The organism is Streptomyces gilvus (assembly GCF_022513565.1).
Taxonomy (GTDB): Bacteria; Actinomycetota; Actinomycetes; order Streptomycetales; family Streptomycetaceae; genus Streptomyces; species Streptomyces gilvus.
The window spans coordinates 855,357-910,397 of record NZ_JAKWBE010000001.1; the positions used below are offsets into that span (position 1 = coordinate 855,357).

At 71.4% G+C, this 55,041-nt stretch carries 57 protein-coding genes and 4 pseudogenes (2 of these 61 running past the window's edge); 35 read left to right on the plus strand and 26 right to left on the minus strand.

The genetic code is table 11. The features are described from left to right. Nucleotides 1-1,163: the 3' portion of a putative bifunctional diguanylate cyclase/phosphodiesterase gene (locus MKW14_RS03885; RefSeq protein WP_240858804.1), read on the plus strand. Its footprint begins 973 nt before the window's first position; only the last 1,163 of its 2,136 coding nucleotides appear in the window; the start codon falls outside the window, past its left edge; its stop codon occupies nt 1,161-1,163. 542 nt (nt 1,164-1,705) lie between these two features. Here MKW14_RS03885 and MKW14_RS03890 read toward each other — a convergent pair. Genes MKW14_RS03890 through MKW14_RS03900 form a run of 3 tightly spaced genes read right to left on the minus strand, consistent with a single transcriptional unit; the run spans nt 1,706 to nt 2,879 of the window. Next, a complete protein-coding gene (locus tag MKW14_RS03890; RefSeq protein WP_240858805.1) occupies nt 1,706-1,843 on the minus strand; it encodes a hypothetical protein in 138 nt (45 codons plus the stop codon). After that, a complete protein-coding gene (locus MKW14_RS03895; protein WP_240858807.1) occupies nt 1,844-1,981 on the minus strand; it encodes a hypothetical protein in 138 nt (45 codons plus the stop codon). It lies immediately after the preceding gene. A gap of 10 nt (nt 1,982-1,991) precedes the next feature. Beyond that, entirely contained in the window at nt 1,992-2,879 is an 888-nt protein-coding gene (locus tag MKW14_RS03900) for a LysR family transcriptional regulator (RefSeq protein ID WP_240858809.1), read from the minus strand. A 120-nt stretch (nt 2,880-2,999) separates the two neighbouring features. On the opposite strand from MKW14_RS03900, the gene MKW14_RS03905 reads away from it, so the two are divergent. From MKW14_RS03905 to MKW14_RS03930, 6 genes are all read left to right on the plus strand, one after another. Continuing rightward, entirely contained in the window at nt 3,000-3,671 is a 672-nt protein-coding gene (locus MKW14_RS03905) for a succinate dehydrogenase (protein WP_240858941.1), read from the plus strand. Nucleotide 3,672: 1 nt separating this feature from the next. Continuing rightward, on the plus strand, nt 3,673-5,619 hold the full coding sequence (locus MKW14_RS03910; protein WP_240858810.1) for a fumarate reductase/succinate dehydrogenase flavoprotein subunit: 1,947 nt from the start codon (nt 3,673-3,675) through the stop codon (nt 5,617-5,619). Next, nucleotides 5,616-6,365, plus strand: coding sequence for a succinate dehydrogenase/fumarate reductase iron-sulfur subunit (locus MKW14_RS03915; RefSeq protein ID WP_240858811.1), 750 nt, complete (start codon nt 5,616-5,618; stop codon nt 6,363-6,365). Before MKW14_RS03910 ends, MKW14_RS03915 begins: the two co-directional genes overlap by 4 nt. Before the next feature lie 104 nt (nt 6,366-6,469). Further along, nucleotides 6,470-7,489, plus strand: coding sequence for a hypothetical protein (locus MKW14_RS03920; protein WP_240858812.1), 1,020 nt, complete (start codon nt 6,470-6,472; stop codon nt 7,487-7,489). A 154-nt stretch (nt 7,490-7,643) separates the two neighbouring features. Then, on the plus strand, nt 7,644-8,414 hold the full coding sequence (locus MKW14_RS03925) for a GNAT family N-acetyltransferase (protein WP_240858813.1): 771 nt from the start codon (nt 7,644-7,646) through the stop codon (nt 8,412-8,414). Continuing rightward, on the plus strand, nt 8,414-9,220 hold the full coding sequence (locus MKW14_RS03930) for a lysophospholipid acyltransferase family protein (protein WP_240858814.1): 807 nt from the start codon (nt 8,414-8,416) through the stop codon (nt 9,218-9,220). Before MKW14_RS03925 ends, MKW14_RS03930 begins: the two co-directional genes overlap by 1 nt. Nucleotides 9,221-9,248: 28 nt before the next feature. Here the strand turns inward: MKW14_RS03930 and add are convergent, their stop codons facing one another. Next, a complete protein-coding gene (gene add / locus MKW14_RS03935) occupies nt 9,249-10,295 on the minus strand; it encodes an adenosine deaminase (protein WP_240858816.1) in 1,047 nt (348 codons plus the stop codon). A gap of 274 nt (nt 10,296-10,569) precedes the next feature. Between add and MKW14_RS03940 the strand changes: the two genes are divergently transcribed. Next, a complete protein-coding gene (locus MKW14_RS03940; RefSeq protein WP_240858942.1) occupies nt 10,570-11,748 on the plus strand; it encodes an alanine--tRNA ligase-related protein in 1,179 nt (392 codons plus the stop codon). A 59-nt stretch (nt 11,749-11,807) separates the two neighbouring features. On the opposite strand, the gene MKW14_RS03945 is transcribed toward MKW14_RS03940, so the two are convergent. Further along, on the minus strand, nt 11,808-13,148 hold the full coding sequence (locus MKW14_RS03945; protein WP_240858817.1) for a jacalin-like lectin: 1,341 nt from the start codon (nt 13,146-13,148) through the stop codon (nt 11,808-11,810). A 213-nt stretch (nt 13,149-13,361) separates the two neighbouring features. Between MKW14_RS03945 and MKW14_RS03950 the strand changes: the two are divergent. After that, nucleotides 13,362-13,862, plus strand: a pseudogene (locus MKW14_RS03950) (DinB family protein); the annotation flags it as partial. A gap of 59 nt (nt 13,863-13,921) precedes the next feature. Here the strand turns inward: MKW14_RS03950 and gap are convergent. Further along, nucleotides 13,922-14,920 carry a type I glyceraldehyde-3-phosphate dehydrogenase gene (gap, locus tag MKW14_RS03955; RefSeq protein ID WP_240858819.1) on the minus strand — a complete coding sequence of 333 codons (999 nt, stop codon included), beginning with the start codon at nt 14,918-14,920 and terminating at the stop codon, nt 13,922-13,924. A gap of 124 nt (nt 14,921-15,044) precedes the next feature. Then, nucleotides 15,045-16,001 carry a GlxA family transcriptional regulator gene (locus tag MKW14_RS03960; RefSeq protein ID WP_240858820.1) on the minus strand — a complete coding sequence of 319 codons (957 nt, stop codon included), beginning with the start codon at nt 15,999-16,001 and terminating at the stop codon, nt 15,045-15,047. A 216-nt stretch (nt 16,002-16,217) separates the two neighbouring features. Here MKW14_RS03960 and MKW14_RS03965 point away from each other — a divergent pair, with 216 nt between their 5' ends. Beyond that, complete coding sequence (locus tag MKW14_RS03965; RefSeq protein WP_240858821.1) at nt 16,218-16,694, plus strand: hypothetical protein; 477 nt, start codon at nt 16,218-16,220, stop codon at nt 16,692-16,694. Between the two features lie 33 nt (nt 16,695-16,727). Here the strand turns inward: MKW14_RS03965 and MKW14_RS03970 are convergent, their stop codons facing one another. Beyond that, nucleotides 16,728-17,729 carry an LLM class flavin-dependent oxidoreductase gene (locus MKW14_RS03970; protein ID WP_240858822.1) on the minus strand — a complete coding sequence of 334 codons (1,002 nt, stop codon included), beginning with the start codon at nt 17,727-17,729 and terminating at the stop codon, nt 16,728-16,730. A 63-nt stretch (nt 17,730-17,792) separates the two neighbouring features. Between MKW14_RS03970 and MKW14_RS03975 the strand changes: the two genes are divergently transcribed. The 4 genes and pseudogenes from MKW14_RS03975 (at nt 17,793) to MKW14_RS03990 (ending at nt 19,585) form a co-directional block, all read left to right on the plus strand. Continuing rightward, the gene (locus tag MKW14_RS03975; RefSeq protein WP_240858823.1) at nt 17,793-18,014 is read left to right on the plus strand and encodes a hypothetical protein; all 222 of its coding nucleotides are present in this window, start codon (nt 17,793-17,795) and stop codon (nt 18,012-18,014) included. Between the two features lie 24 nt (nt 18,015-18,038). Then, nucleotides 18,039-18,713: a hypothetical protein gene (locus MKW14_RS03980; protein WP_240858824.1), complete on the plus strand. Its 675-nt coding sequence runs from the start codon at nt 18,039-18,041 to the stop codon at nt 18,711-18,713. Between the two features lie 63 nt (nt 18,714-18,776). Continuing rightward, nucleotides 18,777-19,057, plus strand: a pseudogene (locus MKW14_RS03985) (glycosyltransferase); the annotation flags it as partial. Nucleotides 19,058-19,093: 36 nt separating this feature from the next. Beyond that, nucleotides 19,094-19,585 (plus strand): phosphatase domain-containing protein, encoded by a 492-nt coding sequence (locus tag MKW14_RS03990; protein ID WP_240858825.1) that lies wholly within the window; start codon nt 19,094-19,096, stop codon nt 19,583-19,585. A 30-nt stretch (nt 19,586-19,615) separates the two neighbouring features. On the opposite strand, the gene MKW14_RS03995 is transcribed toward MKW14_RS03990, so the two are convergent. After that, the gene (locus tag MKW14_RS03995; protein WP_240858827.1) at nt 19,616-19,831 is read right to left on the minus strand and encodes a dodecin; all 216 of its coding nucleotides are present in this window, start codon (nt 19,829-19,831) and stop codon (nt 19,616-19,618) included. A gap of 231 nt (nt 19,832-20,062) precedes the next feature. On the opposite strand from MKW14_RS03995, the gene MKW14_RS04000 reads away from it, so the two are divergent. Further along, nucleotides 20,063-21,322 (plus strand): extracellular solute-binding protein, encoded by a 1,260-nt coding sequence (locus tag MKW14_RS04000; RefSeq protein ID WP_240858828.1) that lies wholly within the window; start codon nt 20,063-20,065, stop codon nt 21,320-21,322. A 68-nt stretch (nt 21,323-21,390) separates the two neighbouring features. Here the strand turns inward: MKW14_RS04000 and egtD are convergent, their stop codons facing one another. The 4 genes from egtD to egtA are packed head-to-tail and all read right to left on the minus strand — an operon-like array spanning nt 21,391 to nt 25,767. Then, entirely contained in the window at nt 21,391-22,353 is a 963-nt protein-coding gene (gene egtD, locus MKW14_RS04005; protein ID WP_240858830.1) for an L-histidine N(alpha)-methyltransferase, read from the minus strand. Beyond that, on the minus strand, nt 22,350-23,141 hold the full coding sequence (gene egtC, locus MKW14_RS04010; RefSeq protein ID WP_240858832.1) for an ergothioneine biosynthesis protein EgtC: 792 nt from the start codon (nt 23,139-23,141) through the stop codon (nt 22,350-22,352). The genes egtD and egtC overlap by 4 nt, the downstream gene beginning before the upstream one ends. Further along, entirely contained in the window at nt 23,141-24,460 is a 1,320-nt protein-coding gene (gene egtB / locus MKW14_RS04015) for an ergothioneine biosynthesis protein EgtB (RefSeq protein WP_240858834.1), read from the minus strand. The genes egtC and egtB overlap by 1 nt, the downstream gene beginning before the upstream one ends. Further along, a complete protein-coding gene (gene egtA / locus MKW14_RS04020) occupies nt 24,457-25,767 on the minus strand; it encodes an ergothioneine biosynthesis glutamate--cysteine ligase EgtA (RefSeq protein WP_240858835.1) in 1,311 nt (436 codons plus the stop codon). The genes egtB and egtA overlap by 4 nt, the downstream gene beginning before the upstream one ends. Before the next feature lie 290 nt (nt 25,768-26,057). Here egtA and MKW14_RS04025 point away from each other — a divergent pair, with 290 nt between their 5' ends. Beyond that, nucleotides 26,058-26,924: a TIGR02452 family protein gene (locus MKW14_RS04025; RefSeq protein WP_240858836.1), complete on the plus strand. Its 867-nt coding sequence runs from the start codon at nt 26,058-26,060 to the stop codon at nt 26,922-26,924. Nucleotides 26,925-27,043: 119 nt separating this feature from the next. Here the strand turns inward: MKW14_RS04025 and MKW14_RS04030 are convergent, their stop codons facing one another. Next, on the minus strand, nt 27,044-27,421 hold the full coding sequence (locus MKW14_RS04030) for a cupin domain-containing protein (RefSeq protein WP_240858837.1): 378 nt from the start codon (nt 27,419-27,421) through the stop codon (nt 27,044-27,046). A gap of 98 nt (nt 27,422-27,519) precedes the next feature. Between MKW14_RS04030 and MKW14_RS04035 the strand changes: the two genes are divergently transcribed. Further along, nucleotides 27,520-28,215: a helix-turn-helix transcriptional regulator gene (locus MKW14_RS04035; RefSeq protein WP_240858838.1), complete on the plus strand. Its 696-nt coding sequence runs from the start codon at nt 27,520-27,522 to the stop codon at nt 28,213-28,215. Further along, a complete protein-coding gene (locus tag MKW14_RS04040) occupies nt 28,215-28,643 on the plus strand; it encodes a hypothetical protein (RefSeq protein WP_240858839.1) in 429 nt (142 codons plus the stop codon). The genes MKW14_RS04035 and MKW14_RS04040 overlap by 1 nt, the downstream gene beginning before the upstream one ends. A 103-nt stretch (nt 28,644-28,746) precedes the next feature. On the opposite strand, the gene MKW14_RS04045 is transcribed toward MKW14_RS04040, so the two are convergent. The 5 genes from MKW14_RS04045 to phoU all read right to left on the minus strand — a co-directional run bounded on the left by MKW14_RS04045 (nt 28,747) and on the right by phoU (nt 33,500). Then, nucleotides 28,747-29,193, minus strand: coding sequence for a type II toxin-antitoxin system PemK/MazF family toxin (locus tag MKW14_RS04045; RefSeq protein ID WP_240858840.1), 447 nt, complete (start codon nt 29,191-29,193; stop codon nt 28,747-28,749). Between the two features lie 194 nt (nt 29,194-29,387). Continuing rightward, nucleotides 29,388-30,875 carry a flotillin family protein gene (locus MKW14_RS04050; protein WP_240858841.1) on the minus strand — a complete coding sequence of 496 codons (1,488 nt, stop codon included), beginning with the start codon at nt 30,873-30,875 and terminating at the stop codon, nt 29,388-29,390. 180 nt (nt 30,876-31,055) lie between these two features. Continuing rightward, nucleotides 31,056-31,274, minus strand: a complete 219-nt coding sequence (locus MKW14_RS04055; RefSeq protein WP_240858843.1) for an NfeD C-terminal domain-containing protein — start codon at nt 31,272-31,274, stop codon at nt 31,056-31,058. Nucleotides 31,275-31,300: 26 nt separating this feature from the next. After that, nucleotides 31,301-32,722 carry an amidase gene (locus MKW14_RS04060; RefSeq protein WP_240858845.1) on the minus strand — a complete coding sequence of 474 codons (1,422 nt, stop codon included), beginning with the start codon at nt 32,720-32,722 and terminating at the stop codon, nt 31,301-31,303. Nucleotides 32,723-32,825: 103 nt separating this feature from the next. After that, a complete protein-coding gene (gene phoU, locus MKW14_RS04065; protein WP_240858847.1) occupies nt 32,826-33,500 on the minus strand; it encodes a phosphate signaling complex protein PhoU in 675 nt (224 codons plus the stop codon). Nucleotides 33,501-33,929: 429 nt separating this feature from the next. On the opposite strand from phoU, the gene MKW14_RS04070 reads away from it, so the two are divergent. The 7 genes from MKW14_RS04070 to MKW14_RS04100 all read left to right on the plus strand — a co-directional run bounded on the left by MKW14_RS04070 (nt 33,930) and on the right by MKW14_RS04100 (nt 40,464). After that, nucleotides 33,930-35,120, plus strand: a complete 1,191-nt coding sequence (locus MKW14_RS04070; protein ID WP_240858850.1) for an ATP-binding protein — start codon at nt 33,930-33,932, stop codon at nt 35,118-35,120. Then, a complete protein-coding gene (locus MKW14_RS04075; protein WP_240858852.1) occupies nt 35,117-35,962 on the plus strand; it encodes a roadblock/LC7 domain-containing protein in 846 nt (281 codons plus the stop codon). The genes MKW14_RS04070 and MKW14_RS04075 overlap by 4 nt, the downstream gene beginning before the upstream one ends. Further along, nucleotides 35,955-36,344, plus strand: coding sequence for a DUF742 domain-containing protein (locus MKW14_RS04080; protein WP_133049787.1), 390 nt, complete (start codon nt 35,955-35,957; stop codon nt 36,342-36,344). Before MKW14_RS04075 ends, MKW14_RS04080 begins: the two co-directional genes overlap by 8 nt. 3 nt (nt 36,345-36,347) lie before the next feature. Continuing rightward, nucleotides 36,348-36,908 carry a GTP-binding protein gene (locus MKW14_RS04085; protein ID WP_240858853.1) on the plus strand — a complete coding sequence of 187 codons (561 nt, stop codon included), beginning with the start codon at nt 36,348-36,350 and terminating at the stop codon, nt 36,906-36,908. Between the two features lie 10 nt (nt 36,909-36,918). After that, nucleotides 36,919-38,289, plus strand: coding sequence for a cytochrome P450 family protein (locus tag MKW14_RS04090; protein ID WP_240858854.1), 1,371 nt, complete (start codon nt 36,919-36,921; stop codon nt 38,287-38,289). Between the two features lie 85 nt (nt 38,290-38,374). Next, nucleotides 38,375-39,661, plus strand: a complete 1,287-nt coding sequence (locus MKW14_RS04095; protein WP_276618158.1) for a cytochrome P450 — start codon at nt 38,375-38,377, stop codon at nt 39,659-39,661. Further along, nucleotides 39,658-40,464, plus strand: a complete 807-nt coding sequence (locus tag MKW14_RS04100) for an enoyl-CoA hydratase/isomerase family protein (protein ID WP_240858856.1) — start codon at nt 39,658-39,660, stop codon at nt 40,462-40,464. The genes MKW14_RS04095 and MKW14_RS04100 overlap by 4 nt, the downstream gene beginning before the upstream one ends. A 101-nt stretch (nt 40,465-40,565) precedes the next feature. Here the strand turns inward: MKW14_RS04100 and MKW14_RS04105 are convergent, their stop codons facing one another. Next, entirely contained in the window at nt 40,566-41,219 is a 654-nt protein-coding gene (locus tag MKW14_RS04105; protein WP_240858857.1) for a DUF4232 domain-containing protein, read from the minus strand. Between the two features lie 171 nt (nt 41,220-41,390). On the opposite strand from MKW14_RS04105, the gene MKW14_RS04110 reads away from it, so the two are divergent. Together MKW14_RS04110 and MKW14_RS04115 are read left to right on the plus strand one after the other, a co-directional pair. Next, a complete protein-coding gene (locus MKW14_RS04110) occupies nt 41,391-43,178 on the plus strand; it encodes an alkaline phosphatase D family protein (RefSeq protein WP_240858858.1) in 1,788 nt (595 codons plus the stop codon). Nucleotides 43,179-43,193: 15 nt separating this feature from the next. Next, nucleotides 43,194-44,849, plus strand: coding sequence for an FG-GAP repeat domain-containing protein (locus tag MKW14_RS04115; RefSeq protein ID WP_240858859.1), 1,656 nt, complete (start codon nt 43,194-43,196; stop codon nt 44,847-44,849). A gap of 71 nt (nt 44,850-44,920) precedes the next feature. Here the strand turns inward: MKW14_RS04115 and MKW14_RS04120 are convergent. Continuing rightward, nucleotides 44,921-45,043: pseudogene (locus MKW14_RS04120) on the minus strand (transcriptional regulator); the annotation flags it as partial. Between the two features lie 9 nt (nt 45,044-45,052). Between MKW14_RS04120 and MKW14_RS04125 the strand changes: the two are divergent. From MKW14_RS04125 to MKW14_RS04145, 5 genes and pseudogenes are all read left to right on the plus strand, one after another. Continuing rightward, on the plus strand, nt 45,053-45,214 hold the full coding sequence (locus MKW14_RS04125; RefSeq protein ID WP_240858949.1) for a hypothetical protein: 162 nt from the start codon (nt 45,053-45,055) through the stop codon (nt 45,212-45,214). Between the two features lie 83 nt (nt 45,215-45,297). Next, nucleotides 45,298-45,636, plus strand: a complete 339-nt coding sequence (locus tag MKW14_RS04130) for a helix-turn-helix domain-containing protein (RefSeq protein ID WP_240858860.1) — start codon at nt 45,298-45,300, stop codon at nt 45,634-45,636. A gap of 233 nt (nt 45,637-45,869) precedes the next feature. Continuing rightward, nucleotides 45,870-46,073 (plus strand): cold-shock protein, encoded by a 204-nt coding sequence (locus tag MKW14_RS04135; protein ID WP_007383480.1) that lies wholly within the window; start codon nt 45,870-45,872, stop codon nt 46,071-46,073. A 244-nt stretch (nt 46,074-46,317) separates the two neighbouring features. Beyond that, nucleotides 46,318-47,304, plus strand: a complete 987-nt coding sequence (locus MKW14_RS04140; RefSeq protein ID WP_240858862.1) for a L,D-transpeptidase — start codon at nt 46,318-46,320, stop codon at nt 47,302-47,304. A 59-nt stretch (nt 47,305-47,363) separates the two neighbouring features. Continuing rightward, nucleotides 47,364-48,334 (plus strand): annotated as a pseudogene (locus tag MKW14_RS04145) (threonine ammonia-lyase). Nucleotides 48,335-48,373: 39 nt separating this feature from the next. Here the strand turns inward: MKW14_RS04145 and MKW14_RS04150 are convergent. Together MKW14_RS04150 and MKW14_RS04155 are read right to left on the minus strand one after the other, a co-directional pair. Continuing rightward, complete coding sequence (locus MKW14_RS04150) at nt 48,374-49,018, minus strand: DUF1707 SHOCT-like domain-containing protein (protein ID WP_240858863.1); 645 nt, start codon at nt 49,016-49,018, stop codon at nt 48,374-48,376. Between the two features lie 225 nt (nt 49,019-49,243). Beyond that, on the minus strand, nt 49,244-49,651 hold the full coding sequence (locus tag MKW14_RS04155) for a RidA family protein (RefSeq protein WP_240858864.1): 408 nt from the start codon (nt 49,649-49,651) through the stop codon (nt 49,244-49,246). A gap of 227 nt (nt 49,652-49,878) precedes the next feature. On the opposite strand from MKW14_RS04155, the gene MKW14_RS04160 reads away from it, so the two are divergent. Continuing rightward, entirely contained in the window at nt 49,879-50,403 is a 525-nt protein-coding gene (locus MKW14_RS04160; protein WP_240858865.1) for an ATP-binding protein, read from the plus strand. Here the strand turns inward: MKW14_RS04160 and MKW14_RS04165 are convergent, their stop codons facing one another. Continuing rightward, complete coding sequence (locus MKW14_RS04165; RefSeq protein ID WP_240858866.1) at nt 50,404-51,822, minus strand: MFS transporter; 1,419 nt, start codon at nt 51,820-51,822, stop codon at nt 50,404-50,406. After that, a complete protein-coding gene (locus MKW14_RS04170) occupies nt 51,815-53,728 on the minus strand; it encodes a glycoside hydrolase family 15 protein (RefSeq protein ID WP_240858867.1) in 1,914 nt (637 codons plus the stop codon). The genes MKW14_RS04165 and MKW14_RS04170 overlap by 8 nt, the downstream gene beginning before the upstream one ends. A gap of 238 nt (nt 53,729-53,966) precedes the next feature. Between MKW14_RS04170 and MKW14_RS04175 the strand changes: the two genes are divergently transcribed. After that, nucleotides 53,967-54,446, plus strand: a complete 480-nt coding sequence (locus MKW14_RS04175; protein ID WP_240858869.1) for an ATP-binding protein — start codon at nt 53,967-53,969, stop codon at nt 54,444-54,446. A gap of 278 nt (nt 54,447-54,724) precedes the next feature. On the opposite strand, the gene MKW14_RS40820 is transcribed toward MKW14_RS04175, so the two are convergent. Then, on the minus strand, nt 54,725-54,853 hold the full coding sequence (locus tag MKW14_RS40820; protein ID WP_276618163.1) for a hypothetical protein: 129 nt from the start codon (nt 54,851-54,853) through the stop codon (nt 54,725-54,727). Nucleotides 54,854-54,947: 94 nt separating this feature from the next. Here MKW14_RS40820 and MKW14_RS04180 point away from each other — a divergent pair, with 94 nt between their 5' ends. After that, nucleotides 54,948-55,041, plus strand: partial view of an alpha/beta fold hydrolase gene (locus MKW14_RS04180; RefSeq protein WP_240858871.1) — the start only. 938 nt of this gene lie beyond the right edge of the window; only the first 94 of its 1,032 coding nucleotides appear in the window; it begins with the start codon at nt 54,948-54,950; its stop codon lies off the right edge, out of view.

Here is a 55,041-nt window from a genome sequence, read left to right on the forward strand (position 1 = left end):
GCCTCGGCCACGCGGCCGGCGACCGGCTGCTCGTCGAGGTCGCCGACCGGCTGCAGTCCTGCGCCACCGCGCCCGGCGAGATGGTCGCCCGGCTCGGCGGCGACGAGTTCGTGGCGCTGACCACCGGCCCCGACACCGAGCGCGAGGTCGACGAACTCGCCGCCCGCATCATGAACGCCCTGCTCGCGCCGATCAGCATCGACGGCCGTGAGCTGACGGTCCGCGGCAGCATCGGCATCGTCGAGGGACCGGCCGGCACCCGCAGCCCGGCGGAGGTGCTGCGCAGCGCCGACATCACCATGTACCGGGCCAAGTCGGCGGGCGGCAACCGCTTCGAGCTGGCCGACGAGGAGGCCGACGCCCGCGCCATCACCCGGCACGGCCTGACCACCGCGCTGCCCGCGGCGCTGGAGCGGGGCGAGTTCTTCATCGAGTACCAGCCGCTGGTCCACCTCGGCGACGGCAGCGTGCGCGGCGCGGAGGCGCTGGTGCGCTGGCTGCATCCGCAGCACGGCGTCCTCGGCCCGGACCGCTTCATCCCGCTCGCCGAACACACCGGCCTGATCGTGCCGCTCGGCCGCTGGGTCCTGGAACAGTCCGTCCGCCAGGCCCGCGCCTGGCGAGAACGCTACGACGACGCCGGCCCCTTGCGCATCAACGTCAACCTCTCGCCCTGCCAGCTCACCCACCCCGGCCTGGTCCAGGACACCGTCGACATCCTGGAACGCGCGGGCGTCGAACCCGAGGCGCTGTGCCTGGAGGTCACCGAGTCCGCCCTCATCGGCGCCGACGACGACCTGCTCAAACCCCTGCGGCGGCTGGCCGAGATGGGCGTCGACATCGCCCTCGACGATTTCGGCACCGGTTACTCGAACTTGGCGAACCTGCGCCGGCTGCCGGTCAGCATCCTCAAACTGGACCGCTCCTTCACCCAGAGCATGCAGCAGTTCCCCGCCGACCCCGTCGACCTCAAGATCGTGGAGGGGATCGTTTCCCTCGCCCACAGCCTGGACCTCGCGGTCACGGTCGAGGGCGTGGAAACCGGCGCCCAGGCCGAGCAGTTGCGGATACTGGGCTGCGACACGGCCCAGGGCTGGTACTACGCTCGCCCCGGCCCCCCGGACCGCCTCCACGAACTGGCCCTGATCGACGCGACGGGCTGACCTTGCCGGGTCGGCGGACGATCCGTGGACGGACGCCGGCCGCCGTTCCGCCGACGGGCCCACGCGGCGTGCACGCGCGCCGGAGGCCGGTTCCCCGCGAGGCGTGAGGGCACGGGCGGTGCGAAACGAGACACCGGACCGGCGTGTGAAGGACGCGGCGCCGAACGCGAAGCCGAGCAGACAGACGGCACGCCGACCGGGCTCATGCCCGCTGCCGAAGGCCGGACGCTCCTGCGGCGGGCCGAGCCCGGCAGGCGAAGAGCGCCCTGCTGAACGTCACGGCCGCGCAGGCGAGGAAGCGGGTCGTACGAGCAACGGCCGCGGCAGGAAGGCGGATGTCGGGCCGGCACCCGCGGGCCCCCACCAGCGGCTGCCCGAGACCGCCGCGCCCCGGGGCCGGGCCCGCCGTCCGCTGCGCAGTCGACGGCACCGCCGCACGCGCGCTGTTGACCACCGACGTCTACAAGACGCCCTGATCTCGCGGCGCCCTGCCGCGGTCCGCCATTTCCAACGGGCGGTGCGTCCTGGCCCGCATGCGCCGCTCAGTGGCCGAACGCCACGCCACCCACCTCGCGGCGGCCGACGTCGGTGGCGGACGGCGAGCCGGTCACCGTCGTACTGGCGCCCGCCCGTTCGCCACCGCGCGGCGGATCCGTGGCCGCCCTCTGCGGTCGCCGCATTCAGCCACCCCGGCCCGGCGCTCCCGCCGGCCCGGGGGCCGCCTTCGTCGCCGCCCGGTGCGTGGCGCGGGAGGTCGCGGTCACCGTCGGTGTCCCCCGGACAACCTGGTCGCCCAGCCACTCGAAGGCCACCGTCACCGATAGATGATCACCGCTCCAGCAGCATCCGCTGCAACTCCCGTGCCGCCCGCGGCGGAGCCACGTCGCTGCGGTGAGCCAGCGCGATCGTGCGGTGCAGGCCGGGCCGGGCGAGCGGGGTGACCCGTAGGCCCCGCCCCGACCGTGTCGCGACCATGCGGGGGACGACGGCCACGCCCAGCCCCGCCCGGACGAAGCCCAGGACCGCGTCCATCTCGCCGCCCTCCACCGCGAACACCGGCTCGAACCCCTCGGCACGGCAGGCGGCCACGGTGAGTTCCCGCAGGTCGTAGCCGTGCCGGAACATCACCAGGCGCTCGCCCTCCAGATCCGGGACACGGACGGTACGCCGGCCGGGTCCACCGGGCGCGGGCGCGTCCGGGGAGGAGACCACGACCAGGTCCTCGCGCAGCAGCTCGACCGTGGTCAGGGCGGGGGAGGGGGTCGGCAGCGGCAGCACCACCAGGGCCAGATCCAGCGCGCCCCGGGCCAGCAGCCGTACCAGATCGTGCGAGCCGCCCTCCTCGATCAGCAGCCGGATGCCGGGATAGCGGTCGTGGAAGGCGCGCAGCACATCGGGCAGCAGGCCGGTGCACAGGCTCGGCGTCGCCCCCAACCGCACACGCCCGCCCCGCAGTTGGGCCAGCTCCTGCACCTCGTGCCGGGCGGTGTCCGCGTCGGCCAGGATGCGCCGAGCGAGCGGCAGCAGCGCCTCGCCCGCGTCGGTGAGCGTGATGTTGCCCCGCGCCCGCTGGAACAGATCCGCGCCGAGCTCCCGCTCCAGCGCCCTGATCTGCTGGGACAGGGACGGCTGGGCGACATGCACCGACTCGGCGGCCCGGGTGAAGTGCCGGGTCTCGGCGACGGCCACGAAGTACTGGAGCTGTTGGAACTGCACCCACCCAGCATAGGCCCCGGCTATCGAAACCAGCCGGACCATGTCTTGGACCGATGGGGCCGTTCGGCCCTAGCGTCTGGAGACATGGCTCTGGCAACGCGGACGGACCGACGGCCGTCCATGGCACGCACCGTGTGGGACTCCTCCGTCGGCAAGAAGACCGTGATGGCGGTCAGCGGCCTGATCATGCTGCTGTACCTGGTCGTCCACATGATCGGCAACCTGAAGATCTTCTTCGGCGCGGGCGAGTTCAACCACTACGCCCACTGGCTGCGCACCATCGGCGAACCGTTCATGCACTACGAGTGGACGCTCTGGCTGATCCGCGTCGTCCTCGTGGTCGCCGTCGTCGCGCACGCCGTCTCCGCCTACCAGCTCAGCCGCCGCGACATCAGGGCGCGGCCCAGCAAGTACGTGCACAGGAAGCCGAAGGTCACATACGCGACCCGGACCATGCGCTGGGGCGGGATCATCCTCGGCCTGTTCATCGTCTGGCACATCCTGGACCTGACCACCGGCACCGTGCACTCCGGCGGCTTCCAGCCGGGCCACCCGTACCAGAACGTCGTGGACACCTTCTCCACCTGGTACGGCGACGTCATCTACATCGTCGCGATGCTCGCGCTCGGGCTGCACGTGCGGCACGGCTTCTGGAGCGCCGCCCAGACCCTCGGCGCCGGCAGCCGCACCCGCGACCGCGCCCTGAAGACCGTCGCCAACGTCCTCGCGCTGCTGCTCACGGCCGGATTCATCGCCGTACCCGTGGGCGTCATGACCGGAGTGGTGAGCTGACATGACCTACACCGACTACGTCACCGGCGAGCCCGTCGCCGACACCAAGGCGCCCGCCGGGCCGGTCGCCGAGCGCTGGGACAAGCGCCGTTTCGAGGCCAAGCTGGTCAACCCGGCCAACCGGCGCAAGCACACGGTGATCGTCGTGGGCACCGGGCTCGCGGGCGGCTCCGCCGGCGCGACCCTCGCCGAACAGGGCTACCACGTCGTCCAGTTCTGCTACCAGGACTCCCCGCGCCGCGCACACTCCATCGCCGCGCAAGGAGGCATCAACGCGGCGAAGAACTACCGCAACGACGGCGACTCCGTCCACCGTCTGTTCTACGACACCGTCAAGGGCGGCGACTTCCGGGCCCGCGAGTCCAACGTCCACCGCCTCGCGCAGATCTCCGTCGAGATCATCGACCAGTGCGTCGCGCAGGGCGTGCCCTTCGCCCGCGAGTACGGCGGACTGCTCGACACCCGCTCCTTCGGCGGCGTCCAGGTCTCGCGCACCTTCTACGCCCGCGGCCAGACGGGCCAGCAGCTGCTGCTCGGCGCCTACCAGGCCCTCAGCCGGCAGATCGCGGCGGGCAACGTCGAGATGCACCCGCGCACCGAGATGCTCGACCTGATCGTCGTCGACGGGCGAGCGCGCGGCATCGTCGCCCGGGACCTGATCACGGGGAAGATCTCCACGTACTTCGCGGACGCCGTCGTCCTGGCCAGCGGCGGTTACGGAAACGTCTTCTACCTGTCGACGAACGCCATGAACTCCAACGCGACGGCCATCTGGCGGGCGCACCGCCGCGGCGCCTACTTCGCCAACCCCTGCTTCACCCAGATCCACCCCACCTGCATCCCGCGCACCGGCGACCACCAGTCCAAGCTGACGCTGATGAGCGAGTCGCTGCGCAACGACGGACGGATCTGGGTGCCGAAGGCCAAGGGAGACGACCGGCCGCCGAACCGGATCCCCGAGGACGAGCGCGACTACTACCTGGAGCGCATCTACCCCTCCTTCGGCAACCTGGTCCCGCGTGACATCGCCTCCCGCGCCGCGAAGAACGTGTGCGACGAGGGACGCGGGGTGGGCCCCGGCGGGCAGGGCGTGTACCTGGACTTCGCCGACGCCATCCGGCGGATGGGTCGAAAGGCCGTCGAGGCCAAGTACGGCAACCTCTTCGACATGTACCAGCGGATCACCGACGAGGATCCGTACGAGGTGCCGATGCGCATCTACCCCGCGGTGCACTACACGATGGGCGGGCTGTGGGTCGACTACGACCTGCAGACCACCATCCCCGGCCTGTTCGCGATCGGTGAGGCCAACTTCTCGGACCACGGGGCGAACCGGCTGGGCGCCTCGGCGCTGATGCAGGGCCTGGCCGACGGATACTTCGTCCTCCCGGCCACCATCAACGACTACCTCGCCCGCAACCCGCACCAGGAACCGGTGACCGACCGACACCCGGTCGTGCAGGAGGCGTTGGCGGAGACCGAGGACCGGCTCAACCTGCTGCTGTCGGTCGACGGCGACCGCACCCCCGACTCCTTCCACCGCGAAGTCGGCGAACTGTTGTGGGAGTTCTGCGGCATGGCCCGCACGGACGCCGGTCTGCGCAAGGCCCTGGAGCGCATCCCGCAGATCCGCGAGGAGTTCTGGCGGCGCATCAAGGTGCCCGGCACCGGCGAGGAGTTCAACCAGTCGCTGGAGAAGGCGAACCGCATCGTCGACTACCTGGAGCTCGCCGAGCTGATGTGCCTCGACGCGCTGCACCGCGCCGAGTCCTGCGGCGGCCACTTCCGCGAGGAGTCGCAGACCCCGGACGGCGAAGCGGCCCGCAGGGACGATGAGTTCGCCTACGCGGCCGCCTGGGAGTTCACCGGCACCGGCGAGGCTCCGACCCTGCACAAGGAAGACCTGGTCTTCGAGTACGTCCACCCCACCCAGCGGAGCTACGCATGAAGCTCACCCTGCGCGTCTGGCGGCAGCGCGACGCCGACGCCGAAGGCGCCATGTCCCCGTACGAGGTGGACGGCATCTCCTCCGACATGTCGTTCCTGGAGATGCTCGACGTCCTCAACGAACAGCTCATCCTGGCCGGCGAGGACCCGGTCGCCTTCGACCACGACTGCCGTGAGGGCATCTGCGGCGCGTGCTCGCTCGTCATCAACGGCGACGCGCACGGCCCCGAGCGCACCACGACCTGCCAGCTGCACATGCGGTCCTTCAAGGACGGCGACACGATCGACATCGAGCCGTGGCGGGCCGCCGCCTTCCCGGTGATCAAGGACCTGGTCGTCGACCGCTCGGCCTTCGACCGGATCATCCAGGCCGGCGGCTACATCACCGCGCCGACCGGCGCCGCGCCCGAGGCACACGCCACACCGGTGCCCAAGCCGGACGCCGACTTCGCCTTCGAGCACGCCGAGTGCATCGGCTGCGGGGCCTGCGTGGCCGCCTGCCCCAACGGCGCCGCGATGCTGTTCACCTCCGCCAAGGTCAACCACCTGAACGTGCTGCCGCAGGGGGCGCCCGAGCGGGAGACACGGGTGCTGGACATGGTGGCGCAGATGGACGAGGAGGGCTTCGGCGGCTGCACCCTGGCCGGGGAGTGCGCCACGGCCTGCCCCAAGGGCATCCCGCTGGTGTCCATCACGAGCATGAACAAGGAGTGGCTGCGCGCCACGCGGAAGGTGGCGAAGAGGTAGCGGCCACCTGGGCACGAAGACGTTCGCCTCAGGGTGCGGACGGGCGGGGTCGGGAGGTGCTCCCCGGCCCCGTCTCGCCCGTCCGGGGTGTGTAGGGTTCGCGCATGATCTTCGGACGCAAGGGGAGGAAGCGGTTTCTCGAGGCCGTCGCCGGGTTCGAGACCGCGGTGCGGGAGAAGGACGGGGAGCGTTCGCAGCGCACCATGCAGGCGATGCAGGAGCGCTACGCGGACGCCACCGACGACGAGTTCCACGAGGCCGGGCCGCGCCTGGCGGCACTGCTGCCCCAGGTGCCTCCCGGACCGTCCGGCCTGGTCGCCGTGCTGATCGGTGCCTGTGTCGAGCGCGGTGCGGACGCCACCGGCTGCGCGCCGTACGTTTTCGACGGGCTCGCCGAAGCGCTCGGCGCGGCGGGGGAGTTCTGCGCACGCTGGGAAGCGACCGGCGGCGGCGAGATGCCCGAGCCGGACTCGGTGGACGAGGAGGCCCTCCAACGGGTCGGCCAGGACGCGGCGGTGGGCTGGTGCACGCTGCCGCAGTGGGAGATGGCGTCCGTGGCCATGCTCAACCACCCGGCCGTCCGCACCGGATTGGCCACTGCCCGGCGCACGGATCTCCTGCGGGCGCTGCACCCCGTACAGGAGGCCTCCGGACACGACTTCAAGTGCCTCCACTACGCCCTGCTCGTCCTCGACGACGAGCCCCTGATCGTGCTGCACCGTCCGACCGGCACCGGCTACGCCCTGCGCATGTCCGGCATCGGCGACAACTTCCAGCTGCACACCCTCCTCGCCGACGCCCTCGTCGGCGGCGGCCACGTGCCCGGCCACGCGCCCTCGGCGCAGGAGGTCGCCGTGTGCCGCGACGCGCCGGGCCAGGTGCCGACGACCGGCTCCTTCAACCTCGCCACCCCGGGCGGGGAATGGGTGTGGAACGAGGGAACTCCCGCCGACATCCCCGTCGTCGACGGCGTACGACTCCTCGTCCTCGACCCGCCGCCGTACACCCGCGGCTGGCCCGCCGGCCGGTTCTTCCCCGGCATGGCCGGAGACCTCGTCCTGGAGCGTGTGCTCGACCGGGCGGAGACCGGCAGATGGCTGGAGCACTGCGCACCGGCGAACTGACCGGTACCGTCCGAGCCGTTCAGCAACCGCACATCAACGCTCTCTGCGCCCGTCACGCGAAGGTCAGCCGGCATCGGAAGAACAGGGGCGGCAGATCGCACGCCACGGGTCTGCTCCCCGCTCCGCCGACCCGGCCCGTGACCAGGAGAGAGCCATGACCGGCGCAACGACCCTCGACCGTCCCCCCAAGCCCGCGGCCCCCACCCGCTACACCGTCTCCCTGGCCCGCGACGAGGCCGACGTACGCGCCGCGCAGCGGCTGCGGCACGAGGTGTTCGCCGGTGAGATGGGCGCCCTGCTGTCCTCCCCGCAGCCGGGCCACGACATCGACGCCTTCGACGCCTACTGCGACCACCTGCTGGTCCGCGAGGAGACCACCGGGCTGGTCGTCGGCACCTACCGGCTGCTGCCGCCCGAGCGGGCCGCGGTCGCCGGACGACTCTACTCCGAGAGCGAGTTCGACCTGACCCCGCTCGACGCGATCCGCCCGGGTCTCGTCGAGGTCGGCCGATCCTGCGTCCACCCCGACCACCGCGACGGCGCCGTCATCGGCCTGATCTGGGCCGGCATCGCCCGCTACATGGTCGACCGCGGCCACGAGTGGCTGGCCGGCTGCTGCTCCGTCCCGCTCGCCGACGGCGGCGCGCTCGCCTCCGCGACCTGGGACCGGGTGCGCGCCAAGCACCTGGCGCCCCAGGAGTACCGCGTACGGCCCCTGCTGCCCTGGGTCCCGACCGCCAAAGCCCCCGCCGCACCGGCCGAACTCCCGGCTCTCCTGCGCGGCTACCTCCGCCTCGGCGCCTGGGTGTGCGCCGAGCCCGCCCACGACCCCGACTTCGGGGTCGCCGACCTGTACGTGCTGCTGTCGATGCGCCGGGTCAACCCCCGCTATCTGCGGCACTTCCTGTCCCTCGTGCCGGCCTGATGAGCGTCTGGCAGCCCAGCGCGCCCTGCACCCCTCGGGCCTGCATAGAGGCGACGGCGTCCGCCACGGCCGTACCCCGTGCCGTGCTGCGGCTCGCGGCGGTCACGGTCCTGATGCTCACCGGGATCCTGCTGTCGCCGCTCGGCGGGAGGATCCCCGCCGGGTGGGTCAGGCGGTGGTGCCGGTGGATCGTACGGGCCGCGGGGGTCCGGGTCCGGATCACCGGCGCCACCGTCCCCACCGGTGGTCTGCTGCTGGTCGCCAACCACATCTCCTGGATGGACATCCCGCTGCTCGCCGCCGTCCGCCCCGCCCGGATGCTCGCCAAGTCCGACATCCGTGACTGGCCCGTGGCCGGTCCCGTCGCGGCCCGCGGCGCCCTGTTCATCGACCGCAACCGGCTGCGCGCCCTGCCCGGCACGGTCGCCCGCATCGCGGACGCGCTGCGCGACGGGCAGGCCGTCGGGGTCTTCCCCGAGGGCAGCACCTGGTGCGGCCGCGCCCAGGGCAGCTTCCGCCGGGCCGTCTTCCAGGCCGCCCTCGACGCGGACGTCCCCGTCCAGCCCGTCCACCTGCGCTACCGGATGACCGAGGGCCCGGCCAGCACGGCCCCGGCCTTCATCGGGGACGACTCCCTGCTGGCCTCGGTGTGGCGGGTGGTCCTCACCCGGGGCCTGGTGGCCGAGGTCGATGTCCGGCCCCTCATCCCGCCCGGCACCCACCCCGACCGCCGCTCCCTGGCCCGCGCGGCCCAGCCCGGAGCCACAGCCCAGCCCGACTGGACCCACACGGCGCTGGTGACCTGACCACCCCCGGACCACCCTCGCCGAGTCTTCAGGTGCCGGCAAGCTGGCCAGGTGGCCCAACCTCCTGGCCCGGGAGCGTAGTTGCCTGACCCGGGGTGTCCAGCCACGCGCCGATTCGGGTGACGGCGTCCTCCACGGTGGTGTGCGGGGCGCCGGACGCTTCGAGGGATGTGCGGGCCGCGGCGGCGAGTTGGGGGTCGGTGAGGCCCAGCTCCGTACGGGCTGTCTCGTACTCCTGCAGCAGCCCCGGACCGAACAGCAGAGGGTCGTCGGCGTTGAGCGTGCACCTCACGCCCGCTTCCAGCAGCCGCGGCAGGGGATGCGCGGCAAGGGATGCGACGACCCCGAGAGCGACGTTGGAGGTGGGGCAGACGTCGAGGACGATGCCCTCCGCGGCCAGCCGGTCCAGAAGAGCCGGGTCTTCGACGGCCCGTACACCGTGGGCGATGCGTCGCGCGCCCAGTACGTCGAGCGCGGCGCGCATGCCGGCCGGGCCGGCGAGTTCCCCCGCGTGCGGGGCCGAGATCAGCCCGGCCTCGCGGGCGATGGCGAACGCCTCGGCGAACGGCTCGGGGGCATGGCGGGCCTCGTCTCCGGCCAGGCCGAAGCCGACCACCCCGTCCCCTGATCGTCTCGCCGCGAGACGGGCGGTCTCGACCGCCTGCGACGGGTCCGCGTGGCGCCGGGCGTACACCAGGACGCCGAAGCCCACGCCCAGCCGGTCACCCGCGCGACGGCCCTCGTCGATCACCGCGTCCAGCAGGTCGAGCGCGGCCCCCGGATCGTCCTCGTAGGTCAGGGGGTTCAGGTGCGGCTCGATCCACACCGCTCCGTCCGCGGCGGCGTCCTCGACCACCTCGCGCACCAGCCGCAGCAGGTTCCGGCGCGGTCCCTCCCGCACCAGCCGGGCAGCGGCGTCGTACAGGGCGCCGAAGTCCTCGAACGAGGCGAAGTCACCTGCGTCCGGCGGCCGTTCACCACGCTCACCCGCCAGCTCCGCGAGCGTGGCGGGACGCATCGCACCTTCCAGATGCAGATGGAGATGCGCCTTGGGCAGACGGTCCAGACTTCGCACGGTGGCTCACTCTACGGGCGGTCGGAAATTCAGAGGCCCGGGCGTGGCGCAGCTGTTAGCGTCGAGGACATGAACGTCATCAGGCGAACCAGCCCCGCAGCCGCGCGAGCGACCAGCTCGCCGGCTGCCGACGCCTGACCTCACCACCCACCCCGGCGGCCGGAAACGGACCGCCGGGGCGTTCTCGCAGGTGACTCCCGTGTTCCCGCGCGGTTCTTTCCGGTCCCCATGACCCGTAAGGAAGACCGCCATGAGCATGAACACGAACGTGAACATGAGCACGGACCAGGTCGTACGGACCTTCACCGACTTCTACCAGGAGCGCGGACACCGGCCCGTCAACGGCGGCACGCTGTTGCCGCCGCCCTCGGACCCGGTGCTGTTCACCACGTCCGGCATGCACCCGCTCACGCCCTGTCTGCTCGGCCGCCCGCATCCTCAGGGCCGGCGCCTGGTCAATGTCCAGCGCTGTCTGCGGACGACCGATCTCGACGAGGTCGGCGACCCGACGCACCTGACGGTGTTCGAGATGCTCGGCTCGTGGTCCCTCGGTGACTACGGCCACTCGCAGAGCCTGCGGTGGGGATACGAGCTGCTGCGGGACGGCTTCGGCATCCCGCACGAGCAGTTGTACGTCACCGTCTTCGGCGGCGACGACCAGGTCGGCCCGGACACCCATTCCCTGCGCACCTGGCGGCAGTTGGGCGTCCCCGTCGAGCCGACCGGGGAGGACAACTGGTGGTCCAACGGCCCCGTCGGCCCGTGCGGCCCCGACTCCGAGATCTTCGTGTGGACCGGTGGCCCCGGCACCCCGCCCGAGGGCACCCCGACCACCGACCCGCGCTGGGTGGAGATCTGGAACCACGTCCACATGCGTCACCTCCGCCGCGAGGACGGCACCCTGGAGCCGCTGCGGCAGCCCGCCGTCGACACCGGCATGGGCCTGGAACGCCTGGTGACCGTCCTGCAGGGGCGCAACTCCGTCTACGAGACCGACCTGTTCGAGCCGTGGATGCGGACGGTGCCCTCGCTGTGGCACCTGGACGACGAACCCTCGCTCCGCCTCGTCTGCGACCACCTGCGCTCGGCCGTCGTCGTCCTCGGCGACGGAGTACGGCCCTCCAACACCGGCCGCGGCTACGTCCTGCGGCGGCTGATCCGCCGTCTGCTCACCACCCTGCGGCGCGACGACCCCTCCCGCACCCTCGCCGACCTGCCCCAGGAACCGATCGGCCACACGCTGGACCACTTCCGCCAGCCCGGTGGTGTCGAGGCCGTGCGTGAGCAACTCCTCGACGAGGAGCGGGGGTTCACCCGGCTGCTCGAACGCGGCCGACGCCTGCTCTCCAAGCCGGAGTTCCAACGGCCGCTGACCGACGAGGACTACGGCTACCTCCACGACACCCACGGCCTGCCCCGGGACCTCGTCGCCGGGATGCTCGGCACGGGATGACGCCGGCGGGGCGGCGTCCGGGGCGGCGGGTGCACGGACCGCTCCGGACGCCGGCCGCGTCAGCGCTGGGTGTAGATGAAGCCGATCTTGTCGACCTCGTCGCCCGAGCGTCCGTGGAATCCGGCGATCTGCCAGCCGGACGGCGCGGTGCGGGTCACGCAGTCGGCGGTCGTGGTGCCACCGGCCAGGGTGCGGCCCAGGTTGGTGGTGAACCTGGCGTAGAAGATCCGGGTGTGGTCTTGGTACGAGCCCTGGCACAGGTAGGCGGTCGTGACGTACTCGCCGCTGCCCAGGGTCAGGGAGGACGCGGTCCCGCCGGTGCCGCCGTGTGCGAGCGTCGTGCCGCCTGCGAGGGTGAGGTTCATCTGGTCGACGCGGGAGCCGGAGCGGATGCCGACGGTGGTGGCGCGGGCGCCGGCCGGCACGCTGTCGATGTCGTTGTAGTAGTCGCCGTGCGGGCCGCCGAACTGGTCGCTGAGCTGGAAGGCGGAGGTGCGCGACCAGGTGAAGCCGACCGTGATCGGGTCGTGGTCGGAGAGCATCAGCCCGTCGTCGGTGAGGAACTTGGCGTGCTCGTTGTTGTACGAGGTCGCGTTCAGCGAGACGAGCTTGCTGCCGCGGTACAGGACCTTGTCGACGACCTCGCAGGTGTTGGGCACGGTGGCCCCGGACTGGTCGCAGACGAGCGCGTCGCTGCCCTTGGCGGGCGGGGTGCCGCCGCGGATCAGCTGGACCCAGGCGTCGGTGAGCCCGTTGTCGGAGGCGAACTCGGCGATGGTGTCGGCCGTGCGGGTGTAGCGGGTGTTGGTGTCGCCCATGACCACGACGGCGTTGCCGGCCGAGTGCGTCTTGATGAAGGCGGTGAGCTGGTTGAGGTTGTCGGCGCGGGAGGCCTCGTCGCCGTCGTTGGTGCCCGCGTTGGTGTGCAGGTTGTAGAAGTCGACATAGACGCCCTCGGCCAGGCGCTCGCGCATGAAGGTGAAGCCCTTGGGGGTCAGACAGTCACCCGAGTCGATCTGGCAGGAGTTCCACCTCAGCCGCTCGAAGTCGTCCGTGTCGTAGGGGATCTTCGACAGGGTGTTGAGCCCGCTGCCGATGCCGGCCCCGCCGCTGGTCGGCGTGCGGTAGGCGTGCGCGGTGTCGCCCGCGTAGAGGTACGCGTGGTAGTTGAAGTCCTCCTCGACATGCACGATGTCGTACGGCGCGATCCGCTGGCCGATCGCCGTGGTGCTGGTGTCACGGGGCGTGGACGCGCTGGAGAGGCTCTGCGGCAGGCCGGCGACGTTGTAGCTGAGCACGCTGAAGCTGCCCGAGTCGGCGGCCGCCGCGGAGGGCGCCGCCATGGTGAGCCCGCCGAGAGCGGCGGCTGCCGCCGCCAGGCAGGCGAGGAGTCTGCGCATGGGGGGTGTGTCTCCTGGGGTGGGAGTGAACGTCGGACTGAAAGCGGTTGCGGTGAGCCAGGGATTGAAGTTACCGCTGGTTACCCCAGTCTGTCGCGACCCTGACAGGAGATCGTTCCGTGGGGGTGGAGGACGGGTCAGGGGTGCGGGAACTCGGTGCAAGCCCGATGGCGTGCCCGTCGTCCCCCCCCTCGTCCATCTATGTGAATGTGAAACATCCGCCGGCCCTGCACGCCGACCGGCACCAATCTGCTCGGGTTGGTCAAGCACGCGACGCATGCCGAACTCGGCTATCTGGGCGACACGTTCGGGCGGCCCTCCGGTCTGCCGGAGCCCCTCTTCGGGGAGGGCGCGGACACCAACGCCGACATGTGGGCCAGGGCCGACGAGTCGCGCGAGGACATCGTCGCCCGTTATCGCGGCGCGTGGGCGCACGCGGACGCCACGCTGGAGGAACGGGAGCTGGACGCGGTCGGCACGGTGCCCTGGTGGCCGAGCGGCGCCGACGAGGTGACCCTGCACCACGCGATCGTGCGCGTCATCGCCGACACGCACCGGCACGCCGGCCACGCCGACATCATCCGCGAACTCATCGACGGAGCCGTCGGGATGAACGAGGACAACACCAGCCTGCCGACGGCGGACACGGCTTGGTGGGCGGAGTACCGGCAGCAGTTGGAGAGCGTGGCCCGGAAGGCGTCCGGTCAGGAGTGAGAACGCCTGCCCGCCCCGGGTACGGGATGGGCAGGCTTGGCAGGGATGTTGACGGCCCGTCAGCCGGCCGCGAGCAGCTCCAGCGTGTCGATCACCCGGTTGGAGAAGCCCCACTCGTTGTCGTACCAGGCGACGACCTTGACGTGCCGGCCGTCGACGCGGGTCAGCGCCGAGTCGAAGATCGACGAGGCGGGGTTGCCGGTGATGTCGGACGAGACCAGCGGGTCCTCGGAGTACTCCAGGATCCCGGCGAGCGGCCCCTCGGCCGCCTTGCGGTAGGCCGCCAGCACGTCCTCGCGCGTCACGTCACGGGCGACGGTCGTGTTGAGCTCGACGATCGAACCCACCGGCACCGGCACCCGGATCGAGTCGCCGGACAGCTTGCCGTCCAGACCCGGCAGCACCAGACCGATGGCCTTGGCGGCACCCGTCGTGGTCGGCACGATGTTGACGCCCGCGGCCCGCGCCCGGCGCGGGTCGCGGTGCGGTCCGTCCTGCAGGTTCTGCTCCTGCGTGTAGGCGTGCACGGTCGTCATGAAGCCGTGCTCGATGCCGGCGAGTTCGTCGAGCACCGCGGCCAGCGGAGCGAGCGCGTTCGTGGTGCAGGAGGCGTTGGAGACGATGGTGTGCAGCTCCCGGTCGTAGGCGTCGGTGTTGACGCCGTACGCGAGCGTGACGTCGGCGCCGTCCGAGGGCGCGCTGACCAGCACCTTGCGCGCGCCGGCGTCGAGGTGGGCGCGGGCGGCCTCGGCGGAGGTGAAGCGGCCGGTCGCCTCCAGCACGATGTCGACGCCGAGTTCGGCCCACGGCAGCTGGGCCGGCTCACGCTCGGCCAGCACCCGGATGCGGCGGCCGTCCACGACGAGGGTGTCCCCGTCGACGGTGACCGGGCGGCCGAGGCGGCCGGCCGTGCTGTCGTAGGCGAGCAGTCGGGCGAGAGCGGTGGGCTCGGTGAGGTCGTTGACGGCGACGACCTCGAGGGTGCTGTCGCGTTCGAGCAGGGCGCGCAGCACGTTGCGTCCGATGCGGCCGAATCCGTTGATGGCGATGCGCGTCATGAGAGGTGATCCACCTTTGAAGTCGTCCCTTGGGTTCGCCCCCAGGGTCGCTCGCGGCATCCGCCGGGGACAGCGGCGCGATCGCCATGGTTCAAAAGGATCCCGCCAGGCCGGCCGGGCCGGGTCACTCGCCCCGCGCGAAGGTGTGCCGGTACTCGCTGGGCGTGGTGCCGAGGATGCGCTGGAAGTGCAGCCGCAGATTGGCCCCCGTTCCGAGTCCCACGTCGGCGGCGATCTGCTCGACGCTGCGCTGCGAGCGTTCCAGCAGCTCACGGGCCATGTCGATGCGGGCGCGCATCACCCACTGCATCGGTGTGTAACCGGTGTCCTCGACGAAGCGCCGGGACAGGGTGCGCGCCGACACCCCCGCGTGTCGCGCCAGCAGGTCGAGGCTCAGGTGCTCGTCGAGCCGGCGCAGCGCCCACTCCCGGGTGGCGGCGAAGCGCTCGCCCAGCGGCTCGGGCACACTGCGCGGCACGTACTGCGCCTGGCCGCCGCTGCGGTAGGGAGCCGCGACCAGACGCCGGGCGGCGTGGTTGGCGGCGGCCACGCCGAGATCCCCGCGCAGGACGTGCAGGCACAGGTCGATGCCGGAGGCTGCCCCGGCGGAGGTGAGGACGCTGCCCTCGTCGACGAAGAGCACGTTCTCGTCGACCTTGACGCGCGGATGCTTCGCCGCGAGCGCCCGCGTGTAGTGCCAGTGCGTGGTCGCGCGTCTGCCGTCGAGCAGTCCGGTGGCGGCGAGGGCGAAGGCACCGGTGGAGATGGCCGCGAGCCGCGCCCCCCGCTCATGCGCGGCGACCAGCGCGTCGACGACCGCCGGCGGCGGGTCCTCGCGGTCCGGGAAGCGGTATCCGGGGATGAAGACGATGTCGGCCCACACGAGCGCGTCGAGGCCGTCGGCGACGGAGTACGACAGTCCGTCACCGCCGTTGACGAGCCCCGGCGCCGCCCCGCACACCCGCACCTCGTACGGCATGCTCGCCCGCGTCGTGAACACCTGCGCGGGAATCCCGACGTCGAGCGGCTTGGCACCCTCCAGCACGAGGACGGCGACACGGTGGAGACGGGAGGCGGACACGGGGACAGGGTACGAGGCAGGTCAGGCCGGGCCGCCGTACCGGACACGCGCCGCGTGGGTCGCAGGGTCGGGCCACGCAATTCCAGGCGAGCGGCGCCCGGGACGGTCCGTGTCCGGCCCGAGCGCGGTCATTGACGCCCATGGCGCCTGGCCTGCGGTTCACGGTTCAAATATCTTGGCGTCGGGGGGGACGGCTCTCGCAGAGAGCGTTGTCTCATGGGAGGGGAGTTCCGCACCATGCCGATGTTCGGCAGACGTGAGAGACGCGAAGAGGCCTTCGGCGACACGCGGGGGGCGGCATCACGGGCCTTCGCGATCTCCGACGAGGACCTGCGCACCCTCGAACGCGTCACAAGCCACGCGCGCACGCAACTTCTGCGGCTCAGCGACAGTGACCTGGAAACGATCGACAACGGCAGCGGGTACCGGCTGATGCCGCTCATGTACCAGCGCGCCGGCGCCGCACGCGTCCTCGGCCACTCGGGCGTACCCATGCTGGTCACCGAGGTGAGCAACGTGCACGCCGCGGTGCTCAACCTCGAGTCGTACCAGGGCGATCCCGTGCTGGTGCTCGAGGGCTACGACCTGCTCAACAGGCTCACGCTCCTTGCCGAACTGGCGCATGCGCCCGAGGAGATCGCCGGCGTCGTCACCCTCCCGAACGAAACACCGGGCGCCCCCGCCCACCGCTGACCCGGGTGGCCGGGATCGACAACTGCCCGATGCCTACTGGCGGGCGACGATGCGGGCCAGGCGGCGGTACGAGTCCACCAGGGCCGTCCGGTCGTACGTGCTCGTCGTCACCAGGACCTCCTGCGCCCCCGTCTCCTTCAGGACCGTCTCGAGTTCGTGGGCGACCTGCTCCTCGGTCCCGGCGAGATGGCCGGTGAGCCCGGATTCGTAGAAACCGCGTTCCCTCTCCGTCATCGTCAGCGCCTCGACACGCTCGGCGGGCGGCAGGGGCGGGAACGTGCCGTGCGTGCGCGAGTACGCCATCGACCAGGCCTCCGGAATCAGCAGCCGCCGCGCCTCCTCCGGGGTGTTCGCCACCGCGACCGAGCCCGAGATGACGACGTACGGCTCCCGGGCCCAGGGGGAGGGACGGAACCGCTCACGGTAGTGATCGATGCCGCGCTGCATCTTCTCCCTGTTGCGGAGGTCGCCGATGACCATCGGCAGACCGGCGCGGGCGGCGATCGCGGCGCCCTCGCCCATCGCCAGCACGAAGGGCGGCACGGACAGCCCCTCGGCAGGGCGCGCGTGCACGCCCGTGGGGGACGATCCGGTGAACCAGCCGAGCAGTTCCTCCAGTTGGCCGGCGAAGTCCTCGGCGTTCCCCTTGTCGCGGCCCAGCGCCCTGCGCACCCCGTCGGTGAAGCCGACGGACCGCCCAAGGCCCATGTCGATCCGGCCCGGGAACAGCGACTCCAGCACCCCGAACTGCTCGGCCACGACGAGGGGTTGATGATTGGGCAGCATCACACCACCGGTGCCGACCCTGATCGTCCGTGTCGCCGCCGCGACGGCGGAGGCCAGCACGGTCGGCGCGGAGCCGGCGACCCCGGGCACACCGTGGTGCTCCGACACCCAGAACCGGTGATACCCGAGCCCCTCCAGCTCCCGCGCCAGCCGTACGGTGTCCCGCAGCGCCTCCGCGCCGGTGTGCCCCTCGCGGGTACGGGAACGGTCGAGAACGGAGAAACGGGTCCGGGCGATCAGGGAGCTCATAGAAGCTTCAACGCATGCCCGGCCCCAGGATTCCTGCCCGCGCGACGCTCGTACGATCGCCGCATGACGAGCAGCCCGCAGCACTGGACCGTGCACCACTTCTCCCAGGCCAACCCGCGCGGCCCCGGCTGCGACAGCGCCCCCGCCCTGCTACGACGCCTCGCCGACACCATCGAGGCGCTGGGCCCGGTGGAGGTCCAGCACATCGTCATCGAGTCGGAGATGACCGAACACGGACAGTGGCGCTCGGGAACCGTTTACTACCACCTGCCCGAAAACGATTAGCCCGGGAGCGGCCGGCGTGTTCCGATGCTCCCTGTGAAACAGCGGGTGCGCATCCACGGGGTTCGGCTGGGGAGCGACGAGTTCCGGGTGATCCGGGCCGACTCGGCCCCGGCTCGACTGGCGTTGCGCGACGACCGTCATTGGCTGTCGATGTACGCGGATCGGCAGGGCGCGGCCCACCTCGTCGCCCTGTGGGCGTTGGCCGCCCGGTCCGCCCATTCGCTGGTCTACCTGCCGATCCGGGCCAACCCCGCCCCCGACGGCGTCACGAGCGAGGGGGAGCCGGTCTCTCTGGACCTGGTTCTGGTCCACCACAGCCTGCAGTTCCCGACCGGCTCGTGGAAGCAGATCCGGACACGGCTCGGCGTCGGCAGACCGCACACCACAGCCACCCCGGCCGAGGACTTCCCCGACGAGAGCGCCATCGACTACGAGCGGCGACACCACGAGGGTTACCGCGACCACCTCGCGTTCCACGTGGCCGCGCACACGCTCTTCGTCGTGGGCAGTTCCACCGCGTTCCGCGAGCACGGCACGTTGCTTCGCGGTCTCCTCGACGAAGCCCCGTCCTATCTCCACCGCTACCCCGACGCAGGGCATTTCTGCGTGGAGATCAGCCCCGGCACCTGGCCCGTACGGACCCGCCGCCATGTGCCCGGAAGCCTGCACATCCAGTACTCCGGCACCTGGCAGATCTGACGGACCCCCCGAAAGCGCGTCCTGCTCTCCCGCGGCGGCCGGTCTGGCCTCGGTCGACGACCGGGTGGCGCGGGCACCACGCAGACGGCCACCCGGGCCGGGGCGCCCCGGTGCTCGTCCCCCAGACCGTGGACCAGCCGCGCTGGGCCGCCCGCGCCGCCGAACTGGGCATCGGCGCCGCCCACGACGGCCCGACCCCGACCGTCGACTCCCTCGCCGCCGCCCTCAAGACGGCCCTGTCCCCGAAGACCAGGGACCGCGCGAAGTCGGTGGCCGCCCTGGTCCGCACGGACGGAGCCAAGGTGGCCGCCCACCTGCTGCTCGACGGGTTCCCGGACGCCTGAGCGTGAGATCGGAAGGCGTCTGCCTAAGGTGGGGGCGTGACCGACAGCAGTGATCGTCCTCTCGCCGTCTTCGATCTGGACAACACCCTCGCCGACACCGCCCACCGTCAGCGCTTCCTGGAGCGCAGGCCGCGTGACTGGGACGCCTTCTTCGCCGCCGCGCCGCAGGACCCGCCGATCGCGGAGGGCATCGCGCTGGTGCTGGAGAGCGCGAAGGAGTGCGAGGTCGTCTATCTGACGGGGCGGCCCGAGCGCTGCCGCCGGGACACGCTCGCGTGGCTGACGGCGCAAGGGCTGCCGGACGGGCGGGTGTTCATGCGGCGCAACGACGACCGCAGGCCCGCCCGGCGTACCAAACTGGAGATCCTCCGCCGTCTCGCCCGCACCCGGGAGATCCGGGTGTTCGTGGACGACGACGAGCTGGTGTGCCAGGACGCGGAACGGGCCGGGTTCCCGGTCGTACGGGCGCGCTGGACCGCCCCCTCCGCCGCGCTGAGGACGGCGCAGGAGGGGGCGGGCCGTACCTGAGGTCCGGGGAAGGCCTGGTGGAGCGGCCCGTCAGTCGGACTCGTCGAGCCGGAATCCCACCTTCAGGCCCACCTGCCAGTGTGCGATCTCTCCCTCCTCGATCTGGCCGCGTACCTGCACCACCTCGAACCAGTCCAGATTGCGCAGCGTCTGCGAGGCCCGGCTGATGCCGTTGCGGATGGCCTGGTCGACGCCGTCCGGCGAGGTGCCGACGATCTCGGTGACCCGGTAGGTGTGGTTCGACATGCGGGTGCTCCTCTCCGTACGCCCGTGATGACCGGAGCGTCACGTGTGTCGCGCGTCACTCCACCGTGCCCCAAGCTGCGGCGGAGCGCGAGACGTCCGGCTACTCGCCACGGTGCCCCTTGACGCCTCGTATTGGTCCATACCAAACTCCCGGGCACGCCCGTACGAGCGCCCGCTCGTCCCCCCACGCCGGGACCTTCGCCCTGTCCGCCAGACAGAACAGGACCCCTCGTGAGACGTCGAAGCCTGCTCTCCCTCGCCTCCCTCGGACTGCTCGGCGGCTGTGGACTCGTGCCGGGCGGAGGAGGCAGACGCACCGTCACCGTGTGGCTGATGAAGGACAGCGCCTCACCGGACTTCCTGCACCGCTTCACCGAGGCGTTCGAGCGCGACCACGGCCATCTCCGCCTGGACATCCGCATCCAGCAGTGGAGCGGCATCGGCCAGAAGGTCCAGCGCGCGCTCGAGGACGACTCGGGCGCCGGGCCCGACGTCATCGAGGTCGGCAACACCCAGGTCCCGCAGTACGTCGAGGACGACCGGCTGCTGGACCTGACGCTGGAGTCGGCCCTGCACTGGGGCAGCCGCGACTGGCTGCCCGGCCTCGCGGAGCCGGGGCAGCTCATGTCCCACCAGTACGGCATCCCCTGGTACGCGGCCAACCGTGTCGTCATCTACCGCAAGGACCTGTTCGCGAAGGCCGGCGTCACCTCCCCGCCCCGCACGCACGACGAGTGGCTCACCGTCACGAAGCGCCTCAACGCCGGCGGCAACCAGGGCATCTACCTCGCGGGGCAGGACTGGTACACCCTCGCCGGCTTCATCTGGGAGGAGGGGGGCGGCCTGGCGGACGACGGGGACAGCGACGGCGCCGGCTGGCGCGGCTCGTTGGACACCCCCGCCGCCCTGCGCGGCATGGACTTCTACCGGCGCCTGCAGGCACTCGGCGACGGTCCGACCGGCGCCGACGAGGAACACCCGCCCCAGGCCGGCGTGTTCGCCAAGGGGCGGGTGGCGCAGATCGTCGCGCTGCCCGGTCTGGCCCGCACCGTCGCACAGCAGAACCCCGGCCTGCGGGGCAAGTTGGGCTTCTTCCCGGTGCCGGGCAAGGTCGCCGGGCGGCCCGGTGCCGTCTTCGTCGGCGGCTCCGACCTCGTCGTACCGAACACCACCCGCGACCAGGACGGCGCCGTGGCCGTCGTCGCCGCGCTCACCGGCGCCCGATGGGACACCGAGCTGGCACGCGCCATGAACTACGTCCCCAACAAGAGGTCCCTCGCCCGGCACGTCGCCGGTGAGGAAGGGGTCGCGGCCATGGCGGCCGGCGCCGCACGCGGCCGTGCGACCCCGGCCACCCCGCAGTGGGGTGCGGTCGAGGAGGACAACCCGATCAAGCGGTACATGACGCGGGTGCTGACCGGCGCGGACCCGGCGACCGAGGCCCGCAAGGCCTCCCGGCGCATCACGGCGGTCCTGAACCGCCTGGACTGACAGGACCGACAGGACCGACAGGACTGCATGTTCCCGGCGGTCAGCGCACCACGCCCACCGCACCACGCTCAGCGCACGACGCTCAGCGACAACGCGAACCGCCCTTCCTCATCCGTCCACCAGTGCGCCAACTCCAGCCCGGCGGAGGCCAGTTCGGCGCGTACGCCCTCCTTGCGGAACTTCGCCGACACCTCCGTGCGCAGCTCCTCGTCCCGCGCGAAGTCGACGGCGAGATCCAGTGCCGGGATCTTCACCGTCTGGGTGGTACGGGAGCGCAGCCGCATCTCGATCCACTCGTTCTCCCGGTCCCACAGGGCCACGTGGTCGAAGGCGCCGGGATCGAAGTCGGCGTGCAGCTCCCGGTTGACGACGGTCAGGACGTTCTTGTTGAAGGCCGCTGTCACCCCGGCCGCGTCGTCGTACGCCCGCACCAGCACCTTCTCGTCCTTGACCAGGTCCGTGCCGAGCAGCAGCGCGTCACCGGGGGAGAGCAGGGAGCGGATCGCGGCGAAGAACGCGGCCCGCTCGACCGGCAGCAGATTGCCGATCGTGCCGCCCAGGAAGGCGATCAGCCGGGGACCCGGCGTGTCCGGCAGGGTCAGGCTCGCCGTGAAGTCGGCGATGAGCGCGTGTACGTGGAGCCCGGGGCGTTCGGCGATGAGCGCCTGCCCGGCCTGCGTGAGCGCGCTCTCGCTGACGTCCACGGGGACGTAGGTGTGCAGGTCGCTGAGCGCGTCGATGACGTACCGGGTCTTCTCCGAGGAACCGGAGCCGAGTTCGACGAGCGTACGGGCCCGGGTCGCCGCGGCGATGTCGCCGGCGCGGGCGACGAGGATCTCGCGTTCGGCGCGGGTGGGGTAGTACTCGGGCAGTTCGGTGATCTGCTCGAAGAGCTCGCTGCCGTGGGCGTCGTAGAACCACTTCGGCGGCAGGGTCTTCGGCGTGCCGGTCAGGCCCTGCTGGACGTCGGCGCGCAGGGCGGCGTCGGTGGCGTCCTCGGGCAGGGTGCGGGTGAGAAGGAACGGACTCACGTACGGGGCTCCTTCGGTGGTGCGGTGGCCAAGGTCTCGCTCGGCTCCTTGAGGGGGGTGAGCAGCACGTCGGTGCGGCTCGCCGCGAGCAGGGTGCGGTCGGGCACCTCCTGCCAGTGCGGATCGTCGTCGTAGGGCTCGGAGGCCACGACGGTGCTGCGGCCGGGGGAGTTGAGATACCAGAGGGTGTCGCCCCAGGCGGTGGCGGTGATGGTCTCGCCGTTGGTGAGCAGCAGGTTGAGCCGGGAGCCGGGGGCCGCCTCGGCGACCTCCAGCACGGTGTCCGCCAGCGCCTGCCCCTCCTCGTCGCCGGCCCGCAGCCGCGCCAGGACCAGCGCCCAGAGAAGCGCCGAGTCGTTGCGGGCCTCCAGGGACAGCACGTCGACCGCGGGCAGGCTCTCCACCAGGGGTGCGAGCGACTGCGGCCAGCCCTTGACGGCGCCGTTGTGGCTGAACAGCCAGGGCCCGGTGGCGAAGGGGGCCGCCGCGGCCTCGGCGTCGGCGCCCGAGAGGGTCGCGTCGCGTACGGCGGCCAGCAGCGCGCCGGTGCGGATCACCCGCGCGAGGTCCGCGAAGGACAGGTCCGCCCAGATGGGGCCGGCCCGCCGGTAACGGGCCGGCACCGGGTCGCCCTCGGCGTACCAACCCACCCCGAAACCATCGGCGTTGACCGTCCCGTACCGCTGCCGCCGGGGCTCCCACGACTGGCGGTACAGGCTGTGCGCGGGATCCACGAGGAGCCGGCCCAGCGGCTCCTCGGGGCCCAGATACGCCAGATGACGGCACATCAGACGTCTCCCGCGGACCGGGCGGTGCGGAACCCGGAGAAGATCTGCCGCCGGATCGGATAGTCCCAGTTGCGGAACGTGCCCCGGCAGGCCACCGGGTCCACGGCGAACGAACCGCCGCGCAGCACCTTGTACTCCGGCCCGAAGAACACCTCCGAGTACTCCTTGTACGGGAAGGCCTCGAAACCCGGGTACGGCAGGAAGTCGCTCGCCGTCCACTCCCACACGTCGCCGATCAACTGGCGTACGCCGAGGGGGGATTCACCGGCCGGATAGCTGCCCGCGGGGGCCGGGCGCAGATGCCGCTGGCCGAGGTTGGCGTGCTCCGGGGCCGGATCGGCGTCGCCCCACGGGTAGCGCGTCGAGCGGTTGGCGGCCGGGTCGTGCCGGGCGGCCTTCTCCCACTCGGCCTCGGTGGGCAGCCGCCGCCCCGCCCAGCGGGCGTAGGCGTCGGCCTCGTACCAGCACACGTGGACGACCGGCTCGTCGGGCGGCACCACCTCGGTGACGCCGAAGCGGCGCCGCAGCCACTGCTTTCCGTCACGGCGCCAGAACAGCGGTGCGGTGATGGAGTGTTCGCGGATGTGCGCCCAGCCCTCCGCCGTCCACCAGCGTTCGTTGGCGTAGCCGCCGTCGTCGATGAACGCCTGGTAGGCGCCGTTGGTGACCGGGGTGGTGTCGATGTGGAAGGAAGCCACCTCGCGCCGGTGCGCGGGTCGTTCGTTGTCCAGCGCCCACGGCTCGCTGGAGGTGCCCATGGTGAACGGGCCGCCGGGGACGAGGACTTCGGCAGGGCCGGTGGAGAGCGGCACCGGCTCCGGGTCGGGCGCGGTCAGGGCCTGCGGCCCCGTGCGGAGCTGATGGGTGATCAGCATCGTCTCGTCGTGCTGCTGTTCGTGCTGGGCGATCATGCCGAAGGCGAAGCCCGCCTCCGTCAGCCGTGTGCCGTGGAAGTCGGCGCGCTCCAGGACGTCCATCACCCGTCCGCGCACCTCGGCCGCGTAGGCGCGGGCCTCGGCGGGCGGCAGCAGCGGCAGCGCGGGGCGTTCCGAGCGCGGGTGTTCGAAGGCGTCGTACAGGCCGTCGATCTCGGGGCGCATCGCCTCGCGGCCGGCGACGCCCCGCAGCAGCCACAGCTCCTCCTGGTTGCCGATGTGGGCGAGGTCCCACACCAGCGGTGACATCAGCGGCGAGTGCTGGGCCGTGAGGTCGGGCTCCTCCACGCAGCTGGTCAGCAGCGTGGTGCGGTCGCGCGCGGTGGTCAGGGTGGTCAGGGCCCGCTCACGGAGCGTCTCGGCGTCGATGGCGGGGTCGGTCATGTGCGGAGGTCCTTCCCGTGGGTGCGCCCGGCCGTGTCGTACACACGGTCGAGGAGCTCGTCGGCCGGGGTGCGGCCCTGAGCGACATAGCGGTCCCGGTACGCCGTGACGGCGGCGGTGACCTCGGGGGTGGCGCCGATCCGGGGCAGCGCCTCGATCGCCGCGGTGAAACAGGTGACAGCCGCCTCGTGCAGCTCGGGGTCGGCGAGGCCCGAGCGGGCCGCGTCCAGCCACAGCGGGTTGTGCGGCGCCGGGAGCGCCATGGCCCGCTCGGCGAGGGGCTTCACCGTGCGGTAGGCGGTCTCGGCGGCCCAGGGGTCGTCGAAGAGCGCCGTGGTCACGGCGAGCGGGACGATCCAGCCGTCCTCGCCGGGCTGCGCGTCGATCATGCGCAGCTCCAGGAAACCGCGCGGTCTGACCGGCGGGAACAGGGTCGTGATGTGGTAGTCCAGGTCGGCGCGGGTCGGCCGTCCGGGCGCCGGCGACCTGGTCCACTCCCGGAAGGTCAGCCCCTCCGGTACGTCCCAGGGCGCGCCGTCGCGCCGTACGCACATCACCGGCGAGTCCAGGACGTGCCGGGCCCAGGCGGCCCGCGGGTCACCCTCCAGCGAGGGTCCGCCCGCCCGGCCGGTGCCGATCTCCATCCAGGTCAGCTGCCGGGTGGAGCGCCAGCCCGTGGGCTCGGTGTCGGCCAGCGGCGAGTTGGCGAAGGCGGCCACCAGGACCGCGCCCAGCTGGTGCGCCAGCCACCAGCGCCGTCCGTGACCGAGGGGGCCGGGCTCCTCGTACCCGGCGTCCAGGCACACCTGCACCGACGCCGAGGTGCACATCATGCGGCGGCCGGCCGGACCGGTGCGGTCCAGGCAGGTCTCCATGGCGTCGTAGCGCGGCTCGTGCAGGAACCGGCGTGGGGAGTGCCAGGGGTCGTGGCCGATGCCGACGAGGCCGAGACCGTGCCCGGCGAGCGCCGTACGGACGGCGTCGAGGTCGGCGGATACGGTACCGATGCACTCCGTCAGGGAGGCGGCGGGCGGCGAGCTCAGCTCCAGCTGGCCGCCGGGCTCTGTGGTGAGCGCCGACCTCAGGGGCACGGTCCGCAGTGCGGCGTAGGCCGCTCGCAGTCGTTCGTGTGTCACGGGGAGCCGCGGGTCGCGCAGCTCGTGGACGAGCCATTCCAGTTCGACCCCGACGCCCCGGGGCGGGCCGGTCTTGAAACATATGCCCCGTACCAGGGCCTCCACCTCGGCTTCGGTGAGGGCGGTGCGAGGCTCCGTACAGTCGCTGCAGTCGGTCGCTGAATCGGACATGTCGGATCCCTTCTGAGGTTCCACCGTGCCGTCGACCCGAGCGCCGGGGGCGCCCGGACGGCGACACCCGTCCCACCCAAAACCCTCGCGCCGATTCGCACAAGGGTGCGTACCGGCACGTTCCGACTCGGTAATCTCCCCGATCCGGGTGTTTCCTGCGGTTTTCCTGGGTGTTCACGGGTGCGGAAAACTCCGTTGCACCGCATGTCCAGCATCACCCAGGATGCGTGCATGAGCACGACGGGGGAGCGCGCACGGAGCGCGCACATGGCGCCGACGGGGGTGGCGCCATGAGCGCGCGCCTGCGCGGCATCGCACACGAGACCGAGCAGATCGTCGCGGCGGGCGCGTACCGCGCGCCCGACGGACACGAGGTGTCCATCGCGGCGGCGGTGACGGCGGCCCGAGCCGGTACGGCCATGCACGGGCCCGATCCGATACGGACACCGCAGACCGTTTCCGCCGGGACGTTCTCCGAGGTGGCCGGGACGTACTTCGAGGTCCCCGGGACGTTCTTCGAGGTCACCGGTGAGAGCAGCCTGGAGGCGGCCCGCAGGGTCGGCGGCGAGGTCGCGGTGCTGAACTTCGCCTCGGCCCGCAACCCCGGCGGCGGCTTCCTGAACGGCGCGCAGGCCCAGGAGGAGGCCCTGTGCCGCGCCTCCGCGCTCTACACGTGCCTGCGGGAGGCGCCGGAGTTCTACGCACACCACCGCGCCCACCGCGACCCGTTCTACACGGACCGTGTCATTCACTCACCGGCCGTCCCCGTCTTCCGCGACGACCGCGGCGGCCTGCTCGACGAGCCGTTCACCGCCGGCTTCCTCACGGCGGCGGCCCCGAACGCCGGTGTCGTCCGCCGTACGGCGCCCGAGCGGGCCGCCGACCTGCCGCGGGCCCTGAGGACACGCGCCGAGCGGGTGCTGGAGACCGCCGCGGCACAGGGCTACCGCCGCCTGGTGCTGGGCGCCTGGGGCTGCGGAGTCTTCCAGAACGACCCGGCGCAGGTGGCCGGGGCCTTCCGCGCGCTGCTCGGCCCCGACGGCCGCTTCGCCCGGACCTTCGAGCACGTCACGTTCGGCATCCTGGACCGCACGGCCGGGCAGACGGTCACAGCGGCGTTCGCACGGGCGTTCCCGCAGCGCCAGCCCCAGCCGTAGCCGAACCGGTCCTACCGCCCGGAGAGCTGGCGAGTCCCCCGCAGACGGGGGATGCTGCGGGGGACTCACCCAGCTAGACGGACGAAGAACGGGCGGAGTTCCCGAGTCGGCGAGATTGTTCAGCGGGCCCGGCCGATCCGCATGCCGGGGCGGCGGCGGTGGACGGTCAGATAGGCGAGACCGTCGTCGCCTGCGGTGAGGCCGCGGGTGGAGCCGTGGGGGAGCCAGAGCAGAGCGCCGGTGCTGAGCGGCTGTTTCTCGCCGTCCGGGCCGGCGGCCACGAAGCCGTCGCCGGAGACGACCAGCAGCAGCACGTCCAGGTCCGGTTCGGCGTGCGGGGCGACATGGCGGCCCGGGGACAGCCGGACGACATTGGCGTCGAGTTGGCGCCCGCTCTCGGTGAGCTTCCACAACACACCGCCGACGTCGGGTGAGGTGTCGGTCAAGGCGGTGATGTCACCAAGGACGCGCGGGACCGCTTCCTCTTCGCCTGTCATGCGCTCTCTCCCTGTTCTCGCTCTCCGCCGGTCTCACTAATTATTACAGGTACTATTTGGAGTAAATGGCTTCGGTGGAAGGAAGGGTGGGCAGGGGCATGGCCGCCACGCGTACGAGCCCGCGCCGCGGCGAGGTTCTCGCCGTGCTGCGGGCCGCCGGAACCCCGCTCGGCGTCACGGAGACGGCGGAGCGCATCGGCGTCCATCCCAACACCGTGCGCTTCCATCTGGACGCGCTGGTGGGGGAGGGGCTGGTCGAGCGGCAGGTACAGGAGCCGTCCGGCCGGGGGCGCCCGCGCACTGTGTACGCCCCGCGACCGGGTATGGACCGCGGCGGACGTCGTGGCTATCAGTTGCTGGCCCGGATGCTGCTCAGCCATCTCACGGCCACGGGAGCGGGGGCGACCGCTGCCGCCACGGAGACCGGGCGGGCCTGGGGGCGTTTCCTGGTCGAGCCGCTGCCGCCGTTCGCGCCGCCGGGCCCTGAGGAATCGGCGGCCCGCCTGGTGCGGTTGCTGGACGACCTGGGCTTCGCACCGGATCCGGAGACCGGCCCGGTGCCGTCGCGGATCCGGCTGAGGCACTGTCCCTTCCTCGAACTCGCCGAGGAGCACGGGAATTTGGTCTGCCCGCTCCATCTGGCCCTCATGCAGGGCGCGTTGGCGGAACTGGACGCCCCGCTGGCCGCGACCGACCTGGAACCGTTCGCCGAACCGGAGGCGTGCGTGGCCCACTTGGCGCCCGTGCGGTCAGCGCCGCCCGCTTCGGAACAGACAGCAGAAAGGCAGGTCTGATGTACCCCACGTGGGCCGCGACCGCGGTCGCCCTCACCTTCGTCTGGCTGGGGATGGTGCTGGCGATCTCCTTCCTGGAGGCACCGCTGAAGTTCCGTGCCCCGGGCGTGACCGTCCCCATCGGGCTGGGCATCGGGCGGCTGGTCTTCCGGGCGCTGAACCTGGTGGAAGCGGCGTTCGCCGTCGCGGTCGTGATCGCCGTCGTCGTGGGCGATCCGACGGCGGTTGTCACGGCACCGGTCGCCGCCGCGGCCGTCCTGCTCCTCGCCCAGCTCCTCGTCGTACGCCCCCGCCTCAACCGCAGGTCGGACCGCATCCTGGCGGGCGAGGACCTGCCCCGCTCACGGGAGCACCTCTATTACATCGCCCTGGAGGCAGCGAAGGTCGCAGCCCTGATCGCGCTGGGAGTGGGCCTCCTGACGGTGTGAGACCCGGGACCCTCGACTGGCCCGCCCTGCTCTCCTCGGGCATCGCCCGCGGGGGTTTCATGCCGGGCTTGGCGTGACCCCGGCCCAGCAACGGCCAGGGCGTTCAGCTCCAGCCGTACCGCTCCGCGAGCCGCCGCCGCACCAGGTTGAACCGCCCGCGGTCCAGCGCGCAGGCCTCGCGGCGCATTCCGGCCTCATGCAGGCGCAGCACCCGGTCCACGTCGACCCATGAGTCACGCCCCGAGCGGTCCCAGGGGCCGCTGCCGATCGCGACCCACTCGCGGTCGTCGTCGTGCCGCTTGCTGGACAGCTGGACGGCGAGCAGGGTGCCGGTGGCCTCGCGGGCGACGACCAGGACGGGGCGGTCCTTGCCGCGGCCGTCGTTCTCCTCGAACGGCACCCACGTCCACACGATCTCGCCGGGGTCGGGGTCGCCGTCATGCGCGGGGGAGTACTCGGTACGCACCGTGCCCACCCGGCGCGGATCGGCCTCGGTGGTGGCACTGGCGCCGAAGCGGCCGGGAACGTTCTCATCGGTAAACGCAGTCACGCACGCACCTTAAGGTCTGTCCTCACGCGGTGCGCGGGCGGGCTCAGCCGGAGGACTCCTCCGCGGCCTGTTCTGCGGCGGGCAAGACGGCGCGTGACGAACACGGGGCGCGAACCGCGGGCAACGGCGGCGCACATGGGCCGGGGGCCCTCGAAGCCGAGGACCCCCGGATGTGCTGTGCGGACCCCCGTCCGTCAGCCCTCCTTCTCCACCGGCACCCGCTGCGACGGCGGGGCCGCGACGCCGTTCAGGGACGGTGAAGTGCCGGTCGCGGGCTGGGAGTTCTGGTTCATCGAGGCCAGCAGCTGGCGGGCGAGGCCAAGGCCCGTACCGCCCATGGTCAGCGCCTTGGCGAGCATGTCGGCCATGCCGTCGGCCCCGTTGAGCACCACCATGTTGTCGACGCTGCCGAAGGCGGACGCGCCCGCCTTCACGATCTCCGGCCAGTTCTCGGCGAGTTGCTGCGCGACGACGGCCTCCTGGTTCTCGGCGAGGGCGGCGGCCCGCGCCTTGATGGCCTCCGCCTCGGCGAGGCCCTTGGCCTTGGTCGCCTCGGCGTCCGCCAGACCCCTCGCCTGCGCGGCCGCCGCCTCGGCCTCACCGGTGGCCCGCGTGGCGGCCGCCGTGGCGGAACCCCGGGTCTTGGTCGCCTCGGCCTCGGCCCCCGCGGCCGTCTTGACCCGGGTCGCCTCGGCCGCCGCCGCGAGCTCCGTCTCCTTCGCCTTGGCCTGCGCCGCCGAGATCCGCGCGTCACGCTCGGCCTCGGCGAGTGTGCGCTTCTCGTAGGCCTTGGCGTCCGCCGGCTTGCGGACGTCCGCCTGCAGTTGCTGCTCCCGCCGGTGCGCCTCGAGTTCGGCGACCCGTGTCTCCTGGACGACGACCTCCTGCCGTGCGGCCGCGTCCGCCAGCGGACCGGCCTGCCGCGCCTTCGCGGCCGCCTTGTCCCGCTCGGCCTGGTAGCCGGCCTGCAGGATCTCACTGTCCCGGGTCGCCTCCGCCATCCGCGCGAACGACTGTTGCTCGGCCTCGGTGGCCAGCCGGTTCGCCTCGGCCTGCGCGATGCGCGCGTCCCGCTGGACGGCCGCCGCGTGCGGCATCGCCAGGTTCTGGATGTACCCGGTCGGGTCCTCGATCTCGTGGATCTGCAGGGAGTCGACGATGAGCCCCAGCTTCTCCATCTCCGTGCCGCAGGCGGCCCGGGTCTGCGCGGTGAGCTTCTCCCGGTCGCGGATCATGTCCTCGACCGTCAACCCGCCGACGATGGACCGCAGATGACCGGCGAACACGTTGTGCACCCGCTCCGCCATCAGCTTCTGCTGGTCCAGGAACCGCCGGGACGCGTTGGCGATCGACACGAAGTCGTCGCCCACCTTGAAGATGACCACGCCCCGCACCTTGAGCGGAATGCCCTGGTGGGTCACGCAGTCCACGTGCAGTTCGGTCTCGTTCAGGTCGAGCGAGAGCTTGCGCACCGCCTGCACCCCGGGCAGCACCAGGGTGCCGCGCCCGGTGACGATGCGGAATCCCATGCCCTCCTCCAAGCCCTCGGTACGGTGCTTGGAGCCGGAGATGACCAGCGCCTCGTTGGGTTCCGCGACACGCCACATCGCCTTGAACAGACCGATCAGAACGAGAACGGCGGCGACCACCACTCCCGCAACGACGCCGACAACCATCGGCATACGCCCCCTTTGCATGGTGCCCTCTCGGCACCGAACGAAGGGAGTGTGCTCCCGCGCGGCGCCGGGGAGAAGACGCCTGCGAATCCTTGTCGTTTTCTTGACGCACGCCCCCTTGAACAGGCTCTCACCTGCGCGGAAGCGGGCTCACGTGTCGCCAGGGAGCCGGGGCGGGGGAGCGGCTCAGACGTCGTACGCCGCGGTCACGTAGACCGTCCGCGGCGGGAGGTACTCCACGACCATCACCACCGTGCCCCGCTCGATCCGCGCCGCCCCGGTGGCCGGATACGCGAGGAAGTGCTCGGCCCCGCCGCGCACCCGCACGATCACCTCGCCGACGAGCCCGGGCCCGACCGTGCCGGTGACCCGCCCCATGAGCCCGACCATCGACGCATCGTCCATGGCCACAGGGTACGGGTCCATCTCGCCTACGCCGCCGGTGAACCCGTGACGACCTGCGGCGGCGGCCACGCCTCGTGCCAGCGCAACTCCGTCTCCGCCTGCGCCGCGAGAGAGACCAACAGTGGCTCGCTGCCCGCGGGGCCCAGGAGTTGGGCGCCGACGGGCAGGCCGTCGACGAACCCGGCCGGGACGTTGACGCCGGGCCAGCCCAGTACGTTCCACGGCCACGCGTAGGGGCAGGCGGCGATCATCGCGCGGTCGGTGGCGAGCCCGCTCAGCGACAGCATCGCGCCGACGCGCGGCGGGGGAGCGGCCGTGGTGGGCGCGAGGACGACGTCGTACGAGCGGAACAACGCGCCGATACGGCGGTGCAGGACCGCCTCCTGCTGCCGCGCCACCCTCAGCGGCGCCCCGCCGAGCAGCCGCCCCAGCCGCGCGGCGTCGCGGGTGCGGCGGTCGAGGAGGGTGGGGAAGGGGGCCTCGCGGACACGTTCGGCGAGGCCGACCGTCGCGCGGGGGACGAAGGTCAGCCCGATCTGGCCGTACGGCGGGTCGGCCTCTTCCACCCTGTGTCCCAAGGAGTCGAGTTTCTCGGCGAGTTGGACGACGCGTCGGCGTACCTCCGGCTGCAGACGCGCGGGCAGCGCGGTGAATGGCGGCTTGAGGGCGAGTGCGATGCGCAGCCGGCCGGGATCGCGGCCGACCGCCTCGGAGGCGTCGATGCGGGCCGGGCGGTGCGGGTCGAGATCGTGGTTGCCGCTCGCCGCGTCGAGCAGCAGGGCCGCGTCCGCGACCGTACGGGCGAGGGTGCCGTTGACGGTGATGCCCTGGAAGGACTCGCCGCGGGGCCAGGTGGAGATGCGGCCGCGCTGGGGCTTGATGCCGATCAGATGGGTCCAGGAGGCGGGGATGCGGACGGAGCCGGCGCCGTCGGAGCCCAGGGCGGCGGGCACGAGGCCGGCGGCGACGGCGGCGGCCGAACCGCCGGAGGAGCCGCCCGGGGTGTGCTCCGGGTTCCACGGGTTGCGGGTCGCGCCGAACGCGGGCCCCTCGGTGAAGGGCCACTGCCCGAACTCGCAGGTGTTGGTCTTGCCGACGACGACCGCACCGGCGGCCCTCAGCCGCCGTACGGCTTCCCCGTCCTTCGCCACCGGCGGGAACTCACCCTCGCACCCGAACGCGGTCGGCTCGCCGGCCACATCCGTGTCGTCCTTGACGGCGACGGGCACGCCGAGCAGCGGTTTGCGGATGCAGGCGGCCAACTCCCGGTCCGCGGCGTCCGCTTCGGCGAGTGCGGCCTCGCCGCGTACGACCCGAAAGGCGTTGAGGGAGGACTGGGTCGCGTCGATCCGTGCCAGCGCCCGCTCGACCAGCGCACGGGAGGTCACCTCACCGGCGGCCAGCGCCCGTGCGGACTCAGCCAGCCCTGCGGCACGGTCGAGCGTCATGGGACCACCTCCGGGAACGTCTGCCTACCGAACGGTAACGTCCGTGGGCCCGCAGCGGTACGGAATCTCGAACATCCCTGACCCGAGGGGGTTGATCGAGCGCTCAGGGCATCAGGGGCGTGTCGGGGAGGTAGTCGTCGGCGCTTTCGCCCGTGACGAGGTAGACGACGCGGCGGGCGATGGAGACGGCGTGGTCGGCGAAGCGTTCGTAGTAGCGGCCGACCAGGGTGACGTCGACGGCCGTCTCGACGCCGTGGTGCCAGCGGTCGTCCATCAGGTGGTGGAAGATCATGCGGTGCAGCTCGTCCATCCGGTCGTCGTCCTGCTCCAGCCGCAGGGCCGCGTCGACGTCCTGGGTGATCAGCAGATCGGCGGCCTGGGCCATCAGCCGCTGGGCGAGCTGGCCCATCTCCAGGATCGTGGGACGAAGATCCTGCGGCACGGCGTGCGCGGGATGGCGGCGGCGGGCCACCGCGGTGACATGCCGGGCCAGCACACCGCAGCGTTCCAGGTCGGCGCTCATCCGCAGAGAGGTGACCACCATCCGCAGGTCGGTCGCGACCGGCTGCTGGCGGGCCAGCACCGCGATCGCCCGCTCCTCCAGGTCCCGCTGCAGCTCCTCGATCCGCTCCTCGGTGGAGATCACCTGCTCGGCCAGCTGCAGATCGGTGTCCAGCAGGGCGCCGGTGGCGCGGCCCATGGCGGAACCGACCAGGTTCGCCAGCTCGACCAGTGCCTCGTTGATCGATTCGAGTTCCTTGTGATACGACTCGCGCATTGGATCTTCACCATCCCGTTCCTGGGCCCGTGCCACCCCCTGTCAGACTCGCACACCGCACCGGCCCGGAGCCGAAAGGGGACCGGTCAAACCTGCGGCACCGGACAGCTCGGTGGTTGCGGTGATCGGCCCGCGTGCGCCAGGCCCCTCGGTGCCCCGTCCCACGGCATTTTCGGTCTTCCTCAACTTGGCTTGTTAGGCGGCGTGTTGAAGTTGCGGAGGAAGGGGAGGGCGGCTCTCGGAAGCGTGCCTTCCGGTGGTAGCATCCCCGCATCTGCGACCTTGATCCACTCACTTCAGGCGCTGACTTGAGGTCAGCCTGCTCTCCGCGCCACCGCGCTTGGGCAGGCGCTGTGTGTGTCGCGGGTGCGTACTCGCGGGGGAGTGCATCCGTCTACGTCTGCATTTCATGCGTCGGGAAAGGTTTCCATGAGTCGAGACGTGCTTGCGTGGTGCCTGGTTGCGGTGACGGCGATAGCCGTCGCGGTGATCGTGGTGCTCGTCGTCCGCAACAGGGCCCTGGGGGAGAGAAAGCGACAGACCGAGGCATCGCTGACGAGCCAGCTCAACGCCGCCCAGACCCAGGTGCTGTCCGTTCAGGCCGCCCTGCAGAAGTACCAGCAGGAGTTCGATGGCACGATCCGGGAGGCCGAGGAGGCCTCGGAGGAGAGCACCAAGGCGGTACTGAAGGGCTCGGCCCGCTTCCTGCAGGGTCTGGCCGCCGAGCAGATGGCGGTCCTGGAGGAGCTCCAGCGCAAGTACGGCGGTCACGCGGTACTCGCCGACCTCCTGGAAGTGACCCACGCCAACGCGCAGATGCAGCGCAAGTCGCAGGGCATCGCCGTGCTGTGCGGCGCGCCGGTCGGCCGCCGTAACCGGGCCGCGAGCGTCTACGACGTGGTGCGCAGCGCGCAGTCGCAGATCCGCAGCTTCCGCCGCGTCGAGATCATGCAGCAGACCGGTTTCGCGCTGAAGGCGTCCGCGGTCTCGCCGGTCTCCCTCGCGGTGGCCGAGCTGCTGGACAACGCGGCGAGCTTCTCGCAGCAGGACGCGCCGATCGAGGTGACCTTCCAGCGCGTCCAGCGCAACCTGTGCATCATCATCGACGACGCCGGCGTCGGCATGAACGACGAGGACCGGCAGCGCGCCAGCGCCCTGCTGTCCGGCGACTTCGTGCCGCGTCTGTCGCAGCTGGGCACCCAGCCGAAGTTCGGTTTCCCCCTGATCGGCCTCCTCGCCCGCCAGCACGGCTTCCGGGTGGACGTCACCGGTGTCTCCCGCTACGGCGGAGTCCGTGCCGTGGTGCTGCTGCCCGAGGAGCTGTGGACGGAGGAACTGCCCTCCCCGGTCGACCAGGCCGCCCCGGTGAGCATCGTCCGCGGGGCCGACGGCACGACGGCCGACCGGCCCCGCACCGTGCACGGGCTGCCCAAGCGGGCCAGCCGGCAGATCCCCGTCGCCGGCGTCCCGGGTCAGGACGGGCGGGCGCCGACGCGAGGGGGCCAGGACGCGGGCCGCGCCTCCGGCCGCAGTCTGGGCGCCCTCGGCGCCCTGCAACGAGGCACGCTCTCGGGCCGCAACCTCGACTCCGCGTCCACCGAAGGGTCCCAAGACGCATGACCACCGACCTGTCGTGGATGCTCACGGACATCGTGACCAATGTGCCCAAGGCACGTCACGTCGTCCTGCTCTCCGCGGACGGCATCCCTCGCGGGGCCACCGACGGCCTGCTGGACAGGGATGTGGAGACCATCTCCGCCGCCATGGCCGGGATGCAGTCGCTCAGCCGGGCCACGGCGCACTTCATCGAGTCGGTGGAGGAGCCGCAGTGGCACCAGACGATCATCGAGTTCTCCCACGGGTGGATCTTCCTGATCGGGGCCGGGCAGGGGGCCTATCTGGCCGCCGCCGCGGAACCCGACGTCGACATCCAGCAGATCTCCTTCCGGATGCACCGGCTCGTGGCCCGGCTGGGGAACAACCTGACCGCGCCGCCGCGTGTGGAGGCGGAGGAGCCGTCCCGGGGCGCGGCCGGCACGTCCCGGGACGCGGGCGCCGACCGTTCGGGACTCGTCCTTGACGACCTCGACGAGGTGATCGCCGATGTGCGCGGGGCCCGGCACGCCGTGCTCCTCGGGGTCAACGGCCTGCCCCGCGGGGCGACTTCGGGCATCAGCCGGGATCTCGTGGACACCATCTCCGCGGCCATGACGGGCATTCACGCCTACAGCCGTGTGACGTCCCGGTTCGCGGGCGTTCAAGACGACGCCGGGTGGCGGCAGACGGTCATCGAGTTCCAGCACGGCTGGATCTTCCTGATCGCGGCCAGCGGCGGCTCCTTGCTGGCCGCGGCCGCCGAACACGACACCGACATCGAGGAGTTCACCACTCGCCTGCACCAGGCGGTGGCCCGCCTTGGCGAGTACCGGATGCCGCGGGAGGGGGTGCGCAGCGATGTCTGACGAGTACGGGCAGGAGCCGCATCTGGAACTGACGTCCTCATTAGTGCCACTGTTCGTGATCACGAACGGGCGTGCCCTGCCTCCGGACCAGGAGTACGAGCGCACCGCTCTCGTGACCGCGCGCAAGGAGGGCGCCGCCGCGGCCCGCACGCTGTCGCCGGAAGGCCAGGTGATCATGGACCTGGTCGCCGACGGCTTCCTGTCCGTGGCCGAGGTGGCCGGCCATACGCACCTGCCCCTGGGCGTCGTGCGCATTCTCCTGGCACAGCTGGAGGAGAGCGGTCTCGTCCTCGTCAGAAAGCCCGTGCCGCGCGCCGATCCCCTCGACCGAGAACTGCTCGGTGCCGTCCTCGATGGCCTGAAATCCCGATTCGGAGCGTAGCCCGTGTACCTGGATCCAGACGTCCTGCGCTCGGTGAAGATCCTCGTCGTGGGACCCTTCGGAGTCGGCAAGACCACCTACATCGGCAACATCTCCGAGATCGAACCCCTGCAGACCGAGGAAGAGATCACCGAGGCCAGCGTGGGCTTCGACGACCTCTCCCGCACCCCCGACAAGACGACCACCACCGTCGCCATGGACTTCGGCCGGCTCACCCTCAGCGAGGAACTGGTCCTCTACATCTTCGGAACGCCCGGACAGGAGCGCTTCAAGGAGATGTGGGAGGAACTCTCCCGGGGAGCGCTGGGCGCGCTGGTCATCGTCGACCCCCAGCGGCTGGACGAGTCCTTCCCCGTGCTGGACCTGGTCGAACGGTTCGGCCTGACCTACGCCATCGGCGTCAACCACTTCGAGGGCGCCACCACGTATCCGATCGACGAGGTCCGCGAGGCGCTGAACCTGCCCGCGGACACCCCGGTCGTGGCCTGCGACGTGCGCGACCAGCACTCGGCGGCCCAGGCCCTCATCACCCTCGTGCAGCACCTGAAGTCCCTTCTCGCCTAGGAGCCCCGCCATGCACCAGCAGCACGACGCGCAGGAGATACCGCCCGGGTGCCCCGCCCACGGCAAGGTCCCGCTGTACGGCCCGCAGTTCGGCTCCGACCCCGAGGCCACCTACGCCTACCTGCGCTCCCTCGGCCCCAGCGCCGCCGTGGACATCGCCCCCGAGGTCGAGGTCGAGCTGGTCACCAGCTACGACGCCGCCCTCTACATCCTGCAGAACCCCGGCTCCTTCGTCCGTGACTCGCGCCGCTGGAACGCGCTGAACGAGGGGCGGGTGCCCGAGGACAGTCCGGCGCTGCCCATGATGGGCTACCGGCCCAACGCGCTGTTCAGCGACGGAGCGGCGCACGCCCGGCTGCGCCAGGCGGTCGTCGACAGTCTCGCCACCGTCAACGAACTCAAGCTCGTACGGCAGACCCAGCAGTCCGCCGACTACCTGATCAGCCAGTTCGGCGCCGAGCCGCGCGGGCAGGCGGAGTTGATGGCCGCCTACGCCCAGCCGCTGCCGCTGCTGGTCTTCAGCGATCTGTTCGGCTGCCCGCCGGAGCTCGGTGACCGGGTGATCGTCGGCATCAGCGGCATCTTCGAGGGGACCCCCGGCGCGGACGAGGTGCTGGGCGGGGCCCTCGCGGAGCTGATCGCCCTCAAGCGGCGCCGGCCCGGGTACGACCTGACGACGAAGCTGATGGAGCACCCCGCCCAGCTGACCGACGAGGAGGTGCTGCACCAGCTGGTCACCCTGCTGTCCGGCGGCACCGCGCCGCTGGCCGCCGCCATCGGCAGCAGCGCCGCGCTGTTCCTCAGCGAGGACGGCCAGGCCGCGCTGCCCGTGGAGGACGCCGTCGCCCGGACTCTGTGGAACTACGCGCCGATCGCCAACTACGCGGGCCACTACGCCACCCACGACGTCGAGTTGGGCGGCCGGGTCCTCAAGGCGGGCGACCCGATCCTGATCTCCTTCGCGGCGGCCAACACCGACCCGAAGCTGGCTCAGCACCGCGAACAGCTCAGCACCAAGGCGCACCTGGCGTTCGGGGCGGGCCCGCACGCGTGCCCCGCGAAGGACCCGGCCTTCATGATCGCGGTCACCGCCGTCGAGTCCCTCCTCAACCGGCTGCCGGACATCGAGATGCGGGTCCCGTTCAAGGACCTGACCTGGGCGCCGACCCCCTGGAGCCGCACCCTGGTGACCCTCCCGGTCCGGTTCACCCCGCGGACCCTGCGCGCGGCGGCCGCCGCCGATCCGACGCGCGCCCACACGGCGCAGCCGACCGCGGCCGTCCCCCAGCGGACCGCAGCGGCGGCGCCGCAGGCAACCAAGTCCCCCGCGCAGCCCCGGGGTCTGTTCAGCCGCTTCCTGGCATGGACCAGAGGGGAATGACCAAGGGAATTGACGAACACAAGTGACGAAGGTAACCCTCACTTAACGCGGTTTAGTGGATGGTTCAATTTACCCATGGGTACGTATGGCGGCTGATTCCCCGGAAAAAGGAGCCGTCATCGTGGTGGTGGACGCACACCCGTCGCACGACCGCCGTTCGGCCGTCGCCCTCTTCTCCCGTCTCCGCACGGCGAAAGGGCAGGCCGACCCCTTCCCCCTCTATGCGCAACTCCGCTCCATGGGCCCGGTCACCCCGGCCCCGTGGGGCGGCCTGCTCGTGACCGGCTTCGACATGTGCGACCAGGTACTGCGCGACCGCGAGTGGCTCGAGCCGGACAAGCGCTGGCGCGAGAGCCAGGGACCCCGCACCCGCTGGAACGCCCCCTCCTCGCGGGAGATGAGCAACACCATGCCCGCGCTCAATCCCCCCGAGCACACCCGAATACGCAGGGCGGCCGGCACGTTCGGCCGCACCGCCATGCAGCGGATCGGCCGGATGGTCACGCAGGCGACCGATCAGCTCCTGACCTCCCTGACCGAGCAACTCCACTACGGGGAGGCCGACTTCGCCGCCCTCGTCAGCGAGGAGCTCCCGGTGGCCGCCATCGGCGACTGGCTGGAGGTGCCGACCGCCGACCGGCCCCGACTGCGCGAACTGACCCACGACCAGGTCTTCACCCAGGAACTGCTGCCGACGGCGAGCCAGTTGGCGCTCTCCGACGCGGCCACCGCCGAACTGCGGGCCTACTTCACCGACTTGGTCCGCCAGCGGCGCGCACGCCCCGGCGAGGACCCCGTGTCGATGTGGATCCAGACCTGGGACACCCTGGAACCCGACCGCGACAAGGCCGACGAAGCCGTCTACTTCATCGCCCTCTTCGTCCTGCTCGCCGCACTCGAGACCACCTCGACGCTGCTGTCGACGACGGTCCTGCGGCTCGTCGAGCATCCCGAGCGCTGGGACCAGCTCGCCGCCGACCCCTCCCTCGTCCCCGCGTTCGTCGAGGAGACCCTGCGCCACGACCCGCCCACGCACGTGATCAGCCGGATCGCCGGCGCCGACAGCGTGCTCGGAGGATTCCCCGTCCGCAAGGACGACATGATCCACCTCATGGTGGGCGCGGCACACCGGGACCCGACCCGGCACCCGGATCCGGACCGGTTCGACCTGCGGCGTGAGCGGCCCGACCATCTCGCCTTCAGCGGCGGCATCCACTACTGCCTGGGCGCACCCCTCGCCCGCCTGGAGGCTCAGACCCTCCTCCACCACCTGCTCAGACGCCTGCCCCGCCTCACCCTGGTACGACGCCCGTCCTGGGCGCCCCGGGTGGCGTTCCGGCGCCTGCTGAACCTGGACGTCACCTGCGCATGAACGAAACCGGCGACACCCTCCTCGCCCGCCCGTACAAGACCGTGGCCGTCGACCAGGACGGCCCGGTGCTCCACGTACGCCTCAACCCCTCCCGGCAGGACGACACGCTCGGCGTCGCCGTCCTGGACGACCTCATCGCCGTACTCGACGACCTCCACGAACGGCCCGACATCCGCGTTCTGGTGCTGTCCTCCGAGGGGGACGACTTCTGCCTGGGAGCCGACCGCACCGAATACGAGACGGCGCTGGCCACGGACCCGACCGGCGCCGCGCTGCGGCGGATCACGGACCGGGCCCACCGGCTGTGCAACGCCCTGGAGACCACCCACGCGATCACCATCGCCCGCCTCCACGGCAAGGTGATCGGTGCCGGTCTCGCCCTCGCCGCCTTCTGCGACCTGCGGGCAGCCGCCGACACCTGCCGCTTCCGGATGCCGGAGGTGGGTCTCGGCCTCCCGCCGGCCTGGGGCGGAGCCATGGGCCGCCTGATCTCCGAGGCGGGCGTCGCCAGGATCCGCGAACTCATGCTGACCTGCGACCTGTTCGACGCGCCCACCGCCCACCGGCTCGGTCTGGTCCACGAGATCGCGCCCCTCGACCAACTGGACAAAAAAGTCGGCGCATGGACGCGGCCCCTGCTCAGGCGCTCGCCGGAAGCCCTCGTCCTGACCAAGCGCATGCTCGCCGGCTACGCACGCGCCGACCGCACGGCCGACGTGTCCCTTCTCGACTCCCACCTCCTGACCCCGTATCTCGTCCCGATCCGCAACCAGGGTCCGGCCGCCGGCTCAACCGCCGACTGAGCCCCCTCGAAGGGCCCGGCCGAAAGGCCTCACACCGCCGCGGGCGACGACCCGAGTTCGTCGCCCGCGGCGGTCGCGTGTGCGTACGGAGCGTGCCGGTGTCACGACGCCGTGAACGCCTTCACGCGCACCCCCGTGTCGCAGATGCGCACGGTCGTCTTCTTCCCGCCGCTGCCCGTGAACGCCGGGCTGAGGGGGCGGGCCTCGCCGGGCGGGACGACGTCGACGCCCGCGACGGCGTCACAGTCCTCGACGCTCGTGAAGGTGAGCGCGGCGGAAGCGGAATCACCGGGGGAGAGGCTGACCTTCGCCGCGTCGGCGGCCGATCCGGCCCAGTCGACCGGGAGTTCCATGCGGCCGCCCGTCCCGACGAACATGAGGGACGGGAAACCGCGCACCGTGCAGGAGCCGTTCCCCGTGTTGGTGATCACGACCGAGGCCCGGCCCTGCCCCGTGCTGACGGCCGTACCCTTCAGATCCTTCGTGCGGCAGTGGTCGGCCGCGGGGCTCGGCAGGGAGTCCGCTCCGAAGAGGACCCCGGCCGACGGGGACGCCGTACCGCCGCTGTCGGCCCCGCCCTTGGCGGACGTACCCGCCGTAGTACCCGACGAACTCGACGAGCCCGGCGAACGCGAAGCGGAACCGCTTCCCGGACGGTCCTCGGACCCGGGCGAAGACGAGGAGGAGGATGCCGACGAACACCCGGCCGCCCCGACGAGCAGCAGGACGGTGACGGCGATCGGTAGTCGGCGCATGGCTCCTGCCTGTGGTCGGACGACGCTGTTGAACGGGCGCTGTTGAACGGACAGTTTCGAACGGATTGACGGCCCGGGACCCGCAAGGGTGAGCGTATTGCATAGAATCCTCGCCGATCACGTTCACCGGCGCTGCGGAGCGCGCACCGCCATGGGGGGAAAGGTACGCGCGTGCAGTCGAGCGACGACGCCACGGGCACCGACGGGATACGTAGAAGGCGCTTTCTCGGCGCGGGGGCCCTCACGCTGGGAGCCGCGGGCGCGGTGGCGGGCGGACAGCTCCTGACCGGGAACGCCTCGGCCTCGGTGGGCGGTTCGACCGCACCGGCCGGTGCCGGCGCGTCGGTCTCCGGCACGGTCTTCAAACTGGGCGTCGCCTCCGGCGACCCGCTGCCCACCGCGATCGTGCTGTGGACCCGGGTGACTCCCGTCAACCAGGGCAACTCCGGCATCCTGCCGTCCAGTGTCCCGGTGACCTGGGAGCTGGCCTCGGACAGCGGCTTCACCAGCATCGTCAAGAGCGGCACGGCGACCGCGAGCAGCAGCCTCGCGCACAGCGTCCACGTCGATGTGACGGGCCTCAGTCCGGCGACCGACTACTGGTACCGGTTCAAGGCGCTCGGTCACACCTCCCGCACCGGCCGCACCCGCACGGCACCCGCCGCGGGCAGCACTCCCGAGAAGCTGCGGATCGCGCTCGCCTCCTGCCAGAACTGGCAGCACGGTTACTTCACCGCCTACCAGGACATGCGCGCCCAGAAGCCCGATCTCGTGCTGTTCGTCGGCGACTACATCTACGAGAGCTCCGCCTTCTCCTACCGGGTACGCCGCCACGAGGGCTCGGGAGCGCCCGTCACCCTCGCCCAGTACCGCTCCCGGCACGAGCAGTACAACACCGACCCGGACCTGCAGGCGATGCGCGCCGACGCCCCCTTCGTCGTCGTCTACGACGACCACGAGGTCGAGAACGACTGGGCGGGCGACGTGGCGAACGACCCGGCCGCCTGGCCCACCGACAAGTTCCTGGCCCGCAGGGCGGCCGCCTTCCAGGCCTTCTACGAGCACATGCCGATCCGCGCCGCGCAGAAGCCCAACGGCCCCGACGTCCTGATCTACCGCAAGCTCGACTTCGGCTCCCTGGCCCGGCTGCACGTCCTCGACACCCGCCAGTACCGCGACGACCAGGCGACCACGCAGGCCGGCGCCATGGAGACCGGCCGCGTCATCATGGGTGACACCCAGCGCGACTGGCTCGTCGACAGCATGCGCACCTCGGGCAAGCGATGGAACCTCGTCGCCTCCCAGGTGATGATGGCCGAGACCGACATCCTCGCCGGCGAGGGCAAGGAGTGGCTCTACGACGCGTGGGACGGCTACCAGGTCGAACGCAACGCCCTGCTCGCCCAGTTCAAGGACATCCGCAACCCCGTGGTGCTCTCCGGCGACCGCCACCGCACCATCGTCAGCGACCTCAAACTGGACTACTCCGACCCGGGCTCGACGGTCGTCGGCGCGGAGTTCGTCGGTACGTCCATCTCCAGCAACGGCGACGAGGACCTGCAGGCCTTCGCCGCCGAGTGGGCCCCCAAGCTGGCGGACAACCCGCACTGGAAGATCATCGACGCCCGCCGCGGCTATCTCCTGCTCGACATCACCCCGACCGGCATCGACGCCCAACTGCGCGCCGTCTCCACGGTGTTGACCAAGGACGGTACGACCAGCACGGCGGCGACCTTCCGGGTCGACGACGGCGTGCCCGGCGTCCACCGGGTCGACGCGCAGACGGAGGCACCGGCGAGCGAGACCGCGGACGCTTCCTCGAGCCCGACGGATCAGGCGAGTCCGACGGATCAGGTGGTTCCGACGGACACGACCGACTCGCCGGCGGGGAGCCCCGCCGGCACCTCCACCGGCACCTCCACCGAGGTGTCACCCACCGACGTGACGACCACCGCCTGACCCCCGGGAGAGAACGTGCTCACCCTTCGATCCCGGCGACGCGACGGGAACCACAGACACCGGCGCCCCGTCGCCGTCAGGGCGTCCCTGCTCGCCGGCTCCGCGGCCGTGCTCGTGGCCGGCGTGCTGACGGTGCTGCCCTCCGACGCGGACGCCAGCGGGCCGGCCCGCGGCGACTTCGACGGCGACGGCACCTCGGACCTCGTCTACCGCAATGTCGCGGGCCAGCTGTACATCAACACCGGTTCGGCCGAGACCATGGCCCTCGACGCCGACGTGTCCAAGGTCAAGGACGTCCTGACCCCGGGCGACCTCGACGGCGACGGCGTCCAGGACGTGCTCACCCTGAGCTCCAGCGGTGTCCTGTCCTTCCACTACGGCATCTACGCCCGTGTCCCCGGCGGTCTGGGCTCACGCAAAACCGTCGCCACCGGCTGGCAGGGCTACAACAAGATCGCCGCTCCGGGCGACATGAACGGCGACGGCAAAGTCGACCTGCTGGCCCGCACCCCGTCCGGAACTCTGTACTTCTATCCCGGCCTGGGCACCGGCGCCTTCGGCAGCCGCGTGAAGATCGGCACCGGCTGGCAGCAGTACGACGAACTGATCGGCGCCGGCGACCTGAACCGTGACGGCGTGGGCGACCTGCTGGCCCGTACCCCGGCCGGCGTCCTCTACCGGTACCTGGGCAAGAAGGGCGGCACCTTCAACGCCAAGGTCAAGGACTCCCGGACCGAGTGGGGGTCGTACAACCAGATCGTCGGCGGCGGCGACTGGGACGGCAACGGCAAGACCGACCTGCTGGCCCGGGACTACTCCGGCAACCTCTGGTTCTACGCGGGCAACGGCAACGGCACCTTCGCCACCCGCGCCGCCCGCAGCAAGGGCTGGGGCGCGGTGACACAGTTCGCGGGGGCGGGCGAGACCCCGCACTTCGGCAAGTACGGGATCATGGCCCGTACGGCGTCGGGCTCCGTCTACAGCTACCAGGTCACCGGCACCGGCAACCTGAGCGGCAAGCTGCTGATCGGTTCGTCCTGGCCGACGTCCTCCACGCGCCTCGCCTACGCCTCCTCCCTGCGCGACAGCGGCCTGGGCGACCTGGTCGTCCACTCCGTCAGCAGCGGCAAGCTGACCAACCCGGCGTTCTACGCCCTCACCGACCCGCTGATCGCCGCCGGCTCCACCACGTACAACCGGATCGTCGGCCCGGGTGACGTGACGGGCGACGGCAAGGGCGACCTGCTGGCCGTGACCAGCTCCGGCACGCTCTACCTCTACGCGGGCAACGGTTCCGGCACCTCCGTCGCCGGGCGGGTGAAGCTGGGCACCGGCTGGCAGCAGTACAACGCCCTGGTCGGCGGTGGCGACATCACCGGCGACGGCCGCGCCGACCTGCTGGCCCGCGACTCCTCCGGCGCCCTGTGGCGCTACGCGGGCACGGGCAGCGCGACCAAACCCTTCTCGGCCCGCGTCAAGATCGGCACCGGCTGGCAGCAGTACAAGAAGCTCTTCTCGCCGGGAGACGCCAACGGCGACGGCAAGGCCGACCTCATGGCCACCAACTCCTCCGGCGCCCTGTACTTCTACGCCGGCACCGGCACGGGCACCTTCAAGGGCCGCGTGACAAAGGCGACGAGCGGTTGGAGCACCTGGTCGGACCTGCTGTGACCCCGACCCCGCCGCCCCGTCCTGTGCGCGGCTGGCGCGGGTGTGCGCGACCGTCGCCTCTGACCTGCGTTTCAGGCGGTGGGGTGCCGTTCCGCCGGGCTGACGGCTTCCCTGGCCGCGAGGGAGGCGAGCAGGCGTAGGCCCTCTTCCGAGGGCGAACCGGGTTCGGCGGTGTAGATCGTCATGCTGAGCCCGACCGGCTCATGGTCCACATCGCCATCAACGAGAGCGACGCCGACCACGACGTCGTCCACTGGCTGACCCCCGTCACCGACGAGGAAATACACCACCGCCCCGGCCGCCGACTGACCCCGGCCCCGAAAATCTGTCACGGCGAAGCCAGGTCTTCGGGGCTGCGGGACTAGGGTTGGGGGTACCGGGCACCTGGCTTCGAGTTCCCTCCGACCCTCGTGCCGATTCCTTCGGACCCCCGAAACGAAAGGCGGCTATGCCCGCTGAGACCGCCCCCGTCGCCGGGAACCTCGACGACGAAGATTACCCCGCCTACACCATGGGGCGCGCCGCCGACGTTCTCGGCACCACCCCCGCCTTCCTGCGCGCCGTCGGGGAAACCGAGTTGATCGCTCCGCTGCGGTCGGAAGGCGGGCACCGCCGGTACTCCCGCCGCCAGCTGCGCACCGCCGCCCGCGCGCGCGAGCTCGTCGACCAGGGCACTCCCATCGAGGCCGCCTGCCGCATCGTCTCCCTCGAGGACCAGCTCGACGACGCCCTCCGGCGGAACCGGGAGTTGCGCGGCGAGCTGGACGAGGACGGCACGAATATCTAGTACGGCCGGAACAGAAATACGGGTCGCGGCAGCGGGAGAACAGCTGGACGCCCGCGAAAACCCACGACGTGTCCTCGCCCCGCCTGTGTTAGCGTGACTGCGGTTGCAGTTTTGGTTGCCAGAGACTTGTTTCTTTGCAGAGCTTTCCGGATCCTTCCGGAGGGGTGATCATCGCGGCGACTCGGATTCCGTAAAGTGCGGAATCCGGTACTGCCCCCAAAGGGAGATTCAATATGGCATCTGGCACCGTGAAGTGGTTCAACGCGGAAAAGGGCTTCGGCTTCATCGAGCAGGACGGTGGCGGCGCCGACGTGTTCGCCCACTACTCGAACATCGCCACCAGCGGCTTCCGCGAGCTTCAGGAAGGCCAGAAGGTTACCTTCGACGTCACGCAGGGCCAGAAGGGCCCGCAGGCCGAGAACATCGTTCCCGCCTGACACACGCGTCGCGTTCCATGTGATCGGGGCCCGCACTCTGAGTGCGGGCCCCGATTCATTGCATTTTCACAGCAACTCGTTCCTGCCCGGCCGAAGGGGTGACGGCGCCGTCCCCATCCGGGGCAAGGAGTGATATGGATCACCAAAAATCTGCCCACCGCACGCAACTGCGACCCGTGCCGTAGTCATCTGACTAGGAGTCGGGGCCCATAGGGGCTGGGCAGTGGAGAGAACGGGACAGGTCGTGGGACGGCGCACAAGTGGCATAGGGATCGCACTCGTCACGGTGGCGACGCTCGTCGGCGCGAGCGCCTGCGGCGCGGGCGGCAGTGACAAGGCGAGCGGCACCGACGCGAAGGCGGCGGGGAAGGCGAGCGCGAGTGCCTCGCCGACGCCGACGAAGCCCGCGGGCCCGCCGATGCTGCTGGACACCATCACCCCGCAGACGGGCACCACGGTCGGCGTGGCCATGCCGATCTCGGTGATCTTCACGAACCCGGTCGCGGAGAAGGCGCGGGCCACCGTCGAGAAGCACATGAAGGTCAGCGCCTCCGCGCCGGTGGCCGGCGCCTGGCACTGGATGGGCGACCGGCGCGCCGACTGGCGGCCCAAGACCTTCTGGCCCTCGGGCACGAAGGTGAAGATCGACGCCGACCTCAAGGGCGTCAGCAACGGCAACGGACGCTACGGCGTGCACGGCTACACGCACACCTTCACCATCGGCGACGACGTGCGCGCGGACGTCTCCGTCACCGGCCACACCATGAAGGTGACCCGCAACGGGAAGCTGGTGCGCACCCTCTCCATCAACGCGGGCAGCGCCCAGTATCCGACGTGGGACGGCACGATGGCCGTCATCGACAAGCAGCCGAAGGTCCACATGACCTCCTGCAGCGTCGGCATCAGCTGCGACAAGTCCAGCCCCAACTACTACGACCTGACGCTGCCCTGGGACATCCACCTGACCCAGTCCGGCACCTACGTGCACTACTCGACCGGCGACCCCTACCCGGGCAGCGGCAGCGCCCGCGGCTCGCACGGCTGCGTCCACCTGTCCATGTCGGACGCCAAGTGGTTCTACGGCCAGGTCAAGCAGGGCGACCCCGTCACCATCACCGGCTCGCCCCGCGGCAACGCCCCCGCCGACAACGGCTACGCCGACTTCAACCTCTCCTGGAGCCAGTGGCTCGCGGGCAGTGGGGCCGGGGAGCAGACGACCGCGACGCTGTGACCCGGCGCGCACACCGGTGACGGTCGCCATCGTGGCCGTCACCGGTACGCTGCTGCGTCGTGCGGGAGACACGCCTCGACACCGCCCGGATCCGGGCGGCCCGCCGGGTGATCGACCCGGTGTTCCTCGACACGCCGCTGTACCGCTGTGAGGCGCTGGAGGCGGACCTCGGTGCGCGGTGAGCGTCAAGCTGGAGACGGCGAACCCCGTCCGCTGCTTCAAGGCACGCGGCACCGAGGTGGTCGCGAGCCGGCTCGCCGAGCACGGTCCGCGGGCCGTGGTGTGCGCCAGCGCGGGCAATCTCGGTCAGGCGCTCGCCTGGTCCGGCCGCGGGCGGGGGCTCGACGTCACCGTCGTGGCGTCGCGCTTCGCGACCGTGGCCAAGCTCGATCGCATCCGCGCGCTGGGCGCCCGGCTGGAGCTGGTGGACGGCGACCACGAGTCGGCACGTGCGCGGGCGTCGGCCGTCGCGCGGCACGAGGGCATCCGGCTTCTCGAGGACAGCCTGGACATCGAGACCTGCGAGGGCGCGGCGACCATCGGCCTGGAACTCGTGGGCGCCGAGCCGTCGTTCGACGCCGTCCTGATCGCACTCGGCGGCGGGGCGCTCGCCACCGGTGTGGGGCACGTGGTCAAGGACCTGGCGCCCGGGACCGAGGTGATCTGCGTCCAGCCGCTGGGGGCGCCGGCGATGACCCGCTCCTGGCACAGCCGGCGCGTGGTCACCACCGACTCGACCGACACGATCGCCGACGGCGTCGCGGGCCGGTATCCCATCCCATCCGTCGTGGACGACCTCCTCCTGGTCGCCGACGACGCCCTCCTCGTCAAGGAGGCGTCGATCGTCGCCGGCATGCGGATGCTCCTCCACCACGCCGGCCTCGTCGTCGAACCGTCGGCGGCGCTCGGCGTCGCGGCGATCCTGGAGAACCGCGACCGCTTCGCCGGCCGGCACGTGGTGACCGTCATCTGCGGCAGCAACGTCGACATGGACGCGTACCACCGCTGGGTCGCCACGGCTTCACCCTGACATCGCGTCGACGTCGGCCGTCGTCTCGGCGGGAGCGGATCAGGCGCCTGTGGCAGGGGGAGTGGGCCTGCGCAGCAGCCACTGGCCGAAGGTCCGGCGAGGGGGCCGTACCACCACGCGGCCGTGCGCCTTCTGACCGACCAGCTCCACACGCAGGACGACCGGAGTCTCCGGTTCCGCCGGGGCCCGGCGGTACTTGAGCTTGCTGTGGACCAGCCGCAGGCCGTCCGTGTCGATGACGACGCCCGGCCTCGTGATCAGCGTCAGGGTCTTCCCCGCCGTCTCCAGGTCGATCCGCAAGGTGTCGTGCGTGATCACGGCCTCGGTGAAGTCGAGCGTCACATCGCACCAGTACACCGCGAGTTCCATTCTCCGCGGTACCACCCAGCGCCCCACCCGTTCGATCGCGCCGCTGTGCACCTGCTCGATGCGGACCACGTCCTTGGCGTCCGCCTCGGCCGACACGTTCGGCAGGTCGGCGGTGAGCGCGGACAGTTCGCCCAGGGTCCGTGCCGACAGGGCGACCTCCAGCCGCTCGTCCAACTCGTCCGAGGTCAGCAGGCCGTCCCCGGCCGCGATGCGCAGCACGTCCACCACGCGGTCCCGGTCCGCGTGGGAGGCTCGCAGCTCGGGCGGCGACCCGAGGTCGGCGCCCTTGGGGGTGGGCGACATCTCTCCCGACATGCTTCCGTCCTGGTCCTGTCGAACGTCATCCGACGTCTTGGTGCGACGCGAGCAGCGACGCGACGAGAAGACTAACGCTATATCGCGACATGGACCCCGGCCGGGTGCCGCCCCGGAAGGGCGGTGGCCGGTGGTGACTCACGACGTACGACATCCATCATGCCGAGGCGTGGACGGGACAACAACCGGGCCTCATGGGCCAGTTGCTCAGGGCCCGGGACATGCTCAGTCGAGGACCGCGGTCGCCTCGATCTCGACCAGGTGCTCGGGGACGTCCAGTGCCGCGACCCCGATCAGCGTGGTCGGCGGGACCGGAGTGACCCCGAGCCTCGCGGTGGCCCGCGAGATGCCGTCCAGGAGCTCGGGCATCTTGTCGGGGTTCCAGTCGACGACGTAGAAGGTCAGTTTCGCCACGTCGTCGAAGGAGCCGCCGGCCTCGGCCAGGGCGGTGGCGACATTCAGGTAGCACCGCTCGACCTGCGCGGCGAGGTCCCCCTTGCCGACGGTCGTCCCGTCGGCGTCCCAGGCGACCTGCCCGGCTACGAAGACCAGCCGCGAACCGGAGGCGATCGCCACCTGACGGTAGACGTCGATCTTCGGCAGTCCTTCGGGATTCCTGAGAGTGATGGCCATGCTGTCCGCCTTTCCTGTCAGACCTCGTGGTCTCTTTCGGTTACTCGACAACCGTAGGAGAGTGAGGGCTGACGTGGAAGAACGCACTTTTCGGTGACTGGGTAACCGGACGGTGACCACCGTGGTGGTCGGCGCTCGCGATGGTCGCGGCTGTGTATGTGTCCTGTGCACGGGTAGCCGAAAGAGCGGCAATCGGTCACGAGTGGTGAACAACGAAAGAGCTCCACATGGTCATCCCGCTGATGAAGCAGGCGGAGGATGAGCCGGGCGGGAACGAGCACGCCACGCTGCGTTACGCCGCAGCCTGGGGCCCGACCACGCCCCGCTCCGCCCAGGCACGCCGCGACCTGCGCGCCGTCCTCGCCCACGCCCCGAGCGCCGGCCGCGCACCCCTTTCCGCGTCCCGGGCCATGGACGCCGAACTCGTCGTCAGCGAACTCGTCACCAACGTCCTGCGGCACGCCCCCGGCCCCTGCGCGCTCACGGTGCGGCTGACCGGCACCCATCTGGCCATCAGCCTGTACGACACCTCGCCCCAGGCTCCGACGGTCAGACCTCCCGACCGCGGCCGCGTCGGCGGACACGGACTGCACCTGGTGCGCTCGGTCAGCGACGAGGTCGTCGTCACTCCCCGCGGCAGGGGCAAGGAGATCACCGCCCATCTGCGGCTGGTCACGGGCGACGAACTCGGCACGGCCGACCGGACGGTGTTGTCCTCGTCCCTCTCTGGCCGGACCCGGCGGACCTCGTGATCAGTGGCTCGCCGGTGAGGTGGGCCGGGCCGGCTGCCGGTCGCCGGCGGCGGTCCTCGGGAGGCGAGCCGCTGCGGCCAGGCCGATGAGGGCCGTGATGGCGAGGGTGATCATCGCGGCGGCGTAGGCGCCCTTGGTGAGGCCGGAGACCAGGATCGTGCCGGCGATGGCGGTGCCGAAGGAGGAGCCGAGGTTGGAGACACTGCGGGACAGGCCCGAGATCTCGCCCTGCCGGTCCTCGGGGAAGCTGGACTGGACGACGTTGACCGAGGGGGTCAGCATCCCGCCGAGGCCCAGCCCGATGAGGAGCAGTCCGGGGACGTAGGCCCAGGCGGTGGTGTACGCGGCGGCCAGCGCGACCAGCAGGGCCACACCGGCTATGGCGACGACGAAGCCGGCCATGATCAGGGTGCGCTGGGGGCGCAGCTTCGCGAGTCGTGCGGCGGACAGCGACGACACGAGCAGCCCGAGAGTGGCGGCGGTGAAGATGACACCGGTCTCGATGGCGTTGTAGTGGCGTACGACCTGGAGGTACGCGGCGACCGTGAACGAGGTTCCCATCAGCAGGAGCCACTGCGTGTTCTGGGTGACCAGGCCCAGGTTGGAGGTGCGGTCGCGGAAGAGGGTGAGGGACAGCAGCGGCTGACCGCCGGACCGTTCGCTGGCGCCCACCCGGCGGAAGAACCAGAGCAGGACCAGGGCGCCCAGGACGAGCAGGCCGATCATCAGCCAGAGGTTGTTGTCGGCGGCCAGGATGCCCATGACGACCAGGACGAGACCGAGGGCGGACAGGACCGCCCCACCGGTGTCGAAGGAACGGGTCGGGTCGGGCGGCAGAGGGTCCTCCAGGCGCCGCCCCAGCGTCACGATCACCGCGATGACGAGGGCCTGGAAGACGAAGGCGGCACGCCAGCTGATCCACTCGGTGATCAGCCCGCCGATCAGCGGGCCGGCGGCCGCGCCGATGCCGCCCAGCGCCATGACGATGCCGAACGCCCGTGCCCTGGACGTCAGGTCCGGATGCAGGAGCGTCGTGAGGATGTACACGGGCGGGATGAGCAGGGCCGTACCGACGCCCTGGAAGATGGAGTTGCCGAGGATCAGCACGCCGAGGCCGGGAGCGGCCGCGCTGAGCAGCGACCCGACGGCGTAGACGACCAGGCCGGCCAGGAAGCAGCGCTTTCGGCCATAGCGGTCGGTCAGCTTGCCGCCGGGGATCATCAGTGCCGCCATGACCAGCAGGAAGACGGTGATGGCGACCTGCACGCCCTGCACGCTGGTGTCCAGGTCCTCGCTGATGTCGTTGATCATCACGTTCATGTTGGAGCCGGCGAAGCTGCAGATGAACTGCGCGAGGGCGAGGGCGGCGAGCACCTTGCTGTGCCCCGGAGACCGGGCCGCCGCGGCCGTCTCAGCCACCGGTGCCGCCCCCGCCCGCCTCCGCGTGGGGCACCGTGAGGCCATGGGTGACGGGGTGGCCGCTGTCACCGTGACGCAGGCCGGTTTGGGCCTTCTCGAGTTCCTCGTCGAGTGCCATGGCCGCGGTGACCAGGGCGAGGTGGGTGAACGCCTGCGGGAAGTTGCCGAGTTGCTCGCCCGAGGGTCCGATCTCCTCCGCGAACAGGCCGACGTGGTTGGCGTAGGTCAGCATCTTGTCGAAGGCGTACCGGGCCTGGTTGAGCCTGCCGCTGCGGGCGAGTGCCTCGACGTAGAAGAAGCTGCACAGGTTGAAGGTGCCCTCCGAACCGCGCAGGCCGTCGGGGGAGGCCGCCGGGTCGTACCGGTAGACCAGGCTGTCGCTGACGAGTTCCTCGTCCATGGCGTCGAGGGTGCTGAGCCAGTCCGGGTCGTGGGGCGAGACGAAGCCGACCCTCGGCATCAGCAGCAGTGAGGCGTCCAGCACGTCGGTGTCGTAGTGCTGCACGAAGGCCTGGCGTTTGTCGTGCCAGCCGTGTTCGACGATCTGCCGGAAGACGGCGTCCCGTGCGCGGGTCCAGCGGGCGGTGTCGGCGGGACGGGAGAACTCGGCGGCGGCGCGGACGCCGCGGTCGAACGCCACCCAGGTCATCAGCCGGCTGTAGGTGAAGTCCTGCCGTCCGCCACGGGTCTCCCAGATCCCCTCGTCGGGCTGGTCCCAGTGCTCGGCGAGCCAGTCCAGGACCTCGCTCAGCGCGTGCCAGCCGCGGATCGCGCCGATGTCCCCGCCGACGATCAGCGCGTCGGATGCCTCGCCGTAGATGTCGAGCTGGAGCTGGTCGGCCGCCGCGTTGCCGGCTCGCACCGGCCGGGAGCCCAGGTAGCCCTCCAGATGGTCGAGGGTCTCCTCGGTCAGCTGGGGGTCGCCGTCGATCCGGTACATGATCTGCAGCGGGTCGCCCGAGCTCAGGTCCCTGGTCTCGATGCGCTCGCGCAGCCAGCGGCGGAACGCGTACGCCTCGTCCTCGAAGCCCAGGTCGATGAGCGCGCGGACGGACAGCGACGCGTCACGGATCCAGGTGTAGCGGTAGTCCCAGTTGCGCTCACCGCCGATCTGCTCGGGCAGTCCCATGGTGGCGGCGGCGATGGGGGCGCCGGTCGGCGCGTACGTCAGCAGCTTGAGCGTGATCGCCGAGCGGTTCACGATGTCCTGCCAGCGGCCCCGGTAGGTGCACGAGCGCAACCACGACAGCCAGAAGGAGCGGCACGTCTCCATGGCGTCCGCGACCCCCTCCAGCGTGGGCGCGGGCGGAGCGGAGGACCCGCCGGGCGCGCTGGTGAGCACCACGGCGGCGGCCTGCCCGGCGAGCAGGGTGAAGCGGGCGCCGACGTCGTCGCCGTCCTCGTGGAGGGCGATGCCGGCGGTGGACTGCAGATGCAGGTCCGCGCCCGGGCCGTGGAAGACCGCCGCGTGCTCGTCGGTGAGGGAGAGGGTGTGCGTGCCGCGGCCGTAGTCGAACCGCGGCCGGCAGGTGAGGGCGAAGGGCAGCCGGCCCCGGACGACCCGGACCACCCGCACCAGCTGGTGCGCGTCGGTCGGTGCCTTGGACGGGTCGGGCACCATGAAGTCGGCGACCTCGCCCACTCCGTCGGGCGCCATGAAGCGGGTGACCAGGATGGCCGTGTCGGACAGGTACAGCTGTCGTACGGTCATGGCGTTCCCGTCCGGGAACTCCGCGGCCAGTCGGCAGTGGCCGCCGCGTTCGCCGTCCAGGAGGGAGGCGAAGACGCTGGGCGAGTCGAAGCGGGGCGTGCACCACCAGTCGATGGTTCCGCCGGACGACACCAGGGCGGCGGTCTGGAGGTCGCCGACCATGCCGTGTTCCGCGATGGGCGGGTACCGGTTCACGTGATCCCCCTGCCGGGTCCGGGACACCGTGGCGGCAGGGCGGTCCGCCGCCACAGATCTGTGCACGACAAGTCTTCGGCCGGGCCAGGCCGGGGACATCACCCACCGCGGGTGAAAGCGGGCCGTAACCCGGTGGTGTGATGACCTCAAGGAGATTTCACCGGTATGCGGAATGTGGTGTTGCGGCGGGGGTAGGTGGGGTGGGCAAACGGCGCTTCGGACGTGAGGCGGACTCTGTATGGACCTGCCTGGGCAGAACGAGGAGGGTCCGCAACCCCTGCTGGAGCGCCGGATCTCCGCCGCCGTCGCCTTCGAGGGTCACGAAGCGATCGCCGAGGCCCGTGACCTGGCCCGTTCCTTCCTCATCGACCTCCAGGACGTGCACGGACTGACGGTCTCCCCGCGCGCGGTCGGCGCCGTCCAGCTCGTGGTGAGCGAGCTGGTGACCAACGCCCACAAGTACGCGCCGGGCCCGTGCCTGCTGACGCTGGAGCTCGGTGAGGGGGCGGTGGAGGTGACGGTGTGGGACAGCGAACCGCAGCTGCCGCTCGTGCAGGCCATGGATCCGGGACGGGTCGGCCAGCACGGGCTGGAGATCGTGACCGCCCTGTGCCGCAGCCTCGAGATGCACCGCGAGCCCGTGGGCAAGCGGATCATGGCGGCCGTGCTGCTGACCGAGAACGCCGTGGGCGACGTGGCCGGCGATCAGGTCGGCTGACCTGACCTCGCGTCACTCCTGCCCGGCCGCACCGGGGAAGTCCGGTGGCGCCTGCGGGTCGTGGGCGCGAAAAGAGGACGGCATGCTCGACGCCCAATGACCCTGCCGCCCATCGCGGTGTTCTCCGGGATGAAGTCCTGGGAGACATCGACTACGTCGAAGTCGCCCCGGTCAACGGCTGAGCCGACGGAGCGAGTCGGTCGGGAAGGGCTGCTCAACCTCCCCAGGTCACAGCCCTTCCCGACCGCCAGGCGCACGTCTACCCCCACCTCTCGGGGCTACACCCGCCTCTTCCGGCGCCGGCGTTCGTACAGCGTCGGCCACAGCCGGCCGACGGACGCGATCGGGACGCCGGCCCCGAACCCCGCGAGGCACAGCGGCAGCGCGGTGACGGCGTTTACGCCCACGGGAGTACGCGAGATGACGACCCCCGGCGGATGATCCCCGTCCCCGACCGGGCGATGCTGTGGGGCGGAGGTCAGGGAGAGAAGGGAAGCGTCCGTGGATGTCGAACCCCGGCCGGTGGATACCGAGGCCGCAGGGAGCACGCCCGCGCGGGGCCCGTCGCGGCTGGGGCGGTGGCTGCGGCGCGCGG

Bases quoted from the DNA above. Each gene is read 5' to 3' on its own strand.
- MKW14_RS04075 (WP_240858852.1), top strand. From the start codon at position 35,117: ATGACCACCGACCTGTCGTGGATGCTCACGGACATCGTGACCAATGTG.
- MKW14_RS03910 (WP_240858810.1), top strand. From the start codon at position 3,673: ATGACCTACACCGACTACGTCACCGGCGAGCCCGTCGCCGACACCAAG.
- egtB (WP_240858834.1), bottom strand. From the start codon at position 24,460: ATGACCGACCCCGCCATCGACGCCGAGACGCTCCGTGAGCGGGCCCTG.
- MKW14_RS04060 (WP_240858845.1), bottom strand. From the start codon at position 32,722: ATGACGCTCGACCGTGCCGCAGGGCTGGCTGAGTCCGCACGGGCGCTG.
- MKW14_RS04125 (WP_240858949.1), top strand. From the start codon at position 45,053: ATGGTCCACATCGCCATCAACGAGAGCGACGCCGACCACGACGTCGTC.
- MKW14_RS04100 (WP_240858856.1), top strand. From the start codon at position 39,658: ATGAACGAAACCGGCGACACCCTCCTCGCCCGCCCGTACAAGACCGTG.
- MKW14_RS03970 (WP_240858822.1), bottom strand. From the start codon at position 17,729: ATGAGCTCCCTGATCGCCCGGACCCGTTTCTCCGTTCTCGACCGTTCC.
- MKW14_RS04150 (WP_240858863.1), bottom strand. From the start codon at position 49,018: ATGTCGGGAGAGATGTCGCCCACCCCCAAGGGCGCCGACCTCGGGTCG.
- MKW14_RS03890 (WP_240858805.1), bottom strand. From the start codon at position 1,843: ATGCGGCGACCGCAGAGGGCGGCCACGGATCCGCCGCGCGGTGGCGAA.
- MKW14_RS03925 (WP_240858813.1), top strand. From the start codon at position 7,644: ATGACCGGCGCAACGACCCTCGACCGTCCCCCCAAGCCCGCGGCCCCC.
- MKW14_RS04135 (WP_007383480.1), top strand. From the start codon at position 45,870: ATGGCATCTGGCACCGTGAAGTGGTTCAACGCGGAAAAGGGCTTCGGC.
- MKW14_RS03930 (WP_240858814.1), top strand. From the start codon at position 8,414: ATGAGCGTCTGGCAGCCCAGCGCGCCCTGCACCCCTCGGGCCTGCATA.
- MKW14_RS03975 (WP_240858823.1), top strand. From the start codon at position 17,793: ATGACGAGCAGCCCGCAGCACTGGACCGTGCACCACTTCTCCCAGGCC.
- MKW14_RS04175 (WP_240858869.1), top strand. From the start codon at position 53,967: ATGGACCTGCCTGGGCAGAACGAGGAGGGTCCGCAACCCCTGCTGGAG.
- MKW14_RS04030 (WP_240858837.1), bottom strand. From the start codon at position 27,421: ATGACAGGCGAAGAGGAAGCGGTCCCGCGCGTCCTTGGTGACATCACC.
- MKW14_RS04040 (WP_240858839.1), top strand. From the start codon at position 28,215: ATGTACCCCACGTGGGCCGCGACCGCGGTCGCCCTCACCTTCGTCTGG.
- MKW14_RS04055 (WP_240858843.1), bottom strand. From the start codon at position 31,274: ATGGACGATGCGTCGATGGTCGGGCTCATGGGGCGGGTCACCGGCACG.
- MKW14_RS04050 (WP_240858841.1), bottom strand. From the start codon at position 30,875: ATGCCGATGGTTGTCGGCGTCGTTGCGGGAGTGGTGGTCGCCGCCGTT.
- MKW14_RS03965 (WP_240858821.1), top strand. From the start codon at position 16,218: ATGGGAGGGGAGTTCCGCACCATGCCGATGTTCGGCAGACGTGAGAGA.
- MKW14_RS03980 (WP_240858824.1), top strand. From the start codon at position 18,039: ATGCTCCCTGTGAAACAGCGGGTGCGCATCCACGGGGTTCGGCTGGGG.
- phoU (WP_240858847.1), bottom strand. From the start codon at position 33,500: ATGCGCGAGTCGTATCACAAGGAACTCGAATCGATCAACGAGGCACTG.
- egtC (WP_240858832.1), bottom strand. From the start codon at position 23,141: ATGTGCCGTCATCTGGCGTATCTGGGCCCCGAGGAGCCGCTGGGCCGG.
- MKW14_RS04035 (WP_240858838.1), top strand. From the start codon at position 27,520: ATGGCCGCCACGCGTACGAGCCCGCGCCGCGGCGAGGTTCTCGCCGTG.
- MKW14_RS03920 (WP_240858812.1), top strand. From the start codon at position 6,470: ATGATCTTCGGACGCAAGGGGAGGAAGCGGTTTCTCGAGGCCGTCGCC.
- MKW14_RS04160 (WP_240858865.1), top strand. From the start codon at position 49,879: ATGGTCATCCCGCTGATGAAGCAGGCGGAGGATGAGCCGGGCGGGAAC.
- egtA (WP_240858835.1), bottom strand. From the start codon at position 25,767: ATGTCCGATTCAGCGACCGACTGCAGCGACTGTACGGAGCCTCGCACC.
- MKW14_RS04155 (WP_240858864.1), bottom strand. From the start codon at position 49,651: ATGGCCATCACTCTCAGGAATCCCGAAGGACTGCCGAAGATCGACGTC.
- MKW14_RS04090 (WP_240858854.1), top strand. From the start codon at position 36,919: ATGCACCAGCAGCACGACGCGCAGGAGATACCGCCCGGGTGCCCCGCC.
- MKW14_RS04105 (WP_240858857.1), bottom strand. From the start codon at position 41,219: ATGCGCCGACTACCGATCGCCGTCACCGTCCTGCTGCTCGTCGGGGCG.
- MKW14_RS03945 (WP_240858817.1), bottom strand. From the start codon at position 13,148: ATGCGCAGACTCCTCGCCTGCCTGGCGGCGGCAGCCGCCGCTCTCGGC.
- MKW14_RS03995 (WP_240858827.1), bottom strand. From the start codon at position 19,831: ATGTCGAACCACACCTACCGGGTCACCGAGATCGTCGGCACCTCGCCG.
- MKW14_RS04025 (WP_240858836.1), top strand. From the start codon at position 26,058: ATGAGCGCGCGCCTGCGCGGCATCGCACACGAGACCGAGCAGATCGTC.
- gap (WP_240858819.1), bottom strand. From the start codon at position 14,920: ATGACGCGCATCGCCATCAACGGATTCGGCCGCATCGGACGCAACGTG.
- MKW14_RS03905 (WP_240858941.1), top strand. From the start codon at position 3,000: ATGGCACGCACCGTGTGGGACTCCTCCGTCGGCAAGAAGACCGTGATG.
- MKW14_RS04070 (WP_240858850.1), top strand. From the start codon at position 33,930: ATGAGTCGAGACGTGCTTGCGTGGTGCCTGGTTGCGGTGACGGCGATA.
- MKW14_RS03940 (WP_240858942.1), top strand. From the start codon at position 10,570: ATGAGCACGGACCAGGTCGTACGGACCTTCACCGACTTCTACCAGGAG.
- MKW14_RS04095 (WP_276618158.1), top strand. From the start codon at position 38,375: ATGGCGGCTGATTCCCCGGAAAAAGGAGCCGTCATCGTGGTGGTGGAC.
- MKW14_RS04130 (WP_240858860.1), top strand. From the start codon at position 45,298: ATGCCCGCTGAGACCGCCCCCGTCGCCGGGAACCTCGACGACGAAGAT.
- MKW14_RS03915 (WP_240858811.1), top strand. From the start codon at position 5,616: ATGAAGCTCACCCTGCGCGTCTGGCGGCAGCGCGACGCCGACGCCGAA.
- MKW14_RS04080 (WP_133049787.1), top strand. From the start codon at position 35,955: ATGTCTGACGAGTACGGGCAGGAGCCGCATCTGGAACTGACGTCCTCA.